The sequence below is a fragment of the Mycobacterium sp. MUNTM1 genome (assembly GCF_054660795.1).
Genome location: NZ_BAAGDE010000057.1, coordinates 1 through 42,841, shown reverse-complemented (window position 1 = coordinate 42,841; position 42,841 = coordinate 1). Strand labels below are relative to the sequence as shown.

Sequence of the window (42,841 nt, the reverse complement as noted above, 5' to 3'; positions counted from 1 at the left end):
GGTCGGGCTTGGGGGGCGGCTGCCCGGGCGAGGCAGGGGTGTGGCTGCTCATACTGCCATCTTTGCCCTATCGGACGCCGATTGAAACCGATTCGGACAACCCAACCTCGCGCACCAGCGTCCGCGCGGTTCGGGCGTTAGGGTCGGCGGTATGACGGCACTGCCGCACGTGCGGGGCGCGATCACGCGCGCGGCGGTGCTGGTGACGGCGATGTCCGTCGTTGCGGCGTGCAGCAATTCCGACCCGCTGGGAGCCCAGGTTCGAAGCCCCAACTCCATTGTCATCGGATCCGGCGACTTTCCGGAATCGCAGATCATCGCCGAGATTTATGCACAAGCCTTGCAGGCCAATGGTTTCGAAGTGGGCAAGCGGATGGGCATCGGGAGCCGGGAGACGTATATTCCTGCGCTCAAAGACCATTCCATCGACCTGGTGCCGGAATACATCGGCAATCTGCTGCTCTACATTTCGCCGGCGTCCGACGCCACCACGCTGGACGCCGTCGAGCGTGAGCTTGACCGGCACCTGCCCGGTGACCTCTCGATTCTGACGCCGGCTCCGGCCACGGACACCGACACGGTCAGCGTGACCGGGCAAACGGCCAACTCCTGCAATTTGAAGACAATCGCCGATCTGGCCGTCCATTCGGCCGACGTGCGATTCGGGGCGCCCTCGGCGTTCGCGACCCGGCCCGCCGGGTTGCCCGGGCTGCGGCAGAAGTACGGCCTCGAGATCAAGCCGGGCAACTTCGTCGCCATCGACGACGGCGGCGGCGCGGTCACCGTCCGCGCATTGGTCGAGGGCAGGGTGAACGCCGCCAACATCTTCACCACGTCACCGGCCATCCCGCAGAACCATTTGGTGGCCCTCGACGACCCCGAACATAATTTCGTGGCCGGAAACATCGTGCCGCTGCTCAATTCCCAGAAGAGATCTCCGCGGCTCAAAGAGGTGCTGGATGCGGTCTCGGCGAAGCTGACCACGTCCGGCGTCGCCGGACTCAACGCCGCGGTGTCGGGGAATTCGGGCATCGATCCCGACGAGGCGGCGCGAAACTGGGTACGCGACAACGGCTTCGATCACCCCATCGGAGGATGACTTGATCATCTTCGACAACGTCAGCAAGGCCTTCGACGACGGAACCACCGCGGTGAGCCAGCTCAGCCTGAGCGTCCCCACCGGCAAGCTGACCGTGTTCGTCGGATCCTCCGGCAGCGGCAAGACCACGGCGCTGCGGATGATCAACCGGATGATCGAGCCCACCTCGGGCACCATCACGATCGACGGTGTCGACGTCGCCACCCGCGACCCGGTCAAGCTGCGGCTCGGCATCGGCTACGTCATCCAGCACGCCGGCCTGATGCCACACCAGCGCGTAATCGACAATGTGGCAACGGTTCCCGTCTTGCGGGGTCGGCCGCGCCGGGCCGCCCGCAAAGAGGCCTACGCGGTGCTCGAGCGGGTCGGGCTGGATGCCAGGCTCGCGACCCGCTACCCCGCACAGCTCTCCGGCGGCGAGCAGCAGCGGGTCGGCGTGGCACGAGCGCTGGCCGCCGACCCGCCAATCCTGTTGATGGACGAGCCGTTCTCCGCCGTCGACCCGGTGGTCCGCCACGATCTGCAGAACGAAATCCTGCGCCTGCAAGGCGAATTACACAAGACGATCGTGTTCGTCACCCACGACATCGACGAGGCGCTGCGGCTCGGCGAACGGGTCGCGGTGTTCAGGGGCGGTTCGCTACAGCAGTACGACGAGCCCGCCCGGCTGCTGTCGCGGCCGGCCAACGACTTCGTGTCGCGGTTCATCGGCCTGGGCCGCGGCTACCGATGGCTGCAACTGCTCGACGCGGCCGGACTACCGCTGCGCGACGTCGAACGGATCACCGCCGACAAGCTCGCGGCGACAACGCTTTCCGACGGCTGGGCCGTGGTCGTCGACGACGTCGGGGCGCCGCTCGGCTGGATCGACGACGAGGGGCTGCGACGGCACCGCGACGGTGTGTCATTGCCCGACAGCATGAGCGGGGTCGGATCGTTGTTCCGGCCGCGGGGCAATCTGAGCCAGGCGCTGGACGCGGCGCTGTCGTCGCCCTCGGGCATCGGCGTCGCCGTCGACGACGGCGGCAGGGTGATCGGCGGTGTGCTGGCCGCCGAGGTGCTGGCCGCGGTGGACTCCCGACGGCTGGGTTCGGCCGAATCGCGGGGGACCTAGCCGATGCATTACCTACTCACCCATCTCGACGACGCCTGGGGGCTGACCGTCGTGCACCTGCGGCTGTCGTTGGTGCCGGTGCTGATCGGGCTGGCGATCGCGCTGCCGCTCGGCATGCTGGTGCAGCGCACCCGGGTCGCCCGCCGCCTCACGACGGCGGGCGCCAGCGTCGTGTTCACCATCCCGTCGCTGGCGCTGTTCGTGGTGTTGCCGATGCTCATCGGGACTCGCATCCTCGACGAGGCCAACGTGATGGTGGCGCTGACGGCCTATACCGCGGCGCTGATGGTGCGGGCGGTGCTCGAGGCGCTGGACGCCGTGCCCAACCAGGTGCGCGACGCCGCCACGGCGGTCGGCTACCCGCCTATCACACGGATGCTGAAAGTCGAACTGCCGCTGTCGGTTCCGGTGCTCGTCGCGGGCCTGCGGGTGGTGGTGGTCACCAACATCGCGATGGTCTCGGCTGGCTCGGTCATCGGCATCGGCGGGCTGGGCAGCTGGTTCACCCAGGGATACCAGACCAACAAGAGCGATCAGATCCTGGCCGGCATCATCGCGCTGTTCCTGCTGGCGGTCGTCATCGACGTGCTCATCGTGTTGGCGGGCCGGCTGGCCACCCCGTGGGCACACGCCACGCGCAGCACCGGCCGCCGCTCGGTCGTCGCACCGGTGGTGGGTGGTGCCCGGTGAACTTCATCGACCGCGCGATCTCCTATGTGTTGACCGCCGACAACTGGACCGGCCCGGTCGGGCTCGCGGCCCGCATTTTGGAACACCTCGAGTACACCGTCCTGGCGGTGGGCGCCTCAGCGCTGATCGCGATCCCCGTCGGCCTGATCATCGGGCACACCGGGCGCGGCACCCTGCTGGTGGTGGGGGTCGTCAACGGACTGCGCTCGCTGCCGACGCTGGGCGTGCTGCTGTTCGGAACGCTGTTGTTCGGGCTGGGCCTGGGCCCATCGTTGGTGGCACTGATGCTGTTGGGGGTGCCGGCGGTGTTGGCCGGCACCTACGCCGGGATTGCCAACGTCGAGCCGACGGTCGTCGATGCCGCCCGCGCGATGGGCATGACCGAGGCCCAGGTGCTGCTGCGCGTTGAGGTGCCCAACGCGTTGCCGTTGATCCTGGGCGGGCTGCGCAACGCCACGCTGCAGGTGGTCGCCACCGCGACCGTGGCGGCCTACGCCAGCCTCGGCGGTCTGGGCCGGTACCTGATTGACGGGATCAAAGAACGTGAGTTTCATCTCGCTCTGGTCGGGGCGCTGATGGTGGCCGCGTTGGCGCTGGTGCTCGACGGACTGCTGGCGGTTGCGGTGTGGATTGCGGTGCCGGGGACCGGGCGGCTGCGGCGAACATACCGGGCACTGCCGCAGCGGTTGGCGGGCACGTCTTACGGTAGATGAGTGAACGCAGCCCCCTCTGAACCGTCTCGCCGCGTGTGGCAGACGATGCTCACCTGGCGCGCACAGGATGCTCCCCGGATGGAATCGGTACGACTCCAGGTGTCCGGCAACAGAATCAAGGCCAATGGCCGCATCATTGCCGCCGCCACCGATGCCCATCCCGCGTTCGGCGCCTACTACGACCTGCTGACCGATGAGGCCGGTGCCACCAAGCGGCTCGGAATGACCGTCACCCTCGCCGAGCGAGAGCGCGTCTTCTCCTTCGCCCGCGACGAAGAGAACATGTGGCTGGTCACCGACCATCAGGGCGAACACCGCGCGGCCTACAACGGCGCGCTCGACGTCGACGTCGAGTTCAGCCCGTTCTTCAACGCGCTGCCCATCCGGCGGCTCGGCTTGTTTGAGCGGGCGGCCTCGGTCACGCTGCCGGTGGTCTATGTCAACGTGCCGGAGATGTCCATCACCGCCGACACCGTGAGCTACAGCAGCACCGGCAGCCTGGACGAGATCAAGTTGCGCTCGCCGATCTCCGACACGACGGTGAGCATCGACGACGAAGGATTCATCGTCGACTATCCAGGCTTGGCAGAGCGGATCTGACCACCCCGCCGGCGCGGCCCGCGGCGGCCAGTTCCTGACGCCAGTTCTCCGCGCCGACGACGACGTGGAAGATGTCGTCGCGCCGGAAGCTGTCGTAACGCGTGCGCGCGGCGTGGCCGGCCTCGACGAGGTCGGCGACCGAGTTGTGGGAAGCCAGCGATTCGCGGGCTCGGGTCAGCAGCTCGATGACGCGATCGGCCGCCGGCACCAATTGGTCGGAGTTGCCTTCGCACATCGCCCGGACCAGGTCCGGGGCGGTCGCCGCCACCCGGGTCCCGTCGCGGAAGGACCCGGCCGCCAGCGCGAAGGCCAACGGGACGTCTCCGGCGACGACGGCCAGCGCCTCGGCGAGCAGGTGGGGCAGGTGTGAGATCGCCGCCGCGGCTGCGTCGTGTTCGTCCGACCTGGCCGGCACCACCACCGCGCCGCAGTCCAACGCCAACGTCATCACCATCGACCAGACCGCCGCATCCACGTGATCGTCAACGCTGACCACCCACGGGGCCCCGGTGAACAATCCGGCATAGCCGGCGGTCCAGCCCGAGTGAGCGGTACCCGCCATCGGATGGCCCCCGACGAAGCGTTCCTGCAGACCCGCCGCGACGACCTGGTCGAGGACCGCCTGCTTGACGCTGGTGACGTCGGTCAGCGGACACGCCGGGGCCGTCTCCTTGATGTGCGCGAGCATGCCCGCCATCGCCGGCATCGGCACGGCCAGCACGACCAGCGCACCGGATTCGGCGGCGCGAGACAAGGTCGCGGTCAGGTCGGTGGTGGCGTCGAAGCCGTCGGCGGTCGCGGCCTGGGCGCCGTCCACCGAGCGGTTATAGCCGAACACCTCGCGGCCGGCCGCCGTGGCGGCGCGCATTATCGAACCGCCGATCAGCCCCAGCCCGAGCACACACACCGGTGTCTGAGAAGGAGGGCTTGCCACATTCCAAGGTTGGCACATCCCGCCGGGGACGGCGCCGCCAGATCTCGCGGCTACCAGGCGCCATCTGGTCAGGGGCCTGGTCAGGGACTACCGTAAGCGGCCATGGGAGCACAACGGGCCTCTGCCCAGGGCCTGTCCGCGGACACGCCGGACGGTTTCGGCGTCGCGGTGGTGCGTGAAGAGGGGCAGTGGCGCTGCGCCCCGATGGCCCGTAAATCGCTGTTGAGCCTGGCGGCCGCCGAGACCGAGCTGCGCGAATTGCGCAGTTCCGGGGCGGTCTTCGGCCTGCTGGACGTCGACGACGAATTCTTCGTCATCGTCCGGCCGGCGCCGTCGGGCACGCGGTTGTTGCTCTCGGACGCCACCGCGGCCCTGGACTACGACATCGCCGCCGAAGTGCTCGACAAGTTGGACGCCGACATCGATCCCGAGGACCTCGAGGACTCGGATCCCTTCGAAGAGGGCGACTTAGGGCTGCTGTCCGATGTCGGGCTGCCCGAGGCGGTCCTCGGGGTCATCCTCGACGAGACCGACCTGTACGCCGACGAGCAGCTGGGCCGCATCGCCCGCGAGATGGGCTTCGCCGATCAGCTGTCGGCGGTGATCGACCGCCTCGGTCGGTGATCCTCGGTCGGTGATCACTGACGAAGACCTGATCCGTTCCGCCTTGTCGGTTGCCGCGACGGCGGGTCCCCGCGACGTGCCGATCGGTGCGGTAATCGTCGGCGCCGATGGAACCGAGCTGGCCCGGGCGGTCAATGCCCGCGAGGCGTGGGGAGACCCGACGGCCCACGCCGAAATCCTGGCGCTGCGCGCGGCGGCCGAGGTCCTCGGGGACGGGTGGCGCCGGGAAGGCGCCCCGCTGGGGGGCACCGTCGAACCGTGCACCATGTGTGCGGGCGCTCTGGTGCTGTCGCGCATCGCCCGGCTGGTGTTCGGCGCCTGGGAGCCCAAGACCGGAGCGGTCGGGTCGCTGTGGGACGTGGTCCGCGATCGGCGGCTCAACCACCGACCGGAAGTGCGCGGCGGTGTGCTGGCCCAGGAGTGCGCCGCGCCGCTGGAGGCCTTCTTCGCCCGCCAGCGATTGGGGTGAGGGGCATGCCGTTCGGTAAGCTGCTCGGCGGTGGCGTGTCCGAGCGGCCTAAGGAGCACGCCTCGAAAGCGTGTGACGGCTAAAACCGTCCGAGGGTTCAAATCCCTCCGCCACCGCCAAAGGTTCTTGCGGGGAGCCCCCGGCGAACGAAAGTTCGGTGGGGGTTCTTCCGTGATCGCGCCGCTTAGTCGCCCTGGCGCCACGTTGCCGTCCTGGCCGGGGGGGGGTGGGATAGGCGACAACGGATTTGGTCCGTCGCAACGGTCCCAGACCGCCGAAATAGGCCCTCGGCGCTCGGCGGGAGATGGTGCCCGCATGGGCACCATCATTCAGCGACCCTAACGCGGGATCGACAGAGGATGCGCACGTCCGAGGTCACCGCGGTCACCGCGGCATTGGCGACACGAGTAGATACCTGCCTGCGGCGCGCCTACCCCAGAAAGGCAGATGCCCGCTACCCTGCCAATACGGCCCGGGTATCGCGCCTTGGCACTGCTAATTCAACGGCTTTTCAGCGCCAAACTTCTGGGCCAGCAACCATTCTTCGTCTTTTACATATTTACCCAGGCTTATGAAAAGGCACCCAAACGCAAATCCGGCCATGAGAGGGGCAGCGATTACGGCAATCGGACCTCCGCCCAGTATCCCAACGGCTGTCCCGACGGTGCCCGCAGTCCGAGTATTAACCTTGACCTTTGCATCGCTCGGACGACGTCTGAAACTCAACGGCTTGTGCGCGGCTCGCTCGTCCGGCGTGCGCTTCATTTGCCTATACGTAGAATAGAGATTCACGATTATAAGTGCCACAAGCACCGTCAACGCGGTAGTGCGACCTGATTGGGATCCGATTTTGTCAAATATTACACTTGTCACGAGGGCGAAAGCGAGCAGAAAGAACCCGACAAAGCACAGCGCAGCGAACGTCAACCAGAAACGTTTAAACCAATATTCAGCTCCGCGTGTATACCAACTCGTGCCAAAGTATTTAATCGGAGGTACAGCCTCTGGTTCGGCCCTGATCATCCAAACACTTTATCCCAGAGCCCCGACACAGTATCCGCGGCACCACTTACGTCATCCTTCATTGCGGCCCAACCCTTGCTCACAGAGTCGCTCAGTCCATGAGTGATCCCGGAAATATAGCCACGACTCTGAATTTGCTCATCCCAATGTTCGTGTGTCAATGCGCTTGCGAAGTCGCCAACTCCCCATGCCCCCACGGTGACAAGGGCTCCGGCGCCGACCACTGCTCCAACGGCTGCCTCCTCCGGCAAGAAGAAAGCAGCGGCAGCGGTCCCGCCGATTCCTGCCGCCACCCCGGCTGCCTGCGAGCCGAAATCGCGCACTTCAGCCCGTGTGGGCGACCATCCTTTCTGGACGTCGTCCACTGTCTGCGCATTTCCGACTATCCCGGCCGCCAGGATATCGATAACCGGAATGTCATCCAGAAACTTCAAGCCCTTAGGCATTTCGGCCCAATCAGCGGAGTTAGCCATCCTTGCAAGATCCCCGACACTGGTATTCAGGGTCTTTGTAAATGGAAGCTCACCTTGCCCCTTCAAGGCGCCATCAAGTTGAGCCTGTTTGCTTGCCAGATTCTGCGCAACGTCTCGATGGTTCCACTCAGCGAAATCCCAGGCTCCCGCAGGGCGCGGACGCCCGGCAAAGGCTAGGTAGGACGCCTTCGATTTCTCAAGGGCTTTGCTAGCCTCGTCGAGCTCATCTTTTAGGCCATCGATTGATTTTGGAAGACCATCGGCTAGATGATCGTTCGCCAAAGCGGGGAGGGTATACAGACCCTTGACCATTGCCGCCACGCTGACGGCCTTGTCCCAAGTAGGCCCGCCCTTCTTTGCAGCATCCGGAGCCATGTCATGGCTGATTGTGTTGATATGTGCCGCAGCTTCCAGTCGATATCCCTGGGCCAGCTGGCGCGTTTCTTCATAGAATGAGTTGTAGTCTTTCTGGGCTCGTACAGCCTTAACCGCCGCAGGCGAATCGGGATCGCCCGTGATTGTCAGCGGTAACGGCTTGCCATCATCGCCGATCTGCGCGCCGTCGGCCCTGTCATCCATCGCTACCTGATAGAGCTTGTTCTCCAGATCCTGCAATTGCTGCCCCAGCTGGCTGACAACTTTCCCGAATTCCTCGTAAGAGCCCTCAATCCCGGCAAGGCAAAGACTTGCAATAGTCCAAGCTTTCCTGAACTCGGAAGCAGCGACGCCTGTCCAAGTAGCATCATTGGCTAATCGATCGACATCTTTTTCTAAAGCCTGACCGATACCCTTGAATTCGCCTGATACGCGGGTCAGGGTGTCTCCCATAGCAATGAGCCCGGGAATGTCGCCACCTACCCAGCTCACTTCACCAAGCCTTCGGTGATGTTGTCCCAGAGGAAACGGTTTTTGTCCCCGTCGTCAGCGATTACATATTTGTTGCGGCAGTCCTTCAACTTGTCGGCATCCTGACTCAGAAAAGTATGCATCCTGCTGTTCACAAAACTGAGCTCATCGAGAAGCGCTTTCATTGATGTGTTTAAGGCCCCGTCACCTGAGTCCGGTGGTGTGATCTTCAACTGCGATGCGACATGCGCAAACTGATCAGATTCAGTCTTATACGTGTTGGCGAGAGCATCCAGGTCGGCTAATACGACTTTAAAGTCGGACATTGAGAGTCTCCTTGAGCAGGTCTACTCGATCTTTGGTCCATATTGTTGGTAGAACACCAGGGCTGGGATCCACAAGAAAAATGCCGTGGCTCAAGGCTTCTATGGTGGATTGCGCCAGTTTGAGCCACGGTTGGTATTCGCCGAGGGCCGCAACCAGGGTGCGCACGGAGGTGAAGGCTACGAACAGCGGATCACCGTCGGTTGGTCGGCACAGCTCGATCGCGAAGCCACTTGCAGACCCGGGGAGCGGATGTGCCGGCACCCACCATTCCGAGGCGGCCATCGTTCCGATCTCGACGTCGTGAAGGCCCGACGTAGACTGAGCTCGCTGATAGTCGGCCTCGGCTTGCCGCACGGCGTTCCACCGCGATATTACGTCGGCCGGCGGCGTGGCCACCCATCCGTGCACCTCGCGCCAGTCGTCTTCGAGTTGTTCAGCTGTCTGCCAACCGGGTTGCCAAGCTAACGATTTCTTGACTGTCCGATCATGCTCCTCACGAGCGAGTTCTCGTGGAAACATTTGACTCCTCGACTGGTGGTTGGGCCAAGCCCAGTGACGGGGTGTAAGAGTTCGCTCGATCCCGTGACGTTTGGTTCGCAGTTTAGTCGATTAGCGCCGGTGTGGTCGCGGACTTGTGCTGGTGGGGATGGCCAGCGTTGCTCGGGCGCGCACGCGTGAGCACGTCGAAACTGATGTAGCGGTAGCCTTCGATCCATTCGTCGCCTTGTTCAGCTAACGCGGCTCCGGGCCGGATGTTGGCGGTGAAGTCTTGGGGAAGATGCCGGTGTCGACCTCGGCGACCATGGCTCCGCGATCCTGAATTTCGGCGTCAGTTCTGCTGGTCCAACGCATCGGCCAACCGACCTCAGATCTCAGGGTTCCAACGGTGTAGCAATAGGGGCGCCGAGACTTGCGTGAGTGCATTCTGGGCGCCCGCGCCTAGATTGCCGCCCGCTCGCCGACGATCCGTCCGGCCTCGGCCCGACCCGGCGATGTGAGCGGATGACAGTAGCTCGGGCCGATTGGCGCTCGATCCTTCCGAGCCACTAATTTTCCTCAGGTGAACTTCTCAGCTGCAGGTGCAGCCGCGCGGTGGATCGTCCCCTTGCTCACGCTTGCAGCCGTGGCCTGCATGGGCCTTGTCGCCGACCCGGTACACCTCCGTCCCGCCCCTGCGATGCGGCTGGTCGCCGACGGCGACCCGTTGGCCGGGGCGCCGTTCTACGTCAACCCCACGTCGGCGGCCATGCGCGCCGCGCAGAGCGCCGATCCGCCGAGCCCCGAGCTGACCGCCATCGCCAACACGCCGCAGGCCTACTGGATCGTCCCGGGCGGGTCGGCGGCAACGGTCGGGAAGTATGTCGGCGACGCGAATGGGGCCGGCGCGATCCCGATTCTGGCGGTTTATGGCATCCCCCACCGCGACTGCGGCAGCTTCGCGGCCGGCGGCATGGGCTCGGCCGACGACTACCGCTCCTGGATCGACGGCATCGCATCCGGTGTGGGCGCTTCGCGGGTGGCGATCGTCGTCGAACCCGACGCGCTCGCCATGGCCGACTGCCTGTCGGGTGATGCGCGCCAGGAACGCTTCGACCTGATCCGCTACGCCGTCGACACCTTGACGAAGGATCCGAACGCGGCGGTGTACGTCGACGCGGGTCACCTGCGCTGGCACAGCGCCGACGACATGGCCGCCCGGCTCAACCAGGCCGGCGTCGGCCGCGCCCGCGGTTTCAGCATCAACACTGCGAACTTCTTCACCACCGAGGACGAAATCGGTTACGGCGAGGCGATTTCGGGGCTCACCAATGGTTCGCACTACGTGATCGACACCTCGCGCAACGGTGCGGGACCGGCTCCCGACTCCGACCTCAACTGGTGCAACCCCAGCGGTCGGGCGCTGGGCACTCCGCCGACCGCCAGCACCGCGGGCGCGCACGCCGACGCGTACCTGTGGATCAAACGGCCCGGCGAGTCCGACGGAACCTGCGGCAAAGGCGACCCGCCCGCCGGCAACTTCGTGAGCCAGTACGCCATCGACCTCGCCCACAACGCCGGACATTAGAAGGGCCTTGGCCTGGCGCCGGTAGGCATGTCGGTGCCGCGGAAGAGATTTGCGATTCGTGATGGTTCTCGGTTGAAAATGGGTAACATTTAGATACCGAAAACACCAAAGCGAGCGCGCGCAAGAGGCATCATGGCCAGGAAAGTCGAGATCATCGCCGTCTTCGCAATCCTTTCTGCCTTCATCACGACTCCCGCGACACTGTCCGGTTTCGTCGCGCACGCAGATGATTCGGGGACCGCGCTGTACAGCGGCATCAACCAGCTTCGCCCGGGATGTGGGCCGATCAACGACGATCCGCGTCTGATCGAAGCCGCCCAGCGCCACGCCGACGACATGCTGCGCAACGGGGTCAGCGGACACATCGGTTCGGACGGCTCTTCGCCACAGGCGCGAATCACCGCTGCGGGCTACAGAAGCCGGTACTCGGGTGAGGTCGTCTTCTGGGGCACCGGATCCGCCGCGACCCCCCAGGAAGCCCTCGACATGTGGATGCAGAGTCCGCCGCACCGAGACATCATCTTGAACTGCGCGTATAACGCGGGTGGCTTCGCCACCGCGTGGGACGGCAACAAGATGACCGCTGTCGGTGACTTCGCGGCCTCGTAAAACCTTTTAGGCCAAGCTCCTTCGATTCCTGACTCTTGTTGCTCGGTCCTCGCACGTGAGGCAGCCACCCAGATCCCTTGGGCGACAGCACGAGCCACGGCCTTGCGGATTGCGAGACTAGGGTTGCGGATCGCATGACGAAGGCGGCGACGGCACCCATGGGGTCCTCCTTCGGCTCAGCATCTAGGCATGAGGCCGATCGAGCAAAAGCTCGCGGGCAATCACTCGTGGGGCAACCATCCTGATCCGTGGGGCGACAGGACAAAGCCACGGCCTTGCGGATCTTTGCAAGCTGTTGTGCCCGAATTATCGACCCCGCAGATGATGCCGTTCACTGTGATGGAGTGTGATGGGGGAAGTGTTTTGATGGGTTGTCCGCCAATTACCCTGGATTGTTCGCCCTCGTTCGTCTGCTTTAGGCCTGACGTTGTTCCCATCCAATTCACCCCGGTAATTCCGGCCGTAGGATTTGACGGCGCGGGCGGTATCGCGGGCAAATTATTTCCCCTACATAGCGCTTCATCGAAATAAAACTGCAGATGACGCCATCTGGAGTGAGGAAATAGACGGTTTGCAGGGGCGGCCGTCCTGGATTGGGAACGTCAATTGTGTAATCGGCGGCGTTCACTGCAGCGTATGAGCTGAGGTCGGGGAACCTCGGCCCGTCCGCGTGCGCTGTGCACGTACCCAACAGCGCAGCGCCGACAAATGCGACAACGCTAGAAAGGCCTCGAACTACCATGTTTGTCCCGTCGGTCTCGGCGGGGATGGATTCAGTGACTGAGGTGGCGCCGCCAGCAGCCGACCAACACCGACGAGCATCGCCGCCCCCTTCTGAGCAGGTACAAACCCTACTACCGGAGGGTCTGCGGCGGGTTCGTGTTGATCGACTTCAGCGAGGCCCAATGGCCGCGATCCGGCTCAGGTCTGGCTACCGGCCAGCTTGCGCGCCGTCAGCGCTTCGATGTCTTGGAACGGGCGTCCCTCGGGCCGGATCAGGTCGTGGAACCACACCTTCGGGACCGAGGTGTAGGGGTGATCCCATGAGTCCCAGGGGAAGTAGGTCTGGGTCTTGCCCGCGACCAGCCCCCAGTTGATGGCACCGACGTTGTGCCGCTTCGCAACCGGCAGGATCGATTCGACGGTGCTGCCCTGGGGACGCGCCATGTATTCGGTGCACAGGATGGGACGACCCAGCGGGGTGAGCTCGTTGATCCGGTTCTCGAACCCTGAAGGCGCGGCGTAGGAGTGGAAGGTGATCACGTCGGCATTGGCCAACTGTATGTCGCTGATCGTGCTGCGCCCCTGCGGCTGTCCCCAATCGCCGCGCCACACACCGCTTGTCAGCGGCTGGCTGGGATCCACCGCCCGGGCCCAGCGAAAGACCTGCGGGAGCAGGTTGGCGACCAGCTGCTCCTTGTCGCTTCGTTCGGTGTTGCGGTACTGGCGCGCGGGGTTGTCGGGCTCGTTCCACAGGTCCCAGCCCAAAACCCGGTTGTCGTTGCGGAATTGGGTCATGACCGCTGTGACGTAGTCCCGCATGACCGGGACGTACTTCGGGTCACCGAGGCGTTCGGCGCCCGGGCTCTGCGCCCACCCCGAGTTGTGCACGCCGGGCCTCGGCGCGCGCTGGCGTCCCGCGCGGGGCTGCGGATCCCAACAGGAGTCGAAGAACACGAAGAGTGGTTTGATACGGTGGCGCGCCGCGATGTCGACGAATTGGCCTAGGCGGGTTTGGAAGCCGCGCTGATCGGCCGCCCAGAGCTGATCGTGCAGGAACACCCGTGCAGTGTTGTGGCCGTAGAACTGTGCCCAGCCGAGTTCGGTGTCGATGCGCCGCGGATCGAAGGTGTCGGGCTGGAACATCTCGAGTTGGTTGATGGCATTCGCCGGAATGTAGTTTGCTCCAACGAGCCAGCCCTGCGCTTGGTACCAACGGTTCGCGCGGTCGGGTGACCACCGGCCCGCTTCCTCCGCGGAAGCCCGGGGCACCCGGGCAACTGCGGCGCCTGCCGCCAGCAACAGAGGGAGTTTCAGGGCCGTACGTCGTTCCACGATGTGACGATAAGTTTTCGGGGCGATTTCCCCGGGATTTGCTCAGCGCGTCGCGAAAGGTTCGTCGCCACCGCGGTCTGGCGGCGACTCCGCTCGCGATCGTGACCAATCCGTGACCACCGCCACCGGCGCGCCACGAATAGTCGGGAATCCCACCAGGTTAAAATCTGGCCGCAACGCGAGCCAAAAGCGTTGTTGGACAGGCGAAAACAATGTCCAATCTCGGGGGCGCCCTACCGCAGCTTGCGGCCGTGGTTGTCTTTGACGCTGCCGGTGAAGATCAAGATCGCGTCGACGATCGCCCAGACGATGCCCCCGAGCAGGACCGGAAATCCTAGAAAACAGAACAGGCTGAACAGAATTCCGAACAGACCGAGGCACAACTGCGCCACCGCAATCTGAGTCGAGTCGATGTAGAAACGGCCGATACCGAACAAGCCGAGAAACAGCTGGAGCAAACCGGCGGTGGTGGCGGACTTGTCCGACAGCGGCAGCCCGGTAACCGCATCGCGGCCGTAGGGCGCCTGCGGGTCAACGTGTCCCGGGTAACCGGGGTACGCCGGATAGCCGGCGTGTCCGGGGTAGGCCTGCGGGGGCGGATATCCCGAAGGCGGGGTGTACGGATTGGGCTGCGACCCGTAACCGGGCGGCTGCCATCCCCAGGGTGGCTCGCCAGGCGGATTTTCGGGTGGGTTGGGCGGCGTCGACATCGATTCGAGTTAACACGTCCGCCGGCCGGGCGTCCACACGGCGGCCGAGCGCTGGCAACAAAAAACCGGACGGCGCAGTCGGCGGAATTGCTTCAAACTTCTCCCCTGAGGGCGCAATACTGATCGGGTGCCTGATCGAAATGTGTTAGGCGGTCCGCTGCAACCATGCGGCACAGACCCGCTGACCGGCTTCTACCGCGACGGCTGCTGTTCGACCGGCCCTCAGGACCTTGGGCGGCACACGATCTGCGCGGTGATGACCGCCGAATTTTTGGAACACCAGCGTTCCATCGGCAATGACCTGTCGACGCCGGTGCCCGAGTATCGGTTTCCGGGCCTGCTGCCGGGGGACCGCTGGTGCGTGACCGCGCTGAACTGGCTGCGCGCTCACCACGACGGATGCGCCGCGCCGGTGGTGTTGGCGGCCACTCACCAGAGCACCCTCGAAGTGGTGCCGCTGGAGGCGCTGCAAGAACACAAGGTCGACGTGCCCGACGATCTGGCCAACCTGTAGCGCGTGGCCACCGTCGAGGTGGATGAACGACGGATCTCCACCGCGGCTAGCGTCGGTGTCATATTTCTCACCTGACGCGTCAAGGAGAGGTTCGGAGTGGGTTCTGCGGTTGACGGCATCGACTTCGACGACTTGACCGCGCCGCAACTGACCGACGTGCAGCGTCAGCTCCTGGAGTTCACCGAAGCCAGGCCCGTCGACCTCGACATCGACCGGATGCTCGCGGAGGCCGTCGAGCAGACCGGGCTGACAGCCGGAGCCGCCGACCTCGACGACACCGACGGTTTCGCCGACCGCCTGCGCGCGCACATCGCGGCGATCGAAGCCGACGAAGGGCTACGCCAACTCACCCGCGGCTCGTTGCGCCAACGCATCGTGCGCCTGCTGCGCAACCGCATGTCGCTGACCGAGCTCATCCGACGGTATCCGGAGATCGAGTTGATCCCGATCGAGAAGCCGTTCATCGTCGTCGGGATGCCACGCTCCGGCACCACGCATCTGGTGAATCTCATTGCGTCTGACCCACGCCGGCGCGCCCTGCCGTATTGGGAGAGCCAGGATCCGATCCCCGCGCTCGGGCAGGGGCCGGACATCTCCGGCGTCGATCCCCGCTACGCGCGCGCCAAGGCCGAACACGACGCACTGATGGTGAGCGCCCCCGTGGTGGCCGCCATGCACGACCGGTTCCCCGAGGCGATCGAGGAGGAGGTGGAGCTCCTCGACCTCGATCTGGCCTCATACGTGCTGGAATGGCATGCGCGCGTGCCCGACTGGCGCGACTATTACCTGGGACTCGACCAGACCCGGCACTACGCCTACATGAAAAGGGTGCTGCAGGCGCTGACCTTCCTGCGCGGCCCGCGGACGTGGGTGCTGAAGAGTCCGCAGCATTGCGAGCAACTCGGCCCGCTGATGGCGACCTTCCCCGATGCCACAGTGGCTTTCACCCACCGCGATCCCGCCGCGGTGATCCAGTCGGCGATCACCATGATGGCGTACTCGGACCGTCTGCGCCGCAACAACATTGACCCGCAGTGGCTGCTGGACTATTGGACCGACCGCGTGCACCGACTGCTCAGCGCATGCGTGCGGGACCGTAACCTGGTGGCAGCCGAACGCAGCATCGACATCAACTTCCATCAGCTGGGCGGCAACGAAATGCCAGTGCTCGAACGGCTTTACCAGTGCGCCGGCGTCGACCTACCGCCCAAGGTGCAGCAATGTTTCCAGCGCTACCTGGACGGCAACCCGCGGGGCAAACACGGCCGCATCCGTTACGAACTGCAGCGACACTTCGGCATCTCCGCCGACGAACTGCGGGGCCGGTTCGGCTTCTACTTCGACAAGTTCGACGTCCACCCGGAATGAAGGAGTCACCAGCGATGTCCGAACCTGTCTATCGGAGCAGGCCGGGTGCCGACGCGATGCGGCCGGCGTCGGCCGAGAGGGCCGAGGAGATCGCCCCGGGATTATGGTGCTCGCCCGGCTTGTCCAACTCGTATCTGCTCACCACGACCGAGGGCCGGGTGATCGTCAACACCGGCATGGGTTTCGAGGGGCCGGTGCATCGGGCCAACTTCGACGCGGTGGACTCGTCACCGGTGCGCTACATCATCTTCACGCAGGGCCACGTGGATCATGTCGGCGGCCTGGACAGCGTCCGGGATCCCGAGACGACCGTTGTCGCACAGGCGAACTGGAAGTCCTGGCGCGACGACAACGACCGGCTGATCCCGTACCGGGCCAACCGCAGCGCCTTCGCCTTCAAGGACACGCTGGCCAGTGGCATCCAGGCCATCCAGCGGCGCCTGGGAACCACCCGGCTGGCCGGCCAGAGCGTGCCCGTCGTCGACATCGACTTCGAGGACACGCTGCGGCTGGAGGTCGGCGGCCGGCCCATGGAGCTGATTTCCGTGCCCGGCGGCGAGACCACCGACTCCCTAGTGATCTGGCTGCCGAAAGAACGCATCTGCTTGTGCGGCAACACGTTCGGGCCCCTGATCGGGCACATTCCGAATCTCGTCACCATGCGCGGCGACCGGTATCGGGACGCGTTGACGGCCATCGCCTCGGTGGAGAGGGTCCGAAACCTGCAGGCCGATCTGCTGGTGACCGGCCACTTCGAGCCGATCAGCGGTGCCGATCGCATCAATGCCGAGTTGACCCGTGTGCGCGACGCGATTCAGTACATCCACGATCAGACCGTCGCCGGGATGAATGCCGGCAAAGACGTCCGCAGCTTGATGCGGGAGATCACCCTGCCCGCGGAATACGAAGTGGGCCAAGGCTATGGCAAAGTCGCGTGGGATGTGCGGGCCGTCTGGGAGAACTACTCCGGCTGGTTCCACCACGAGTCGACCACCGAGCTGTACCCGGTCGGATTCGATTCCGTTGCCGCCGACGTGGTCGAGCTGGCCGGCGCTGATGCGCTCGTGGAACGGGCGCGGGCACACCTGGCCGCCGGTCGTGCGCTGCAGGCCATCCACCTCGCCGAGCTTGTCCCGGCGGAGTACCCGGGGGCCCGCGACGTGCTGCGGGAAGCCCATGAAAAACTGCTCGCCGCCAGCACGAACTTCTGGGAAAGTGCCTGGCTCCGCAACCAGATAGCGAGGAACACATGACGGCATTCGCGCTACGGCCCGAGGACTTCTATCACACCGGCATCATCGTGGCCGACCTCGACGCGGCGATGTCACGGCTGACCGCGCTGGCCGGTTACCGCTGGATCACCCCGATGAGCTACACGTTGCCGTTTCGCACGACGAGCGGAACCCAAGAGGTGACTTCGACTTTCGTCTATTCGCTGCAGGCCCCACACATCGAGCTGATCAAGGAGGTTCCGGGTACGGCCTGGACTGCGGCTCCCGGCAACGCGATTCACCACCTCGGCTACTGGACCGACGACTTGGCTGAGAGCGCGAAGAGATTGGAGGACAACGGCTTCACCTTCGAGGCGACCGCCGACACCGCTCCGCCGGACCTGGCGCTGTTCGCCTATTACGTCGACGCGGCGGGAACCCGCATCGAGATCGTCGATCGCGCACTGTTCCCGGACTTTCCGACCTTCCTGCTGTCGGCGGCCGGACCGGAGGCGTCGTGAGGCGGGATCGGCAATGCTCCTGACGGTACTGCGCTTCAACTTCGCGTCCCCACAAGGTGATCCACGCACGCAGGGCAGGCTCCTGTCGGCGGCGCTCGAGCTGGGGCAGTGGGGGGAGTCGCACGGCATCACCTCCATCAGCGTCGACGAGCATCATGCGACCGGACACGGGTGGAGCTGCAATCCGGTCATGACCGCGGCGATGTTCTTGGCCCGGACCTCGACGCTGATCGCGAGCGTCGATTGCGCCCTGGGGCCGCTGTGGAACCCGGTGCGGCTTGCCGAAGACATCGCGCTCGTCGACAACATGAGCCGCGGCCGCCTGCACACCACGGTGGGGCTGGGGTACCGGACGGTCGAATACGACGCCCTGGGAGCCGATTTCGGCCGGCGCGGTGCGCTGATGGACAGCCGGCTCGAACGGATGCTGGCCGTCTGGTCCGGCGGCGATCCGGAAAACGCGATCTGTACCGGCACCTGGACGCGGCCGCATCCACCCCTGTACGTCGGCGGGGGCGCGCGCGCCACCGCGCGGCGCGCGGCCCGGTTCCGGCTGCCGCTCAGCCTGGCCGATCACCTGCCGGACGTCGCCGCGTACTACCGCGAGCTGTGTGCCGAGGCCGGCATGTCGCCGTTCATCCTCATGCCGGGGCCGATCAATCGCGGAATGATCTACCTGCACGAGGATCCGGACCGGGCGTGGGCGGAGCTCGGCGATCACATCGTTTGGGAGGCAGTCACTTACGGGCGATGGTCAACCGACCAGCGTTCGCTGATGCACTTGCCGGGTGTCCAAACCCTGGACGAGGTCAGGGCGTCGGGACGGTACCGCTTCCTCACTCCCGATCAGCTGATCGCGGAGGTCCGCGACGCGGATCACTACGGCCCGCTTGTGATGCACCCGCTGGTGGGCGGCATGCCTGTCGACGAAGCGTGGAAATCGGTCCAGTTGCTCACCGACAAGGTCCTGCCCGCACTCGCCTAACCGTCGCGGCGCTGCTCCAGCCATTCGGCCAGCGAGCGCCCCGCGTCCAGCACATGTCGTTCGGCGATGCTTCGCGCCCGCTCGGCGTCTTTGGCACCGAGGGCGTCCAGCAACTCCTGGTGTTCGTCGAGTGAGTGCTTCTCGTGCTCGGGAAACAAGGTGAGGAAGTTGCTCGGCACCACCCGGGCGGCCTGTTTGATCTGATTCAACAGCCGCGGCGAGTGTGCGGCGCGGTGGATCATCTGGTGGAAGTGCCAATTGGCCTCGCCGATGCTGTCGTCGCCGGACCGCGCGACGACGTCGGCCGCGAGCTCACGCAGGGTCTCGAGCTCTGCTGCCTCGATCCGCCCCGCGGCCCACGCCGCGGCCTGCCCGGTCAGCACCCCGAGAATGGTGAAGCTGTCCAGCACGTCATCCGGGCTGATGCCGAGCACCGTCACGCCGCTGCGCGGGGCGACTTGGACCAGCCCTTCGAAGGACAGCTCCAGCAGCGCTTCTCGCACCGGGGTGCGGCTGGTCGCGAATTCCTCGGTGATGGCGTCGAGGTCGACGCGCGATCCGGCGGGCAGGGCGCCGGTGAGAATCCGATCGCGCAGCTCGCGCGCGGCGCGCTCGCGGACGGTTCCGGATATGTCAATGGCTGCCACCTGCGCAGAATACCAAACGACAGATTTAGCGTTTGATATCTGAAATATCAGATGTTACGTTTCAAGCCATGCGTACCGACAAAATGGCGCTCGTAGCCTTCATGCAGGCCGGCAGCACTTCCGTCTACGCGGGCTCGTGGCGGCACCCCGCCACGGAGCACCGCTACCTGGATGCCTCCTACTACGCCAAGATCGGTCGGCAGCTCGAAGAGGGCTGCTTCGACCTGATGTTCTTCGACGATCGCCTGGCGATGCCGGGGGTCTACGGCGGCTCGGTGGACGACGCCGTCCAGTACGGTGCGCGACCGGTCAAGCTGGACCTCAGCGTGATCCTCGGCGTCCTCGCGCAGGCCACGTCAAAAATCGGGCTGGGCGCCACCTACTCGACGACCTACTACCAGCCGTTCCACGTCGCGCGGACCTTCGCCTCACTCGATCATCTCTCGGGCGGCCGCGCCGCCTGGAACGTGGTCACGTCGGTCAACGACAGCGAAGCGCAGAACTTCGGCGTCGACGCCCACCTCGGCCACGACGAACGGTACGACCGCGCCGACGAGTTCATGGATGTGGTGACCGGCTTGTGGGACACCTGGGAGGACGACGCCGTCCTGCACGACCGGGTGTCCGGGCAGTACGCGGACCCCGCCAAGGTGCACGAACTGGGGCACGTCGGGCAGTTCTTCTCCGCGCGCGGCCCGCTGACGGTGCCGCGCACCCCGCAGGGTCGCCCGGTCATCATCCAGGCCGGGTCGTCGGGCCGCGGGCGCGAATTCGCTTCGCGGTGGGCCGAATTGATCTTCACCGGCGACCCGGGCATCGACGTTGCGCGCAGCCACTACGCGGATCAGAAGGACCGGATCGCCGACGCGGGCCGCGATCCCGCCGCGGTCCGCATCTGCCCCATGGCATACGCTGTCGTCGGCGAGTCGGAAGCCCACGCCAAGGAGCGCGAAGCCATGTTCCTCGATGATCTGGTTCATCCCATGGCATCATTGACGCTCCTGTCGGAATTGATGAATTACGACTTCGCGCAACACGATCTCGACGACCCGGTGACCGACGAACTGCTCGCCTCGGTCTCCGGCATCCGGGGGCTCGTGCAGAACCTGCGCACCCACATTTCTTCTGGGGGCGGGGGCCGCCCTGTCACGTTGCGCGACCTGGCCAACCATCGCGCCACCCTGCTGCAGGGGCCGCGTTTCGTCGGCACCGGCCAGCAGGTCGCCGACCAGATGGCGGACTGGTTCGAAACCGGCGCCTGCGACGGATTCGTCCTGGCCGCAACGCATCTGCCCGGTGCCTTCGAAGACGTCGTGCGCATGGTCGTTCCGGAGCTGCAACGGCGGGGTCTGTTTCGCACCGGGTACGAGTCGTCAACGCTGCGCGGGCACCTTGGGCTGCAGCGTCCTTCGAACGCGCGGGCGGCTGCCGGTGCCCATGCTTGACGGACTGCGGGTCCTCGACCTCGCCACCCTGGCCGCCGCCCCGCTGGTGGCGACCTACCTGGGCGAGTTCGGCGCCGACGTGATCAAGGTCGAGGAACCCCGCAATGGCGATCCGATCCGCGGCTGGGGCAACCAGCGCGACGGTGTCGGACTGATGTGGAAGTCGTTGTCGCGCAACAAGCGTTCGATCACCCTGGACCTGCGCTGCGCCGAAGGTCAGGCGCTGGTGCGCCGCCTGGTGGGGCATGCCGACGTCGTCATCGTCAACACCCGCCCGCAGACGTTGCGCAAGTGGGGCCTGGACTACGAGAGCCTGCGCGCGGTCAACGACCGGATCGTGATGCTGCACATCACGGGTTACGGGTTGACCGGCCCGAAGAGTGAGCGCCCGGGCTTCGGCACGCTGGGGGAGGCGATGAGCGGGTTCGCGCACATCACCGGCCAGGCCGGTGGTCCACCCACGCTGCCGCCCTTCATGCTGGCCGACGGCGTGGCTTCGCTGAACGCCGCCTACGCGGTGATGATGGCGCTATATCACCGCGACGTGCACGGTGGGCCGGGTCAGTTGATCGACGTGAACCTGATCGACCCGCTGGCGCGCCTGCTCGAACAGACGTTGTTGGGTTACGACCAGTTGGGACTGGTGGCCGAGCGGTCCGGCAATCGATGGGATATCTCGGCCCCCCGCAACACCTATCAAACGGCCGACGGACGATGGCTGGCCATGTCCGGAAGCTCACCGGCGCTCGCACTGCGGGTGTTCCGGGCGATCGGGCGAGACGACCTGGTGACAGATCCCGACTTCTCCGATCCTCAGCGCCGGCTTGCCAGAGCGCGCGAGGTCGACGCGGTGGTGGCCGAATGGGTTGCGACAAAGACGCTTTCGGAGGCGATGGAGATCTTTGACGCCCACGAGGTGGCCGCAGCCCCCGTCTACGACATCGGCGACCTGGTCGCCGACGAGCAGCTGGCGCATCGCGAGGTGTTCATCTCCGTCGACGACGCACAGCTCGGGGCGATGACGGTGCAGGCTCCCGTCCCACGTTTCTCGTCGGCACCCGGCACGGTCGGCCACCTCGGACCGCGCCTTGGTGAACACAACGCCGAAGTCTACGGCGAACTACTCGGCTTGACCGCCAACGACATTGACGACCTGCGCGCCCGCGGCGTGTTGTGACAGAAGGAAATCACTCGTGACCGATCTGCTCCGTCGTTCCGAACTCGCAGTGCCCGCGTGCAACGACAACATGTTCGAGAAGGGCGCCCAGTGCGGCGCTGATCTGGTGTTCCTCGACCTCGAGGATGCGACCCCAGCCGGCGTCAAAGTGGAGTCGCGCGCCAAGGTCATCACCGCCCTCAACGACATCGACTGGGGCCGCACGGCCCGCGCCATCCGGATCAACGGGCTGGACACCCAATGGTGCCACGACGACGTCACCGAAGTGGTGTCCAAGGCCGGCGAAAACCTCGACACCATCATCATTCCGAAGGCGCGCCGGGCCCGTGACGTCTGGTGGGTGGACGTGCTGCTCACCCAGCTGGAGGCGAAACTCGGCCTGAACAAAGCCATTCGGCTCGAGGTCCTCATCGAAGAGGTGGAAGGCCTGGCCAACGCCGAAGAGATCGCGGCAGCCAGCCCTCGCCTGGATGCCCTGATTTTCGGCGTCGGTGACTTCTCGCTGTCGCAGGGCGCGCGGGTGGACACCAACTTCGTCCCGCTCGGCGAATACCCCGGCGAATTCTGGGCTTACGCGCGCAACAAAGTGATCGTGGCCGCGCGCATCGCCGGCATCGACGCGATCGACGCGCCCTATCCCGACTACCGCGACCTGTCGGGCTACCAGCGCGACGCCCGGCGGGCGTCGCTGCTCGGCTACACCGGCAAGTGGGCCATCCACCCCGACCAGGTGCCGGTGGCCAACGAGGTCTACGCCCCGACGGCCGACGAAATCGCGCGGGCCGAAGCCAACGTCGCCGCCTACCGGCAAGCCGAGGCCAAGGGCCGCGGCGCGGTCGGGGTGAACGGCGTCCTGGTCGACGCGGCCCACGTGAAGCAGGCCGAGCAGACGCTGGCGCGCGCCGCCCTGATCAAGAGCAGCCTCGCCTGATGGCGGCGACCCGCTGCGCCCGGCCGCGCCGCGGCCGGGCTCGCGATCGCCGCTAGCCGATTACCACCAAAAGGTCGCCGCCTTCCACCTGTGCGGTCTGCGACACCGCGATTCGTTCGACCTTGCCGGCCTTCGGGCTGGTGACGGCGGCCTCCATCTTCATCGCTTCGATCGTCGCGATGGTCTGGCCGGCCTCGACGTGCGCGCCGACCTCGGTGGTGACCGTCACGACGCCGGCAAAGGGCGCGGCGATGTGCTTCGGGTTGGCGCGATCCGCCTTCTCTGCGGCGGGCACATCCGCGGCGACGCTGCGGTCACGCACCACGACCGGGCGCAGCTGACCGTTGAGGATGCACATCACGGTGCGCATGCCGCGTTCGTCGGCATCCGAGACGGCCTCCAGCCCGATCAGCAGCTCCACACCGCGCTCGAGTTGGACGCGATGTTCGTCCCCTTGACGCAATCCGTAGAAGAACTGATTGGCACTGAGTCCGGACGTGTCGCCGTATTCCTCGCGGTGGTCTTCGAGATCCTTTGCCGGACCAGGGAACAGCAACCGGTTCAGCGCCGCCTGTCGGTCGGCACCGGGCGTGGCCAACGCCTTCTCGTCGTCGGCCGTCAGCTGTTGCTCCGGCTTCGCCGGACCGCGTCCCTCTAAAGCCTTGGTGCGCAACGGCTCGGGCCAGCCCCCGGGCGGGTCACCGAGTTCACCGCGCAGAAAGCCGATGACCGAATCGGGGATGTCGTAGCGTGCGGGATCGTCGGCGAATTCCTGCGCGCTGACGCCCGCTCCCACCAGCGCCAGCGCCAGGTCGCCGACCACCTTGCTGGACGGAGTGACCTTGACGAGGTGTCCCAGTATCGCATCGGCTCCGGCGTAGGCATTTTCGATGTCCTCGAACCGGTCACCGAGTCCCAGCGCGATGGCCTGCTGGCGCAGGTTCGACAATTGGCCGCCGGGAATCTCGTGGTGGTAGACGCGTCCCGTCGGCGCCGGTAGCCCGGATTCGAACGGCGCGTACACCTTTCGCAGCGCCTCCCAGTACGGCTCCAGGTCGCAGACCGCCGGCAGCGACAACCCGGTGTCATACGCCGTGTTGGCCGCGGCGGCCACGATCGACGACAGCGCGGGCTGGCTGGTGGTCCCCGCGAGCGGGGCGGCGGCTCCGTCGACGGCGTCGGCGCCGGCATGCCAGGCCGCCACATAGGTGGCCAGCTGGCCGCCCGGGGTGTCGTGGGTATGCACGTGCACCGGTAAATCGAAGCGGGACTTGAGCGCCGAGACGAGCGTCGCGGCCGCGGGTGCGCGCAGCAATCCGGCCATGTCCTTGATCGCCAGCACGTGAGCGCCCGCGTCGACGATCTGTTCGGCCAACTTCAGGTAATAGTCGAGCGTGTACAGCTTTTCGGCGGGATCGCTGAGATCCCCGGTGTAGGACATCGCCACCTCGGCAATTGCCGCCCCGGTGTCCCGCACGGCGTCGATGGCCGGTCGCATCGAGTCGACGTTGTTCAGCGCATCGAAGATCCGGAAGATGTCGATGCCGGTCGCCGTCGCCTCCTCCACAAACGCCGTGGTGACCGTCTCCGGATAGGGCGTGTAGCCAACGGTGTTGCGCCCGCGCAGCAACATCTGCAAGCAGATGTTGGGCAGCGCCTCGCGCAGTGTTGCCAGCCGCTCCCACGGGTCTTCCTTCAAAAAGCGCAGCGCCACATCGTAAGTCGCCCCGCCCCAGCATTCGATCGACAGCAGCTGCGGTGTGGTCCGGGCGATGTAGGGCGCCACCTTGATCAGCCCGCTGGTGCGGACCCGGGTGGCCAGCAGGGACTGGTGCGCGTCGCGGAACGTGGTGTCGGTGACACCGACGCCGGGCGAGTCGCGCAGCCAGGCCGCGAATCGCTCCGGCCCGAGTTCGGTCAACCGTTGCTTGGATCCCGCCGGCGGGTCAGCCGAGAGGTCGATGTCGGGCAGCTTGTCGTGCGGGTACACCGCCGACGGACGCTCACCGTGCGGCTTGTTGACGGTGACGTCGGCCAGGTAGTTGAGGATCTTGGTGCCGCGGTCGGCCGAGCTGCGTGCGGTGAGCAGCTGCGGACGCTCCTCGATGAACGACGTCGTGATGCGGCCGGCCTGAAAGTCCGGATCATCCAGAACGGCTTGCAGGAACGGGATATTCGTCGAGACACCGCGGATCCGGAACTCGGCGACCGCCCGCCGCGCCCGGCGCACCGCCGTGGCGAAGTCACGGCCCCGGCAGGTCAGCTTGATCAGCATCGAGTCGAAGTGCGCGCTGATGTCCGCGCCCAGCGTCGTGCCGCCGTCCAACCGGATGCCCGCGCCGCCCGGGGTGCGGTAGGCGGTGATCCGCCCGGTGTCCGGCCGGAACCCGTTCGCCGGATCCTCGGTGGTGATTCGGCATTGCAGCGCCGCGCCGTGCGGGACGACCGAATCCTGGCTCAGGCCAATGTCTTCCAGGCTCTGCCCGCCGGCGATCCGCAGCTGCGCCGACACCAGGTCGACATCGGTGATCTCCTCGGTGACCGTGTGTTCCACCTGGATGCGCGGGTTCATCTCGATGAACACGTGGTTGCCGCGTTCATCGAGCAGGAATTCCACGGTGCCGGCACACGTGTAGCCGATGCGGCGCGCGAAAGCCACCGCGTCCGCGCAGATCCGTTGGCGCAGTTCGGGGTCCAGGTTGGGCGCCGGCGCGATTTCGACGACCTTCTGGTGGCGGCGCTGCACGCTGCAGTCCCGCTCGTAGAGGTGCATGACGTTGCCCTGAGTGTCGGCCAGGATCTGCACCTCGATGTGCCGCGGATTGATCACCGCCTGCTCGAGAAACACCGAGGCGTCCCCGAACGCGGACTCGGCCTCACGGCTGGCGGCCTCGATCGCCTCGGGCAGCGAGGCGGCGTCGGCCACCCGGCGCATCCCGCGCCCGCCGCCACCTGCGACCGCCTTGACGAATAGCGGGAACTCCATCGACTCGGCGGCCGCCAGCAGTTCGTCCACCGACGTCGAGGGCGCCGAGGACGCCAACACCGGAAGTCCCGCATCCCGCGCCGCCGCGATCGCCCGCGACTTGTTGCCCGTGAGCTCGAGCACCTCGGCGCTCGGGCCGACGAAGGTGATGCCCGCCGCGGCGCACGCCGCCGCGAGGTCCGGATTCTCCGACAGGAAGCCGTAGCCGGGGTAAATCGCGTCCGCCCCGCAAGCCCGTGCCGTCGCGACGATGTCGTCCACCGACAGGTACGCGCGGACCGGGTGGCCCTCCTCGCCGATCTGGTAGGACTCGTCGGCCTTCAGCCGATGCACGGAATTGCGGTCCTCGTAGGGATAGATCGCGACCGTGCCGATTTCCAGCTCATACGCCGCGCGGAACGCGCGGATCGCTATCTCCCCGCGGTTGGCGACCAGTACCTTCGCAAACACGGTATTTACGATAGAGCGCGCTGCGCAGGTCCGACATACTCGCTCAGCGGACGGATCAGCGCGTTGGATGCGGTCTGCTCGATGATGTGTGCCGTCCACCCGGTGATGCGGCTCATCACGAAGATCGGCGTGAAGATGCCGATGTCGAAGCCCATCAGGTAATAGGCAGGTCCGGTCGGGAAGTCCAGGTTGGGTTTGATGCCGTTGGCCTCGGCCATACCCTTCTCCAGGACTTCGTAGATGTCGAGCCACTTTTGGCCGTCGCGCGCCGCGGCGACCCGTCTGAGGGCCGCCTTCATGGTCGGCACCCGGGAGTCACCGTTCTTGTAGACCCGGTGGCCGAACCCCATGATCTTGTCCTTGCGATCCAACTTGCCCCGCAGCCATTCCGCGGCCCTGTCGGCCGTGCCGATGTCGAGCATGTCGTGCATGACGGCCTCGTTGGCGCCGCCGTGCAGCGGGCCCTTGAGCGCGCCGATAGCGGCCGTGACCGCGCTGTAGATGTCGGACTGGGTGGAGGTGACCACCCGCGCGGCGAAGGTCGAGGCGTTGAAGCTGTGCTCGGCGTAGAGGACCATCGACTGCTCGAAGGCGTCCACCACCACCTGCTCGGGCACGTCACCGAAGCACATGTGCAGAAAATTCTGTGCGTAGTTCATGTGGCTGTGCGGGGCGATGGGGTCCAGGCCCCGGCGCCGGCGCATGTCGGCGGCGACGATGGTGGGCAGCACCGCGAACATGCGCAGCGCCTTGGCGTAGTTGGCCGCCGGGCTGCTGTCGTCCTCTTCGGGGTCTTCGGCGCCCATCGAGCTGATGAAGGTGCGCACCACGTCCATCGGGTGGCAGGTTTCGGGAAGCTTGGCCAACAACGACAGCTGAGATCGGTTCAACCGGCGGGCGGCTCGTTCCCGCTGGCTGAACAGCGCGAGTTGTTGCTCGTCGGGAAGTTCGCCGTGCCAGAGCAGATAGGCGACCTGCTCGAAGCTGCAATGCGCCGCCAGGTCCTGAACCGCATACCCGCGGTAGGTCAGGGAGTTGGTCTCCGGGACGACCTTGGAGATGGCGGTGGTGTCGACGACGACACCGGCCAGGCCCTTGTAGATGCGGGGTTGGTTGTCTTCGATGGCGCTCATTGCGCGTCTCCTCCGAAGGCGAAGTTGTAGATGTCGGAATCGAATTGGTTGTAATCGGCGTAGCGCAGCAGCTCGTAGAGCCGGCTGCGGTGTTGCATGCGGTCCAACAGGCCGGATTGGGTTCCCCGGTACGCGATTTCACGAAGGCCGGCCTCGACGGCGTGCATGGCCAGCCGCAACGTGGTCACCGGGTAGATCACCACGTTGTAGCCGATGTCGGAGAGCTGCCGGGCGGTCAATAGCTCCGACTTACCGAACTCCGTCATGTTGGCCAGCAATGGCGTGTCCACGGCGGACCGGAAACGCTCGAATTCGCTTGGCGTGCGCAGGGCTTCGGTGAAGATCAGGTCAGCGCCCGCGTCGGCGTAGGCCTTAGCGCGGTCGATGGCCGCGGCCAGGCCCTCGATGCCAGCGGCGTCGGTGCGGGCGCAGAGGATGAAGTTCGGGTCCCGCCGGGCGGCCGCGGCGGCCCGCAGTCGTCTGATCATCTCGGCGGCCGGCACCACGGCCTTGCCGTCGAGATGCCCGCAGCGCTTGGGGTTTTCCTGGTCTTCGAGATGGCAGCCGGACAGCCCGGCGTCTTCCAGGACGGTCACGGTGCGCGCGGCGCTCATCGGTTCACCGAAGCCGGTGTCGGCGTCGATCAGGGCGGGCAGGTCGGTGACCGCCGCGATCTGCGCCCCGCGTCCGGCAACTTCGGTCAGCGTGGTCAGGCCGATGTCGGGCAGGCCGAGGTCGGCCGACAGCGCCGCCCCGGACACATACACCCCGTCGAATCCGAGCTCGGCGACCAGCCTGGCGACCAGCGGCGAGAAGGCACCCGGGAACCGTTGCAACCGGCCACTTTCCAGCGCGGCGCGGAATTGCGCCCGCTTGGTCGACGCCGGTGCGGTGCCTCCGATCAGCCCGGCCATCAGAAGATTCCCGAGGGAATTGTGGGCGCCCGGTCGAGCACCAGCGGACCGACCGTGACGTTCAACGCGCCCAGTGCGCCCGCTTGCAGGTCCGAAAGGGCCTCAGCGGCGGACAGGAAGCGCCGCTGCTCGGTGTCGCCGACGACGCCCTCGGCCAGTTCGTGAAACTTCCCGATGTACTGCTCGCGCGCAAACGGCCTGGCTCCCAGGGGGTGTGCGTCGGCGACGGCGATCTCGTCGACGATGACCTCACCGTTCTTGAGGGTGACCTCGGCGCGGGCGCCGAACGCCTTCTCGCCCGGATCCGGGGAGTGGTAGCGGCGGGTCCACTCGGGATCCTCGACCGTCGAAACCTTGCGCCAGAGCTCGATGGTGTCGGGCCGGTGCGCCCGCTGCGGCGCGTACGACCTTTCGTGATGCCAGGTTCCGTCCTGCAACGCGACGGCGAAGATGTACATCACCGAGTGGTCCAGCGTCTCGCGAGAGGCATCCGGGTCGAACTTCTGCGGATCGCCTGCTCCGGTGCCGATCACGTAGTGGGTGTGGTGGCTGGTGTGCAGCACGATCGTCGCGACCTGGCTCAGATCGCCGATGCTGCCGCGCATTCGGCGGGCCAGGTCGATCAGCGCCTGGCTCTGGTATTCGGCCGAGTGCTCCTTGGTGTAGCTGTCCAGGATCGCGCGCTTGGGTTCGCCCGGCTCGGGCAGCGGAACCTGGTAGGTGTGCTGCGGACCCGAGAGCAGCCAGGCGATCACCCCGTCCTCGCCCTCCCAGATCGGGGCGGGTGCGCCCTCGCCGCGCATGGCGCGGTCGACAGCCTCGATGGCGACCTTGCCGGCCCAGGCGGGCGCGTAGGCCTTCCAGCTGGAGATCAGGCCCTTGCGCGACTGCCGCGTGGACGTGGTCAGGTGCAGCGCCTGCCCGATCGCCTGATAGATGGTGTCCTTGTCCAGCCGCAGCATGGTGCCCAGTCCGGCGGCCACCGACGGGCCGAGGTGAGCGACATGGTCAATCTTGTGCTCGTGCAGGCAGATTCCCTTGACCAGATCGACCTGGATCTCGTAACCCGTTGCGATGCCGCGAATCAGGTCGGCGCCGCCGATCCCGAGGTGCTGGGCGACTGCCACCAAAGGCGGGATGTTGTCACCCGGGTGGGAGTACTCGGCGGCCAGGAAGGTGTCGTGGAAGTCGAGCTCGCGCACCGCGACGCCGTTGGCCCAGGCCGCCCATTCCGGGGAGTAGTCGCCCTGGATACCGAAGACCTTGGCGCCCTTGAACGAGTTGGGATGCGCCTGGGCCTGGGCCCGGGCGGCGGCGACCGGGCGGCGGGTCACCGACGCGGCCGACACCGCGGCGTTGTCGATGATCCGGTTGATCACCATCGCCTCGGTGTCGGCGGGCACCGCGACCGGGTCGGCCGCGACCTCGGCGATCTTCCAGGCCAGATGCTCATTCTGGGGAAAGTCGTCGGCGCTGCGTCGGGTTCGAACGTCATGAAGGCGCATAAGCCGCACAGTACGCAAAGCTGGATGAGAGGTAAATGCCCTGGAAAAGCGTAATCGTGTGTCCTTACCCTCCCGATTTTGCGAACTTTGTGAAAAGGGCGGGCGTACCGTGTGATGGGTGGCGAAGACGTTCGCCGGAGCGCGGCTACGGCGACTACGCGAGGAGCAGGGGCTGACCCAAGTGGCGTTGGCGCGCGTACTGGGCCTGTCGACCAGCTACGTCAATCAGCTGGAAAACGATCAGCGCCCGATCACGGTGCCGGTGCTGCTCACGCTCACTGAGCGGTTCGACCTGCCGACGCACTACTTCGCGCCGGAATCCGACGCCCGCTTGGTGTCGGACCTGCGCGCAGTCCTGGCCGACACGTCTGCCACGGCCGCGCAAGTCGAGGAGCTCGTCGCCCGGATGCCGGCGATCGGGCAGACACTGGTCAATCTGCACCGCCGGCTGCACGACACCACCGCCGACCTCGAAGCGCTGCACAGTCGCGCCAACCTCGACACGTCGGGAATATCCCAGCAGCCAATGCCTTTCGAAGAGGTTCGTGACTTCTTCTACGACCGCAAGAACTATATCGGCGAACTGGACGTCGCGGCCGAGGACCTGTTCAACGAGAACCGTTTGCGCATCGGTGGTCTGGACGGCCAGCTGGCGCAGTTACTCGCCGACCAACTCGATGTCGCGGTGGTGATCGACGACGGCCAGGCGCTGGACCCCAACTCCAAACGGCTGTTTGCACCCGAATCCAAGACCCTGTATCTGGCCCGGTGGCTGCATCCCGGCCAGCGCGCCTTTCAGCTCGCCACCCAGATCGCCCTGCTGACCCAGGACAGGCTGATCACCGGGATCATCGCCGCTGACGATCAGCTCAGCGACGATGCGCGCGGCGTCGCCCGCATCGGCCTGGCCAACTATTTCGCCGGCGCCCTGCTGTTGCCCTACCTCCGATTCCTCGATGCGGCCGAGGGAGTGCGCTACGACATCGACCAGCTGGCAAGGCGATTCGAGGTCGGGTTCGAAACCATCTGCCACCGGCTGTCCACCCTGCAACGCCCCAACGCCCGCGGCATCCCGTTCATCTTCGTCCGCACCGACAGCGCGGGCAACATCTCTAAGCGCCAGTCCGCCACCGCCTTTCACTTCTCCCGTGTCGGCGGAAACTGCCCCTTGTGGGTGGTACACCACGCGTTTTCCCGCCCCGGCCAGTTCCTGACGCAGGTCGCGCAGATGCCCGACGACCGCAGCTACTTCTGGATCGCCCGGACCACCACCACCGAGCCGAGCCGCTACCTCGGGCCGGACAAGAGCTTCGCCATCGGGCTGGGCTGCGACGTCGCCCACGCCGGGAAACTCATCTACTCCGTCGGGATCGATTTGACCAACACCGAATCGATCGTGCCGATCGGCGCCGGCTGCAAGATCTGTGACCGGCCCGCCTGCCCGCAACGCGCCTTCCCGTATCTCGGCCGCCCGGTCTTTGTCGATCCACACAGCAGCACGGATCTGCCGTATCCACCCGCGTTTACGACCTGAGTCCGGCCAGGTCGGGTCGCCCGCCGAGGCGCTGCACGGCGGCGCTGGCGGCCGAGGATGCCAGCCGGCCGGCGTCCCGCGGTGCGGCGCCATCGCGCAGGGCGGCGATCAGCCCGGCCACGAATGCGTCACCCGCTCCGGTGGGATCCAACACGGCCACGTCGGCGTAAACCTCGCGGCCGCCGTGCCCACTTTTCGTTCGGCCGACAATTGCCGCTGGGCGGCCAACGAGTTGACCACCGTCCCAGATGGCCAGGCCGCCTCACGCAGGAGTCTTGACGGCGCCCGGGACGTGATGGTCCAGTGAGCCATGCACCGGATCGCGGAGACAGCATGCCCACGGTAGCGATTCTCGACGACTACGCGGGCGTGGCCTTACAGGTTGCCGACTGGTCAGGCGTGCAAAAGCGGGCCGAGGTAACCGTTTTCGACCGCCACCTCACCGAGGACGAGGCGGCCGATGCGCTGCGGCCGTTTGATGTGGTGTGCACCCTGCGAGAGCGGATGGCCTTTCCACGCACCCTGATCGAGCGGCTGCCGGACCTCAAGCTGATCACGATCGTCGGCAGGAGCCTGCCGAACCTGGACATGGCCGCGGCCACCGAACACGGGGTTCTGGTGACGCATTCGGATTTCGCCCATCCCCGATTCATGTCCATCCGCGACGCCACGCCAGAACTCGCCTGGGGGCTGATGATCGCGACGGTGCGCAATCTCGCCGACGAGCATCGCAACATGCGGGCCGGCGGATGGCAGAGCAGCGCGGGTATGACCCTGTCCGGCAAGACCCTCGGGCTGCTCGGCCTGGGCAGGGTCGGCCGGCGCATGGCCGAATACGCCACGGCGTTCGGGATGGAAGTCATTGCGTGGAGCCAGAATCTCACCGAGCAGGCCGCCGCGGGCGTGGGCGCCCGCCGCGTCGAAAAAGCCGCACTGTTCGAAGCCGCGGACGTGGTCTCCATTCATCTGGTGCTCTCGGAACGCACCCGGGGACTGGTCGGCGCGGCCGAGCTGGCGCTGATGAAGCCACACGCCTACTTGATCAACACCTCCAGGGGCCCGATCGTCGACGAGGCGTCCCTGGTGGCGGCGCTGGAAAGCCGGCGCATCGCCGGAGCCGGGCTGGACGTCTACGACACCGAGCCGCTGCCGAAAGACCATCGGCTGCGGCTGCTCCCGAACGTGACCCTTACTCCCCACCTGGGATATGTCACGCGCGAGATGCTGGGCGCCTTCTACTCCGACACGGTGGAATCGGTGGTGGCCTGGCTGGACGGCGAGCCCATCAGGATCGCGAATCCCGAAGTGACGCAACGGGGCTGAGACCGCTTCACTTCCGTTTCCAGTGCGGACTCTTGACCGCATCCAGCGCATCGGTGACGTATCGATCCAATGGCCGCGGCTTTCCGGTCTGTCGCACCCATTGCTGGAAGCCGAAATCGGCTGCCGCGAAGGCCAGTTGAACCAGCAGACCCGGACGGAGATCGGCATCCGGATCGACGCCCATCCGTTCGGCGATGAGCTTGGTCGCGCGCTCCTTGTCGGCCGGCCGGTGCACCGTGACCTTGTCGAGCAGGTCGGGAGCCACCAGCAGGGCTTCGCGCCACTCCTCGGTGTCGGCCTGCTCGAATGAGCGAGTCCGCGTGATGATGGCGTTGATCAGCGCGACATCGGGCGACTCGCCGGCGGGCCGCCCCTCGAGGAGATTGACGATCGCTGCGCCGCCGTAGCGCACGGGCGCCAGTAGGAGCTCTTCCTTCGCTGGTACGTGCCGGAAGAACGTGCGCGGGGAAACCCCAGCGGCCGTGGCGATTTCCTCGGTAGTCACCGCGTCGTACCCGCGCTCGACGAACAGACGGAACGCCGCACGCCGGATCTCGGCCCGGATCTGTGCGCGCTGCCGGTCGCGGAGCGATTCACCGGTCATCGGAAGCAGCCGATCCCACCATCGACGTGAATGGTCTGGCCGGTGATGAAGGTGGCGTCACTGCCGAGCAGGAACGCCACCAGCGCGCCCACGTCGGTGCGGACGTCGCCGATGCGCTTCATCGGAACCCGGCCCACGGCCTTCTCGTACTCCTTGGGAGCGAACGACTTCCAGAACTTGACGCCGTCGGATTCGGCGAAGGGGCAGATGACGTTGACGCGGATGTTGTCGTGGCCCCATTCCAGCGCGGCCACCTTCGACAGGCCGCGGATGCCTTCCTTGGCGGCGGCATAGCCGCCCCACTTGGGCTCGCCGCCGGTGCCCGTCCCCGAACCGAGGTTGACGATCGACCCGCCACCGGCCTGGACCATCAGCGGGTGCACGGCTTGCATCAGCAGGAAGGTCGCGCGGGGGCCCACGTCGTAGCCGAGGGCCAGGTCTTCGGTGGTGATGTCGACGAACGCCTTCGGCTCGTTGGTGGCGATGGCGTTGTTGACCAGGCCGTGCACGGTGCCGAAGGCGTCGACCGCCGCCGCCGCGATCCGCCGCGCGCTGTCCGGGTCGCGCAGGTCTGCGACGAGTTGTTCCACCCGCCCCATCGCCGCGAGCTCGGTGGCCGTCCGGCCGAGGGCCTCTTCCTGGATGTCGACCAACAGCACCTCGGCGCCGCGTTCGAGCAACGCGGTGGCGACGCCCTTACCGACGCCTTGGGCGGCGCCGGTGACGATCGCGACGTGACCGCGCATCGAATCGGGGTGGCTGTACGTCATCTGACGGGTCCCATCTGCAGCGCTACGCCGCGGTGCATTTCGTAGGTGCTTCGCGCCCCGTCGGGCAGCTCGATGAATTCGACCGGTGTCCCGTCCGGGTCCTTGACGAAAAACATTCGGACACCGCCGATCTCGAAGGGCGCCTGGTCGGGCGTGTAGCCGGCATCGATGACGCGGCGGTGGGTGTCATCGAGATCGGTCACCGATAGCGACACGTTGTGGATGCCCGTGATGCCGCGCCGTGGCTCCTGCGCAGGGGGGTTGGCGCCGATCGACAGCAACTCGACCATCAAGCCGCCCAACAGCCCGCCGACCACCTGGCCCTCCTGCTTGCGGCTCGAGTGCAAAGCCGCGTCGAAAGGCTCCCCGGAGATGAGGGTTTCGAAGACGATCTCCATGCCCAGCACGTCGCGGTAGAACGCCAGGGCACGGTCCATGTCGGTCACGCCGACGACGAGGTGGCAGAACGACACGTCGCCGAGGACGCCCTTGTCCGTCACCGCTTGCCCGTCGCAAAGTTCGGGGCCGGACGCCCGGCGAACAACGGCAAGTCGAGGTAGGTCTTGATCCCCGGGTCTGCGGCGCAGACATCAGGAATGGCGTTGATGCAGTGGTTGGCGGTGACGACGACGCCCGGGTTCTTCACCAAGCCTTCCGCGATCGTCTCCGGTTGCAGACCCTTGAAGGTGAGGCTGACATCGGGATCGCCGGTGATCTCCACCTCGAAGCGTTCGCCGCGGCCGCCGAAATTCCAGGCCGGCTCCAGATTCTCTTCGCCCATCAGCCAGTTGACCGCCGCGGTGATCACCGGCTCGCCGTCGACCAGCGCCTGCCAGCGGAACCGGCGCGCGGCCACGGTGCCGGTGGTGATCGGGAAGGGCTCGTAGTCGATATCGGCGTTCGCCACGGCGACGTCCTGGATGGTCCTGATATTTGGGTCGATGCGAAATCCCATGTGATCGGCGATCATTCGGACCGACTGTTTGAAGCCCGCTTCGAGCAGTCCGGCCATCGGTCCTTGGGTCGCTTCCTCGGGGGTGCCGCCGAATCCCATGATGTGACGCACCACGTCCGGTGCGTTGTAGGTGCGGATGTCGGAGAACTCCTCGGCGCGCACGTGTGTGATCGCCGACGACAGCGAGGACACCATCAGCGGAAAGCGCTCGGTGATGCCGCCGGGGTGTATACCCGAACCGTGCAGCGTCACACCGCTTTCCGTCGCCGCGTCGGCGACGGCCCGGTGACGCTTGTTGCCCGGATCCGGATACACCCAGCCCACGGGTGTGACGACGTTCTTCCCCGACCGCAGGATGGCGATCACCTCGTCGTCATTGGGTATCAGCGGGCTGTACATCACGCAGTCGGCGTCCAGCGCCAGTATCTGGTCGACGCTGGTGGTCGCCTTGACACCGAGCTCCGGCGTTCCGATGATCTGGCCGACGTCGACGCCGTTCTTGTCCGCGCTGTGCACCCAGCACCCCACCAGCTCCAGCTGCGGGTGGTTGATGACGCACGCGATCGCCGCCTTCCCCACGCCCCCGGTGGCCCACTGGACGACACGAAGCTTGGACGGGCTACTCATCATTGACCTCCCGGACGGTGTGCGGCCTTTACACATCGGCGAACGAAATGGCAGGCTATGACTTGCTGACAGTGACTGTCAACAACCGACCGTTTGGTGAGAGGGATCATCGATGAGCGTCCTGGACGGCAAGATCGCGATCGTCACCGGCACCAGCCGCGGCGTGGGCGTGGGCATCGCCCACGAACTGCTGCGTGCCGGAGCGACCGTGATCGGCTGCTCGCGCTCACCACTCGACGGCATCCCCGACATCGAACCGGACTGGACCGACCGCGCTTCCCAGAAGGTGTGCGATCAGGGTGACTACCGCTCGATCGACGCGTTCGTCGCCGACGTCGTGTCCACCCACGGTCGGGTCGACATCCTGGTGAACAATGCCGGCGGGACCGTCCCGGCGCCGCATGCCGAGAGCATTCCCCGACTGGTGCAACGCATTCAAGGCGCGCCCGCCGACGATGACGACTACGCGCGCACCGCCCTGTTCCACGCGTTCGCCGTGCAGATGAACCTCATCAGCCCGCTGTGGTTCGCGATCCGTGCCTATCGGCAGATGCAGACCCAGGACGGCGTCGGCTGCATCATCAACATCTCCAGCGGCGCCGGCCATCCGGCGGGATCGCCGACCCTGGTCTCCTACGGCGCCGCCAAGAGCGGCCTCAACCACCTCACCCGGTCGCTGGCCGAAGAGTGGGGGCCCACGGTGCGGGTCAACTGTGTGGCGTTGGGTCCGACGATGACCGAAAACTTCCGGTCCTTCGTGCTGCCCAAGGATGACCCCGACGGCGCAAAGTATTTCGCCACTGTGCCCTTGCGCCGCGCGGGTGAGCCCGCCGAAGTCGGACGGGTCTGCGTTTTCCTGGCCGGCGGACAGGCCGACTTCGTCAACGGCACCACCATCGAATGCGACGGCGGGATGCTGCCCGGCGTGCTGTACGACGCGGGCTTGAAGACCATCACCGATCTGCTGTAGCGGCCGGGACGCTGCGAGAACCAAACCAACGCAAGGAGATTCACATGGCCGGCTTGGAACCGACGCATGAGCAGTTCGCCGCGCTCGCCGCGCGACCGGCGGACGCGCCGGTGGTGATGGTCAACCTGTTGAAGTCCAAACCCGAGGGCGGCGTGGAGAACTATCTGCGGTACGGCAGAAGTGGCTCCGCACCTGCAACGCGTCGGCGCCGCCCTGCGGTATGCCGGGGAAGCGCCGTCGATGGTGATCGGCGACGGCGAACGGCCTTGGTGGGACGCGATTCTCGTCGTCGAGTACCCGACCCCGCAGGCCTTCATCGACATGGTGACCACCCAGGAGTACGCCAAGGTGCACGAACATCGCGCCGCCGGCCTGGACCGCGGAGATTTGATCGCGACCTCCACGTGGTCGATGGCGTCCGAGTGATCGGACGGGCCGCGCGGCACCCGCCGCCTAGTGAGGCCCGGTCCCGGTCCGATCACGCTATGGCTTTCCGGATCAGGCCGGAATGGGTCTAATAGGTGGATGGAACTGATAAAGCCCACCGACGCGATCTTTCTCCTGGGAGAATCTCGCGAACATCCCATGCACGTCGGAGGCTTGCAGTTGTTCGAGCCCCCGCCGGGCGCCGGGCGAGGCTTCGTTCGTGACCTCTACAAGAGCCTGACCTCCCAGGCGGATTTCCAGCCCACGTTTCGCAAGCACCCCGCGAGCTTCGTCGGCGGAATCGCAAACCTGGGCTGGTCTTACGACGACGACGTCGACATCGACTATCACGTCCGGCGTTCGGCACTGCCGTCGCCGAAACGGGTCCGCGAATTGCTCGAGCTCACTTCGCGATGGCACAGCAGCCTGCTCGATCGCCACCGTCCCTTGTGGGAGACGCACATTATCGAAGGCCTGAAAGACGGCCGGTTTGCCATCTACACCAAGGTGCACCACGCGCTGATCGACGGTGTCTCCGCGCAGAAGCTGATGCAGCGCTCGCTCTCCACCGACCCCGACGACCTCGAGATCCGTGCGCCGTGGACCCTGCGTAAACCCCAGCGCAGATCGGGCCCGTCTTCTCCCTTGAGCTCGCTGGCCCGCACGGCGGGATCCCTTGCCGCACTTGGCCCCTCGACAATCGGGCTGGCGCGGGCGGCGTTGCTCGAGCAGCAACTGACCCTGCCCTTCGGGGCGCCGAAGACCATGCTGAACGTCAAAATCGGCGGCGCCCGCCGCTGCGCGGCGCAGTCCTGGTCACTGGACCGCATCAAAGGCGTGAAGCGGGCCGCGGGGGTCACGGTGAACGACGTCGTGCTGGCGATGTGTTCGGGAGCCCTGCGCTATTACCTGCTCGAGCAGGACGCGCTGCCGGACACGCCGCTGATCGCGATGGTTCCGGTGAGCCTGCGCACCGAGGAGGAGGCCGACGCCGGTGGCAACCTGGTCGGGGCCATCCTGTGCAATCTCGCGACCGACGCCGACGATCCCGCGCAGCGTCTGCTGACCATCAGCGAGTCGATGCGCAGCAACAAGAAGGTTTTCTCGCAGTTGCCGCGGTTCCAGGCGCTGGCGCTGTCGGCCGTCAATACGTCGGCGCTGGCGCTGGCGGCGGTCCCGGGCTGGGTCGCGTCGACGTCCCCCCCGTTCAACATCATCATTTCGAACGTGCCGGGGCCGACGCAGCCGATCTACTACGGGGGCGCCAGGCTGGACGGCAACTACCCGCTGTCCATCGCGCTGGACGGCCAGGCGCTGAACATCACCCTGGCCAGCAACGCCGGCAACCTGGACTTCGGTCTGGTGGGGTGCCGGCGCAGCGTGCCGCATCTGCAGCGGCTGCTCGCGCACCTGGAATCCTCGCTCAAGGATCTGGAACGCGCTGTGGGAGAATAGAACTCGATGGCCAAACTCAGCGCGGGTGTGCTGTTGTACCGGGCCCGCGACGGCGTCGTCGAGGTATTGATCGCGCACCCGGGTGGACCGTTCTGGGCCCGCAAGGACGACGGTGCATGGTCGATCCCGAAAGGCGAGTACACCCACGGGGAGGATCCCTGGGCGGCCGCGCGGCGTGAGTTCGCCGAGGAGCTGGGGCTGGCGGTGCCGGCCGGAACGCGAATGGACCTGGGCCAGCTGAAGCAGTCCGGCGGCAAGGTGGTGACCGCATTCGCCGTGCACGGCGACCTCGACATCACCGACGCACGCAGCAACACTTTCGAGCTGGAGTGGCCGAAAGGATCGGGCAAGCTGCGGGAGTTTCCCGAGGTCGACCGCGTCGGCTGGTTCGCGGTGGCGACCGCGCGCGGCAAATTGCTGAAGGGCCAGCACGGCTTTCTCGATCGCCTGATGGCGGATCCGGGCCTGGCCGGACTATCCGAAGGGACCTGACATGCAAGCGCTGCGAACACCCGACGACCGATTCGACCGTCTTCCCGACTTTCCTTACGCCCCAAGGTATGGCGAAGTGCAAGACGATGAAGGCGGCACACTGCGCGTCGCCTGGGTCGAGGACGGGCCGGAAGGCGCCGACCCGATTCTGATGCTGCACGGCGAGCCGTCGTGGTCGTATCTGTACCGCAAGATGATTCCGATATTGGCCGCCGCGGGTCATCGGGTCATCTGCCCCGACCTGGTCGGGTTCGGCCGTTCGGACAAGCCCACCCGCCGCGAAGACCATAGCTACGCGCGCCACGTCGAGTGGATGCGCGCGGTGGCCTTCGATGTGCTCGACATTCACAACGTCACCCTGGTCGGCCAGGATTGGGGTGGGCTGATCGGATTGCGGCTTGCCGCAGAGCATCCCGAACGGTTCGCGCGCGTGGTCGTCGCCAACACCGGGCTGCCGAACGGCGAGCAGCCCATGGCCGACGTCTGGTGGCGCTTCCGCGAAGCCATCACGTCGGCGCCGACGCTGGACATCGGCGCCTTCGTGCAGGGTGGTTGTCGACGCCAGATGAGCGAGGAGGAGCGCGCCGGCTACGACGCGCCGTTCCCCACCGACGAATACTGCGCGGGGCCGCGCGCGATGCCCGGCCTGGTGCCCACGTCACCGGGCGATCCCGCCGCGGCGGCCAACAAGGCCGCCTGGACCAGGCTGTCGGTGAGCCCGGCACCCATGCTGGTCGCCTTCAGCGACAGCGACCCGATCACCGGCCCAATGGCGGCCATCTTCCAGCGTGAGATGCGCGGTGCCCAGGGGATCGACCACCCGGTGATCCGCGGTGCCGGCCATTTCGTGCAGGAGGACGCCGGTGCCGAACTGGCCGGCCACATCGTGGAATTCCTGCGCCGCTGAGTCGGGGGCTGCCGGGCGGCGGGCACAATGTCAGCATGACGACAGCGCCGACCGAGTCCACCAAACCCGACGAGCTGTTGGTGCGGCTGTTGGACCCGGCAGTTCGGGCCGACCCCTACCCGCTGTTCGCCCAATTTCGCGAACGCGGATCGTTCGCGTTGCCGGAGGGCAACCTCGCGGTGTTCTCGACCTACCGCGACTGCGACGAAGCGCTGCGCCACCCGTCGTCGAGCAACGACCGGCTCAAGTCGACCGCCGCCCGCGCGCAGATCGAGGCGCAAACCCAGCAACTCATCGAGGCCGGTGCCGAGGCGCCGCCACAAACCCCGCCCGGATTCCTGTTCCAGGACCCGCCGGACCACACCCGGCTGCGCAAACTGGTCAGCAAGGCGTTCGCGCCGAAGGTGGTGAACGCGCTGCAACCCGACATCACCGCGCTGATCGACGGGTTGCTCGACCGGATCGCCGAACGGGGACGGTTCGAAGTCGTCGAGGACCTCGCCTATCCACTGCCGGTGGCGGTCATCTGCCGCCTGCTCGGCGTACCGATCGAGGACGAGCCGCAATTCAGCCGGGTGTCCGCGCTGCTGGCGCAATCCCTGGACCCGTTCGTCGCCTTCACCGGAACGCCGTCGGACAACCTGAAAGAGCGGATGGACGCCGGAATGTGGTTGCGCGCCTACCTGCACGACCTGATCGACCGGCGGCGTTCGCGGCCCGGTGACGATCTGATGTCCGGGCTGATCGCCGTGGAAGAGTCGGGCGATCAGCTGACCGCGGAGGAGATCGTCTCCACGTGCGTCCTGTTGCTGGTCGCCGGTCACGAGACCACGGTGAACCTGATCGGCAACGCTGTCCTGGCGATGCTGCGCCAACCGTCGCAATGGGCCGCGCTCGGTGCCGACGCGAACCGTGTCCCGGCGGTCATCGAGGAGACGTTGCGCTACGACCCGCCGGTGCAGATGATCGCCCGAACCGCGGCCGACGACATGACAATTGGCGACATCGACGTGCCGGCGGGCGACATCATGATGCTGCTGACCGCCGCCGCCCAGCGCGATCCCGCCGAATACGACCGCCCCGACGCTTTCGACCCAGATCGGAAAGCATTGCGGCACTTAGGGTTTGGTCGTGGTGCGCATTATTGCCTGGGCGCCCCGCTGGCCCGGCTGGAAGCCGGTGTGGCCCTGTCGGCGGTGACGGCGCGTTTCCCGAACGCCCGGCTGGACAGCGAGCCCCAGTACAAGGCCAACGTCACGCTGCGCGGACTGTCGCAGCTCATGGTCGCGGTCTAGCCCCGTTCCCAGGGCGGGCTCTCGTCCATCTTTTTGTAGTACTTCGCCAGGTGGCTCTTGATCCGGTCGACATCGGGCGCGGGCACGTCGATACCGCCGCGCGCGCCGTCCATGATCGCCCCGGCCGCCATCACGCCGCGTGGCACGGCTTTGAGGTCGCCATCGATGACGTCGGCGATCAGCAGCTTGTAGGCCGTGAAATTGTCCTTCTTGTCGCCGTCGTACCACACGTGCGCGTCGCGGTATTTCTGATTCGGCTCGTCCTGCGCATCGGCCCACTGCCGCACCCGCTTTTCGGCCGCGTCGCCGTCCCACTTGCGGTCACGGTCGGCCAACGGCAGATCCTGAAAGGCTGTGACTGACATGTTGGCCGCGTGCCCGCTGTGGTCGGGTCTAAACGGCCAAAACCGCTTTCTCAAGCGGTAGCGTCGGGACGGGAGGCAACCATGAAACGCGGCATCGTTGGTGCAACGGCTGCCCTGCTGACGGCAGCAGGGCTGATCGCCTCGGCGCCACCGGCCGGCGCCGGCTGCCAGTACGGCGGTCCCGTCCTCAGCAAATGCGACGGGCCCGTCCAGCCGGACGGCACCTGGCAACGTTGCGTCGCGGTCACCCGCCTGGTTCCCAATGGCGCCAGTTCCTACCTCGTGCCCGACAACCACTGCGGCCTGATGGGTCCCGGCCAGCAGCCCTTGGATTTCAGCTTCGCCGACCCACCGACGCACATCGACGGCTGAGCGGTCCGAGATGTCGGACCCCCCTGCAATGCTGATGTCATGTCCCCGACCGCGACCGCACGCAGCGTCGAAGCGCCTCCCAAGGAACGTCTGGAGGTGCTCTTCGAGGAGCTGGCGGAGTTGGCGGGTCAGCGCAACGCGATTGATGGGCGCATGGTGGAGATCGTGGCCGAGATCGATCGCGACGAGCTCTGTGGAATGACGGGTGCGCGGTCGGTGCCGGCGTTGGTGGCCTGGAAGACCGGTTGCTCGCCGGCCAACGCCCACACGATCACCGCCATCGCGCGCCGGCTCGAGGAGTTTCCCCGTTGCGTCCAGGGCCTGCGGGAGGGTCGGCTGTCGGCCGATCAGGTGGGGGTGATCGCGGCGCGGGCTGGGCAGGGATCTGATCAGCATTACGCAGAGCTGGCCGCGGTCGCGACGGTCAACCAGCTGCGCACCGCGGTCAAGCTGGAACCGCGACCCGACCCCGCGCCTCGGCCCGAGCTCGAGGCCTCGGTCACCAAGACCACCAACGAGGAGGGCGCCTGTTGGCGGATCACGCTTCCTCACCTGGATGCGGCGAAGTTCGACGCCGCCTTGGCGTCGCATCGAGAGGCGCTGATCGC

General features: G+C 66.3%; 45 protein-coding genes, 1 tRNA gene and 1 pseudogene. 28 read left to right on the top strand and 19 right to left on the bottom strand.

What is annotated here, in order from left to right; genetic code table 11:
• Positions 1–151: 151 nt before the first annotated feature.
• Genes ACYQ8K_RS24945 through ACYQ8K_RS24925 form a run of 5 tightly spaced genes read left to right on the top strand, consistent with a single transcriptional unit; the run spans position 152 to position 4,216 of the window.
• A complete protein-coding gene (locus tag ACYQ8K_RS24945) occupies positions 152–1,099 on the top strand; it encodes an ABC transporter substrate-binding protein (RefSeq protein ID WP_459973254.1) in 948 nt (315 codons plus the stop codon).
• 1 nt (position 1,100) lies between these two features.
• A complete protein-coding gene (locus ACYQ8K_RS24940; protein WP_459973253.1) occupies positions 1,101–2,213 on the top strand; it encodes an ABC transporter ATP-binding protein in 1,113 nt (370 codons plus the stop codon).
• Between the two features lie 3 nt (positions 2,214–2,216).
• Entirely contained in the window at positions 2,217–2,903 is a 687-nt protein-coding gene (locus ACYQ8K_RS24935; RefSeq protein ID WP_459973251.1) for an ABC transporter permease, read from the top strand.
• The gene (locus ACYQ8K_RS24930) at positions 2,900–3,616 is read left to right on the top strand and encodes an ABC transporter permease (protein WP_459973249.1); all 717 of its coding nucleotides are present in this window, start codon (positions 2,900–2,902) and stop codon (positions 3,614–3,616) included. The genes ACYQ8K_RS24935 and ACYQ8K_RS24930 overlap by 4 nt, the downstream gene beginning before the upstream one ends.
• Positions 3,617–4,216: a putative glycolipid-binding domain-containing protein gene (locus tag ACYQ8K_RS24925; RefSeq protein WP_459973248.1), complete on the top strand. Its 600-nt coding sequence runs from the start codon at positions 3,617–3,619 to the stop codon at positions 4,214–4,216. It abuts the gene before it with no gap.
• Here the strand turns inward: ACYQ8K_RS24925 and ACYQ8K_RS24920 are convergent.
• The gene (locus ACYQ8K_RS24920; RefSeq protein WP_459973260.1) at positions 4,179–5,123 is read right to left on the bottom strand and encodes a prephenate dehydrogenase; all 945 of its coding nucleotides are present in this window, start codon (positions 5,121–5,123) and stop codon (positions 4,179–4,181) included. The two genes, ACYQ8K_RS24925 and ACYQ8K_RS24920, sit on opposite strands and share 38 nt — an antisense overlap.
• Before the next feature lie 129 nt (positions 5,124–5,252).
• Here ACYQ8K_RS24920 and ACYQ8K_RS24915 point away from each other — a divergent pair, with 129 nt between their 5' ends.
• The 3 genes from ACYQ8K_RS24915 to ACYQ8K_RS24905 all read left to right on the top strand — a co-directional run bounded on the left by ACYQ8K_RS24915 (position 5,253) and on the right by ACYQ8K_RS24905 (position 6,362).
• A complete protein-coding gene (locus ACYQ8K_RS24915) occupies positions 5,253–5,774 on the top strand; it encodes a tRNA adenosine deaminase-associated protein (protein WP_007772009.1) in 522 nt (173 codons plus the stop codon).
• Between the two features lie 10 nt (positions 5,775–5,784).
• The gene (locus ACYQ8K_RS24910; RefSeq protein ID WP_459973247.1) at positions 5,785–6,243 is read left to right on the top strand and encodes a nucleoside deaminase; all 459 of its coding nucleotides are present in this window, start codon (positions 5,785–5,787) and stop codon (positions 6,241–6,243) included.
• Between the two features lie 29 nt (positions 6,244–6,272).
• A tRNA-Ser gene (locus tag ACYQ8K_RS24905) sits at positions 6,273–6,362 on the top strand.
• A 376-nt stretch (positions 6,363–6,738) separates the two neighbouring features.
• Here the strand turns inward: ACYQ8K_RS24905 and ACYQ8K_RS24900 are convergent.
• The 4 genes from ACYQ8K_RS24900 to ACYQ8K_RS24885 are packed head-to-tail and all read right to left on the bottom strand — an operon-like array spanning position 6,739 to position 9,431.
• Entirely contained in the window at positions 6,739–7,266 is a 528-nt protein-coding gene (locus tag ACYQ8K_RS24900; protein ID WP_459973245.1) for a hypothetical protein, read from the bottom strand.
• Positions 7,263–8,606 carry a hypothetical protein gene (locus ACYQ8K_RS24895; RefSeq protein ID WP_459973243.1) on the bottom strand — a complete coding sequence of 448 codons (1,344 nt, stop codon included), beginning with the start codon at positions 8,604–8,606 and terminating at the stop codon, positions 7,263–7,265. Before ACYQ8K_RS24895 ends, ACYQ8K_RS24900 begins: the two co-directional genes overlap by 4 nt.
• Complete coding sequence (locus ACYQ8K_RS24890) at positions 8,603–8,911, bottom strand: DUF6317 family protein (RefSeq protein ID WP_459973241.1); 309 nt, start codon at positions 8,909–8,911, stop codon at positions 8,603–8,605. Before ACYQ8K_RS24890 ends, ACYQ8K_RS24895 begins: the two co-directional genes overlap by 4 nt.
• A complete protein-coding gene (locus tag ACYQ8K_RS24885) occupies positions 8,898–9,431 on the bottom strand; it encodes an SAV_915 family protein (RefSeq protein WP_459973239.1) in 534 nt (177 codons plus the stop codon). The genes ACYQ8K_RS24890 and ACYQ8K_RS24885 overlap by 14 nt, the downstream gene beginning before the upstream one ends.
• Positions 9,432–9,972: 541 nt before the next feature.
• Between ACYQ8K_RS24885 and ACYQ8K_RS24880 the strand changes: the two genes are divergently transcribed.
• Both ACYQ8K_RS24880 and ACYQ8K_RS24875 read left to right on the top strand, forming a co-directional pair.
• A complete protein-coding gene (locus tag ACYQ8K_RS24880) occupies positions 9,973–10,977 on the top strand; it encodes a glycoside hydrolase family 6 protein (RefSeq protein WP_459973237.1) in 1,005 nt (334 codons plus the stop codon).
• Between the two features lie 132 nt (positions 10,978–11,109).
• Complete coding sequence (locus tag ACYQ8K_RS24875) at positions 11,110–11,586, top strand: CAP domain-containing protein (protein ID WP_459973235.1); 477 nt, start codon at positions 11,110–11,112, stop codon at positions 11,584–11,586.
• Positions 11,587–11,807: 221 nt separating this feature from the next.
• Here the strand turns inward: ACYQ8K_RS24875 and ACYQ8K_RS24870 are convergent.
• The 3 genes and pseudogenes from ACYQ8K_RS24870 to ACYQ8K_RS24860 form a co-directional block, all read right to left on the bottom strand.
• Positions 11,808–12,328 (bottom strand): annotated as a pseudogene (locus tag ACYQ8K_RS24870) (hypothetical protein).
• Positions 12,329–12,507: 179 nt separating this feature from the next.
• On the bottom strand, positions 12,508–13,641 hold the full coding sequence (locus ACYQ8K_RS24865) for a cellulase family glycosylhydrolase (RefSeq protein ID WP_459973234.1): 1,134 nt from the start codon (positions 13,639–13,641) through the stop codon (positions 12,508–12,510).
• 233 nt (positions 13,642–13,874) lie between these two features.
• Positions 13,875–14,351 carry an NINE protein gene (locus ACYQ8K_RS24860; RefSeq protein WP_459973232.1) on the bottom strand — a complete coding sequence of 159 codons (477 nt, stop codon included), beginning with the start codon at positions 14,349–14,351 and terminating at the stop codon, positions 13,875–13,877.
• A gap of 127 nt (positions 14,352–14,478) precedes the next feature.
• Between ACYQ8K_RS24860 and ACYQ8K_RS24855 the strand changes: the two genes are divergently transcribed.
• The 5 genes from ACYQ8K_RS24855 to ACYQ8K_RS24835 all read left to right on the top strand — a co-directional run bounded on the left by ACYQ8K_RS24855 (position 14,479) and on the right by ACYQ8K_RS24835 (position 18,950).
• Positions 14,479–14,865 carry a DUF2237 family protein gene (locus tag ACYQ8K_RS24855; RefSeq protein WP_459973230.1) on the top strand — a complete coding sequence of 129 codons (387 nt, stop codon included), beginning with the start codon at positions 14,479–14,481 and terminating at the stop codon, positions 14,863–14,865.
• 96 nt (positions 14,866–14,961) lie between these two features.
• Positions 14,962–16,233 carry a sulfotransferase family protein gene (locus ACYQ8K_RS24850; protein ID WP_459973228.1) on the top strand — a complete coding sequence of 424 codons (1,272 nt, stop codon included), beginning with the start codon at positions 14,962–14,964 and terminating at the stop codon, positions 16,231–16,233.
• Positions 16,234–16,247: 14 nt separating this feature from the next.
• Positions 16,248–17,486 carry an MBL fold metallo-hydrolase gene (locus ACYQ8K_RS24845; RefSeq protein ID WP_459973225.1) on the top strand — a complete coding sequence of 413 codons (1,239 nt, stop codon included), beginning with the start codon at positions 16,248–16,250 and terminating at the stop codon, positions 17,484–17,486.
• Positions 17,483–17,965: a VOC family protein gene (locus tag ACYQ8K_RS24840; protein WP_459973223.1), complete on the top strand. Its 483-nt coding sequence runs from the start codon at positions 17,483–17,485 to the stop codon at positions 17,963–17,965. Before ACYQ8K_RS24845 ends, ACYQ8K_RS24840 begins: the two co-directional genes overlap by 4 nt.
• Before the next feature lie 13 nt (positions 17,966–17,978).
• On the top strand, positions 17,979–18,950 hold the full coding sequence (locus tag ACYQ8K_RS24835; protein WP_459973221.1) for an LLM class flavin-dependent oxidoreductase: 972 nt from the start codon (positions 17,979–17,981) through the stop codon (positions 18,948–18,950).
• On the opposite strand, the gene ACYQ8K_RS24830 is transcribed toward ACYQ8K_RS24835, so the two are convergent.
• Positions 18,947–19,597: a GntR family transcriptional regulator gene (locus tag ACYQ8K_RS24830; RefSeq protein WP_459973219.1), complete on the bottom strand. Its 651-nt coding sequence runs from the start codon at positions 19,595–19,597 to the stop codon at positions 18,947–18,949. The two genes, ACYQ8K_RS24835 and ACYQ8K_RS24830, sit on opposite strands and share 4 nt — an antisense overlap.
• A gap of 68 nt (positions 19,598–19,665) precedes the next feature.
• Here ACYQ8K_RS24830 and ACYQ8K_RS24825 point away from each other — a divergent pair, with 68 nt between their 5' ends.
• Genes ACYQ8K_RS24825 through ACYQ8K_RS24815 form a run of 3 tightly spaced genes read left to right on the top strand, consistent with a single transcriptional unit; the run spans position 19,666 to position 23,150 of the window.
• The gene (locus ACYQ8K_RS24825; protein ID WP_459973217.1) at positions 19,666–21,042 is read left to right on the top strand and encodes an LLM class flavin-dependent oxidoreductase; all 1,377 of its coding nucleotides are present in this window, start codon (positions 19,666–19,668) and stop codon (positions 21,040–21,042) included.
• The gene (locus ACYQ8K_RS24820; protein ID WP_459973258.1) at positions 21,035–22,219 is read left to right on the top strand and encodes a CaiB/BaiF CoA transferase family protein; all 1,185 of its coding nucleotides are present in this window, start codon (positions 21,035–21,037) and stop codon (positions 22,217–22,219) included. The genes ACYQ8K_RS24825 and ACYQ8K_RS24820 overlap by 8 nt, the downstream gene beginning before the upstream one ends.
• Positions 22,220–22,235: 16 nt before the next feature.
• The gene (locus ACYQ8K_RS24815) at positions 22,236–23,150 is read left to right on the top strand and encodes an HpcH/HpaI aldolase/citrate lyase family protein (protein WP_459973216.1); all 915 of its coding nucleotides are present in this window, start codon (positions 22,236–22,238) and stop codon (positions 23,148–23,150) included.
• A gap of 52 nt (positions 23,151–23,202) precedes the next feature.
• On the opposite strand, the gene ACYQ8K_RS24810 is transcribed toward ACYQ8K_RS24815, so the two are convergent.
• Genes ACYQ8K_RS24810 through prpD form a run of 4 tightly spaced genes read right to left on the bottom strand, consistent with a single transcriptional unit; the run spans position 23,203 to position 30,138 of the window.
• Positions 23,203–26,586 (bottom strand): pyruvate carboxylase, encoded by a 3,384-nt coding sequence (locus tag ACYQ8K_RS24810; protein WP_459973214.1) that lies wholly within the window; start codon positions 26,584–26,586, stop codon positions 23,203–23,205.
• A 5-nt stretch (positions 26,587–26,591) separates the two neighbouring features.
• Positions 26,592–27,719 carry a bifunctional 2-methylcitrate synthase/citrate synthase gene (locus ACYQ8K_RS24805; protein ID WP_459973212.1) on the bottom strand — a complete coding sequence of 376 codons (1,128 nt, stop codon included), beginning with the start codon at positions 27,717–27,719 and terminating at the stop codon, positions 26,592–26,594.
• Positions 27,716–28,633, bottom strand: coding sequence for a methylisocitrate lyase (gene prpB, locus ACYQ8K_RS24800; RefSeq protein ID WP_459973210.1), 918 nt, complete (start codon positions 28,631–28,633; stop codon positions 27,716–27,718). The genes ACYQ8K_RS24805 and prpB overlap by 4 nt, the downstream gene beginning before the upstream one ends.
• Positions 28,633–30,138, bottom strand: a complete 1,506-nt coding sequence (prpD, locus tag ACYQ8K_RS24795; protein ID WP_459973208.1) for a 2-methylcitrate dehydratase PrpD — start codon at positions 30,136–30,138, stop codon at positions 28,633–28,635. Before prpD ends, prpB begins: the two co-directional genes overlap by 1 nt.
• A 118-nt stretch (positions 30,139–30,256) precedes the next feature.
• On the opposite strand from prpD, the gene ACYQ8K_RS24790 reads away from it, so the two are divergent.
• Positions 30,257–31,672 carry a short-chain fatty acyl-CoA regulator family protein gene (locus ACYQ8K_RS24790; RefSeq protein WP_459973206.1) on the top strand — a complete coding sequence of 472 codons (1,416 nt, stop codon included), beginning with the start codon at positions 30,257–30,259 and terminating at the stop codon, positions 31,670–31,672.
• Here ACYQ8K_RS24790 and ACYQ8K_RS24785 read toward each other — a convergent pair.
• On the bottom strand, positions 31,662–31,883 hold the full coding sequence (locus ACYQ8K_RS24785; protein ID WP_459973256.1) for a PfkB family carbohydrate kinase: 222 nt from the start codon (positions 31,881–31,883) through the stop codon (positions 31,662–31,664). The two genes, ACYQ8K_RS24790 and ACYQ8K_RS24785, sit on opposite strands and share 11 nt — an antisense overlap.
• Positions 31,884–32,005: 122 nt before the next feature.
• Between ACYQ8K_RS24785 and ACYQ8K_RS24780 the strand changes: the two genes are divergently transcribed.
• Positions 32,006–32,995, top strand: a complete 990-nt coding sequence (locus ACYQ8K_RS24780) for a D-2-hydroxyacid dehydrogenase family protein (RefSeq protein ID WP_459973204.1) — start codon at positions 32,006–32,008, stop codon at positions 32,993–32,995.
• Between the two features lie 7 nt (positions 32,996–33,002).
• Here the strand turns inward: ACYQ8K_RS24780 and ACYQ8K_RS24775 are convergent, their stop codons facing one another.
• The 4 genes from ACYQ8K_RS24775 to ACYQ8K_RS24760 are packed head-to-tail and all read right to left on the bottom strand — an operon-like array spanning position 33,003 to position 35,951.
• A complete protein-coding gene (locus ACYQ8K_RS24775) occupies positions 33,003–33,599 on the bottom strand; it encodes a TetR/AcrR family transcriptional regulator (RefSeq protein WP_459973202.1) in 597 nt (198 codons plus the stop codon).
• The gene (locus tag ACYQ8K_RS24770) at positions 33,596–34,369 is read right to left on the bottom strand and encodes an SDR family NAD(P)-dependent oxidoreductase (protein ID WP_459973200.1); all 774 of its coding nucleotides are present in this window, start codon (positions 34,367–34,369) and stop codon (positions 33,596–33,598) included. The genes ACYQ8K_RS24775 and ACYQ8K_RS24770 overlap by 4 nt, the downstream gene beginning before the upstream one ends.
• The gene (locus ACYQ8K_RS24765; RefSeq protein WP_459973199.1) at positions 34,366–34,869 is read right to left on the bottom strand and encodes a VOC family protein; all 504 of its coding nucleotides are present in this window, start codon (positions 34,867–34,869) and stop codon (positions 34,366–34,368) included. Before ACYQ8K_RS24765 ends, ACYQ8K_RS24770 begins: the two co-directional genes overlap by 4 nt.
• Positions 34,866–35,951, bottom strand: coding sequence for an NAD(P)H-dependent amine dehydrogenase family protein (locus tag ACYQ8K_RS24760; protein ID WP_459973197.1), 1,086 nt, complete (start codon positions 35,949–35,951; stop codon positions 34,866–34,868). The genes ACYQ8K_RS24765 and ACYQ8K_RS24760 overlap by 4 nt, the downstream gene beginning before the upstream one ends.
• A gap of 112 nt (positions 35,952–36,063) precedes the next feature.
• Between ACYQ8K_RS24760 and ACYQ8K_RS24755 the strand changes: the two genes are divergently transcribed.
• The 6 genes from ACYQ8K_RS24755 to ACYQ8K_RS24730 all read left to right on the top strand — a co-directional run bounded on the left by ACYQ8K_RS24755 (position 36,064) and on the right by ACYQ8K_RS24730 (position 41,496).
• Positions 36,064–36,921: an SDR family oxidoreductase gene (locus ACYQ8K_RS24755; RefSeq protein ID WP_459973195.1), complete on the top strand. Its 858-nt coding sequence runs from the start codon at positions 36,064–36,066 to the stop codon at positions 36,919–36,921.
• A 180-nt stretch (positions 36,922–37,101) separates the two neighbouring features.
• Complete coding sequence (locus ACYQ8K_RS24750; protein ID WP_459973193.1) at positions 37,102–37,347, top strand: DUF1330 domain-containing protein; 246 nt, start codon at positions 37,102–37,104, stop codon at positions 37,345–37,347.
• 99 nt (positions 37,348–37,446) lie between these two features.
• On the top strand, positions 37,447–38,802 hold the full coding sequence (locus ACYQ8K_RS24745; protein WP_459973191.1) for a WS/DGAT/MGAT family O-acyltransferase: 1,356 nt from the start codon (positions 37,447–37,449) through the stop codon (positions 38,800–38,802).
• Positions 38,803–38,808: 6 nt separating this feature from the next.
• Positions 38,809–39,294 carry an NUDIX domain-containing protein gene (locus ACYQ8K_RS24740; RefSeq protein ID WP_459973189.1) on the top strand — a complete coding sequence of 162 codons (486 nt, stop codon included), beginning with the start codon at positions 38,809–38,811 and terminating at the stop codon, positions 39,292–39,294.
• Between the two features lies 1 nt (position 39,295).
• Positions 39,296–40,201, top strand: a complete 906-nt coding sequence (locus ACYQ8K_RS24735; RefSeq protein ID WP_459973187.1) for a haloalkane dehalogenase — start codon at positions 39,296–39,298, stop codon at positions 40,199–40,201.
• A 35-nt stretch (positions 40,202–40,236) separates the two neighbouring features.
• Positions 40,237–41,496, top strand: coding sequence for a cytochrome P450 (locus tag ACYQ8K_RS24730; RefSeq protein ID WP_459973185.1), 1,260 nt, complete (start codon positions 40,237–40,239; stop codon positions 41,494–41,496).
• On the opposite strand, the gene ACYQ8K_RS24725 is transcribed toward ACYQ8K_RS24730, so the two are convergent.
• Complete coding sequence (locus ACYQ8K_RS24725) at positions 41,493–41,861, bottom strand: hypothetical protein (RefSeq protein WP_459973182.1); 369 nt, start codon at positions 41,859–41,861, stop codon at positions 41,493–41,495. The genes ACYQ8K_RS24730 and ACYQ8K_RS24725 overlap by 4 nt on opposite strands.
• An 81-nt stretch (positions 41,862–41,942) precedes the next feature.
• On the opposite strand from ACYQ8K_RS24725, the gene ACYQ8K_RS24720 reads away from it, so the two are divergent.
• Both ACYQ8K_RS24720 and ACYQ8K_RS24715 read left to right on the top strand, forming a co-directional pair.
• Positions 41,943–42,233 carry a CDGP domain-containing protein gene (locus tag ACYQ8K_RS24720; protein WP_459973180.1) on the top strand — a complete coding sequence of 97 codons (291 nt, stop codon included), beginning with the start codon at positions 41,943–41,945 and terminating at the stop codon, positions 42,231–42,233.
• 39 nt (positions 42,234–42,272) lie between these two features.
• Positions 42,273–42,841: DUF222 domain-containing protein (locus tag ACYQ8K_RS24715; RefSeq protein ID WP_459973178.1), on the top strand; the 569-nt coding region annotated here is incomplete at its 3' end.

What these genes read in the sequence shown, in the direction of transcription:
- ACYQ8K_RS24945 (WP_459973254.1), top strand. Translation starts at nt 152, where the DNA reads ATGACGGCACTGCCGCACGTGCGGGGCGCGATCACGCGCGCGGCGGTG.
- ACYQ8K_RS24935 (WP_459973251.1), top strand. Translation starts at nt 2,217, where the DNA reads ATGCATTACCTACTCACCCATCTCGACGACGCCTGGGGGCTGACCGTC.
- ACYQ8K_RS24915 (WP_007772009.1), top strand. Translation starts at nt 5,253, where the DNA reads ATGGGAGCACAACGGGCCTCTGCCCAGGGCCTGTCCGCGGACACGCCG.
- ACYQ8K_RS24900 (WP_459973245.1), bottom strand. Translation starts at nt 7,266, where the DNA reads ATGATCAGGGCCGAACCAGAGGCTGTACCTCCGATTAAATACTTTGGC.
- ACYQ8K_RS24890 (WP_459973241.1), bottom strand. Translation starts at nt 8,911, where the DNA reads ATGTCCGACTTTAAAGTCGTATTAGCCGACCTGGATGCTCTCGCCAAC.
- ACYQ8K_RS24885 (WP_459973239.1), bottom strand. Translation starts at nt 9,431, where the DNA reads ATGTTTCCACGAGAACTCGCTCGTGAGGAGCATGATCGGACAGTCAAG.
- ACYQ8K_RS24875 (WP_459973235.1), top strand. Translation starts at nt 11,110, where the DNA reads ATGGCCAGGAAAGTCGAGATCATCGCCGTCTTCGCAATCCTTTCTGCC.
- ACYQ8K_RS24860 (WP_459973232.1), bottom strand. Translation starts at nt 14,351, where the DNA reads ATGTCGACGCCGCCCAACCCACCCGAAAATCCGCCTGGCGAGCCACCC.
- ACYQ8K_RS24845 (WP_459973225.1), top strand. Translation starts at nt 16,248, where the DNA reads ATGTCCGAACCTGTCTATCGGAGCAGGCCGGGTGCCGACGCGATGCGG.
- ACYQ8K_RS24840 (WP_459973223.1), top strand. Translation starts at nt 17,483, where the DNA reads ATGACGGCATTCGCGCTACGGCCCGAGGACTTCTATCACACCGGCATC.
- ACYQ8K_RS24835 (WP_459973221.1), top strand. Translation starts at nt 17,979, where the DNA reads ATGCTCCTGACGGTACTGCGCTTCAACTTCGCGTCCCCACAAGGTGAT.
- ACYQ8K_RS24825 (WP_459973217.1), top strand. Translation starts at nt 19,666, where the DNA reads ATGCGTACCGACAAAATGGCGCTCGTAGCCTTCATGCAGGCCGGCAGC.
- ACYQ8K_RS24820 (WP_459973258.1), top strand. Translation starts at nt 21,035, where the DNA reads ATGCTTGACGGACTGCGGGTCCTCGACCTCGCCACCCTGGCCGCCGCC.
- ACYQ8K_RS24805 (WP_459973212.1), bottom strand. Translation starts at nt 27,719, where the DNA reads ATGAGCGCCATCGAAGACAACCAACCCCGCATCTACAAGGGCCTGGCC.
- prpB (WP_459973210.1), bottom strand. Translation starts at nt 28,633, where the DNA reads ATGGCCGGGCTGATCGGAGGCACCGCACCGGCGTCGACCAAGCGGGCG.
- prpD (WP_459973208.1), bottom strand. Translation starts at nt 30,138, where the DNA reads ATGCGCCTTCATGACGTTCGAACCCGACGCAGCGCCGACGACTTTCCC.
- ACYQ8K_RS24780 (WP_459973204.1), top strand. Translation starts at nt 32,006, where the DNA reads ATGCCCACGGTAGCGATTCTCGACGACTACGCGGGCGTGGCCTTACAG.
- ACYQ8K_RS24775 (WP_459973202.1), bottom strand. Translation starts at nt 33,599, where the DNA reads ATGACCGGTGAATCGCTCCGCGACCGGCAGCGCGCACAGATCCGGGCC.
- ACYQ8K_RS24770 (WP_459973200.1), bottom strand. Translation starts at nt 34,369, where the DNA reads ATGACGTACAGCCACCCCGATTCGATGCGCGGTCACGTCGCGATCGTC.
- ACYQ8K_RS24760 (WP_459973197.1), bottom strand. Translation starts at nt 35,951, where the DNA reads ATGAGTAGCCCGTCCAAGCTTCGTGTCGTCCAGTGGGCCACCGGGGGC.
- ACYQ8K_RS24755 (WP_459973195.1), top strand. Translation starts at nt 36,064, where the DNA reads ATGAGCGTCCTGGACGGCAAGATCGCGATCGTCACCGGCACCAGCCGC.
- ACYQ8K_RS24745 (WP_459973191.1), top strand. Translation starts at nt 37,447, where the DNA reads ATGGAACTGATAAAGCCCACCGACGCGATCTTTCTCCTGGGAGAATCT.
- ACYQ8K_RS24740 (WP_459973189.1), top strand. Translation starts at nt 38,809, where the DNA reads ATGGCCAAACTCAGCGCGGGTGTGCTGTTGTACCGGGCCCGCGACGGC.
- ACYQ8K_RS24735 (WP_459973187.1), top strand. Translation starts at nt 39,296, where the DNA reads ATGCAAGCGCTGCGAACACCCGACGACCGATTCGACCGTCTTCCCGAC.
- ACYQ8K_RS24730 (WP_459973185.1), top strand. Translation starts at nt 40,237, where the DNA reads ATGACGACAGCGCCGACCGAGTCCACCAAACCCGACGAGCTGTTGGTG.
- ACYQ8K_RS24725 (WP_459973182.1), bottom strand. Translation starts at nt 41,861, where the DNA reads ATGTCAGTCACAGCCTTTCAGGATCTGCCGTTGGCCGACCGTGACCGC.
- ACYQ8K_RS24720 (WP_459973180.1), top strand. Translation starts at nt 41,943, where the DNA reads ATGAAACGCGGCATCGTTGGTGCAACGGCTGCCCTGCTGACGGCAGCA.